The organism is Pseudomonas baltica, from assembly GCF_031880315.1.
In the GTDB taxonomy this organism is placed as follows: Bacteria; Pseudomonadota; Gammaproteobacteria; order Pseudomonadales; family Pseudomonadaceae; genus Aquipseudomonas.
In genome coordinates this window covers 5,332,672-5,390,000 of record NZ_CP134771.1, presented here as the reverse complement: position 1 = coordinate 5,390,000, position 57,329 = coordinate 5,332,672, and the positions used below count along the sequence as shown (strand labels likewise).

The following is a 57,329-nucleotide window of genomic DNA, read 5'->3' as shown; positions in this document are numbered from 1 at the left end:
CCCCCGTCAACCACTTTCTTAAAGAGTTGATCGCAGCAAGCTTCAAGCCACAAGAAAAGCACACCGCGCCCGCCTTTACTTGCAGCTTGCATCTCACCAGTGCGCACTATATTGCCCATCCAGCAAAGCTTGAGCATTATAGTCGGCTCAAGCCTGCCCAATGCCTCCTATATAAGCACCAGCTCTCATGACAACAACAAGTCGTAACCTCACCTCCACGCTCTACCCCATCGGCTTGCTGCTGATCGCCATGGCCACTATTCAATCCGGTGCTTCCCTGGCTAAAGAGTTGTTCCCGGTGGTAGGCGCCCAAGGCGCCACGGCCTTGCGGCTGATCTTTTCCAGCATCATCCTGGTGGTAATCTTCAAGCCATGGCGCAGTAACTGGACGCCGCAAAGCCTGCGCAACATCCTGTTCTACGGAATGGCGCTCGGCTTCATGAACCTTCTTTATTACCTGGCCATCCGCACCGTCCCGCTAGGGATTGCAGTGGCGCTCGAGTTTACCGGGCCGCTGGCAGTGGCATTATTCGCCTCACGCCGCGCCATCGATTTCGTCTGGATTGCCCTGGCGGTCATCGGCCTCGTCCTGCTGATGCCGGCAATGGACTCGCCCACTAGCCTCGATCCGGTGGGCATGATCTATGCTCTGGGCGCTGGCGCCTGCTGGGCGGCCTATATCATCTTCGGGAAAAAAGCCGGGGATGACCACGGCGTGCAAGGCGCCGTACTCGGCGTGGTAGTTGCAGCCGTCTTCGTGGTGCCGGTAGGCATTGCCCATGCCGGTTCCGCACTGCTCAACCTGTCGTTGCTCCCCATCGCCATTGGCGTCGCGATCCTGTCAACCGCCGTTCCCTATACCCTGGAGATGATTGCCCTGACCCGAATGCCGGCTCGCACCTTCAGCATTCTTATGAGTATCGAACCGGTGGCGGGCGCGCTGGCAGGTTTCCTGTTCCTCAGTGAGGTGCTGACACTGACCCAATGGCTGGCGATCATCGCCATCATCGTGGCCTCGGCAGGCACTACCCTTACTTCGCAAAAAGAGCCGGCCGCCACGCTGGCAGCCGACTGACCAGCACCCTGCCCTTAAAAGCGCTCGGTCCGCACCTTCATCCACTCCAGCGCTGGCCCGGACAACAAGGGCGCCAAACGCTGCCGGACTTCGGCATGATAGTCATCAAGCCACAGTCGCTCTTCCCTGGACAACTCGTCACGCAAGAGGCAACGCGTGTCGATCGGGCACAGGGTCAGGGTTTCAAACCGCAGAAAATCACCGAACTCACTTTTACCGGCTTCCTGGGTCAACACCAGATTCTCGATACGCACGCCCCATTGGCCGGGTCGATAGGTGCCCGGCTCCACCGAGGTGATCATGCCCTGTTGCATGGCGGTCTGCGGCCCGGGCGCAGCCTGATAGGCGATAACCTGCGGCCCCTCATGCACATTGAGGAAGTACCCGACGCCATGACCCGTGCCGTGGCCGTAATCGACATTGTCGGCCCATAGCGGCGCGCGAGCGATGGCATCCAGTAATGGCGAAGCGATGCCCCGCGGAAACCGCGCCCGTGATAACGCGATCATCCCTTTTAGCACGCGCGTGCAATCGCGGCGTTGTGCCTCAGTGGGTGAGCCGATCGGCACCATCCGCGTGATATCGGTAGTGCCCCCCAGATACTGGCCACCGGAATCGATCAGCAATAAACCGTCGCCTTCAAGCGTGGCATGGGATGCCGCCGTGGCGCGGTAGTGCGGCATCGCGCCATTGGCATTGAAGGCCGCAATAGTGGCGAAGCTCGCACAGACATAGTCAGGACGACGAGTACGTGCAGCTGTCAGCTGTTCATCGATGGTGACTTCAGTGATGGTCTGCTGCCCCAATGCCGATTCCAGCCAGCTGAAAAACTCGCAAAGGGCCGCGCCGTCCTGCTCCATTGCCTGGCGCACGTGGGCAGCATCCGCTTCGTTTTTGCGCGACTTGAACAGGGTGGTCGGGTTGATGCCTTCGATCAACCGCACACTGGCTTGCAAGTGGCGGGTCAGGCCTACCGTGACCTTGGCCGGATCGAGCAGGACACTGGCCTGGGCAGGGACCGCCTCCAGGTCGGCACTGATCTCGGCATAATCGCGAACCTCCACGCCCTGCTCCAGCAATCTGGCCCGCAGCGGCTCGGCGATTTTCCCGGCAGCCACATACAACCGTGCCACCCCCTCCCCCACCAGCGCGAACGCCAGGAACACCGGGTTGTAGGAAACGTCCGCGCCACGCAGATTGAACAGCCAGGCGATGTCATCCAGGGTGGCAAGGAAGTGCCAGTCGGCACCTTTATCTCGCAGTGCCTCACGCAAGCGCGACAAACGCAGCTGACGATCTTCACTGGCGAAGGGTGGCGCGTGCTCGAAAACGTCGGCGACTGGCAATGCGGGCCGATCGATCCATACCTCGCTCAGCAGATCGAGATCGGTACGCAACGAAGCGCCACGCGCGGCCAGTTTGTCGTTGAGACTGCGCGCCGACGCCAGGGCCATGACCGCACCATCGACTGCCACCGTCGCGCCCTGCGCCACGTTTTCAGGCAGCCACTCCAGTGCGCCAGGTTGACCACTCATGAGCCTCATCAAGGCGATGCCGGTACCGGCGAGTTCCTTTTCGGCCTGCTCCCAGTAACGGCTGTCGACCCAGAGCCCGGCAAAATCAGCGGTGACGACCAAGGTGCCGACTGAGCCATGAAAGCCGGACAGCCAGCGTCGCCCCTGCCAGTAGCGCGGCAGGTATTCGGAAAGATGAGGGTCTGCCGATGGTACCAGCAGGGCGCTGACGCCTTGGCCCGCCATGACTTCACGGACCTGGGCCAGGCGCGCGGGCACCTGGGCGTCGTTTGCAGAGGTTGTGCTCATAAAGATCTCCTGCGACCACGGCGTGCCGCCGTTATAAAGGGCCAGGCCGTCGATCATGAAGCAGGCTCGATGCTTGAGCAACCGTTGCGCCGGTGACTAGCCGGTCAGCAAGGCGATGGTGAAGAAAATGACCAATAAGAGTGAAAGCGGCATGCGGGCCTCCCTGCGCCTGGAAGTAAGATCAGAAGTCTGACGGATTGCGCACAGGCTACCGTTACGTCGGCCACTGAAAAAATCATCTGCCGTGATAGTGGTTATCGACCGCTAGTGGCACCACGCTCGGCTAAATGACCACGTTGCGGATGAAGCGCACCGCTTGGCTGCCGACATTGCGGTAGGCATGGGCGACATTGCTCGCGAACATATGGAAGTCGCCGGCCTGCAGTGCGTGAACCCGACCTGCCAGTTCGAGCTGAAGCGCGCCCTCGAACACGAACACCTGCTCGCTCCAGCCATCGGCATTGGCCTCGCTGGCGTAGCACTCGCCCGGTTCGAGGCGCCATTCCCACAATTCCACTTCGCGCCGCGCCAGGGCGCTGGCCAACAGCACACCGCGGCTGCCAGAACGCTCGCCGATCCAGGCAAGCTCTTCGATACGGCTTGGATCACGGGCCTCGAACGCTTGGATCAAGTCACTGAAGGCAACACCCAAGGCATCGGCGAGACGATCTAGGGTAGTAAGGCTGACGTTCTTTTCGCCTGCTTCGAGCGCTACCAGCATTCGCCGACTGACCCCGGATCTTTCTGCCAGCGCAGCCTGGCTGAGCCCCGCACCGTTGCGCAAACGGCGCAGATTCTGGCTGACGTGCTGGAGCACCGAGGTGCGGGGCTGGGGGTCGCTGGGCACAATGTTCTCGCTGTTGGCGGCGGCTAAGGCGCATTGTGCGGTGTGCTCCACACCCAGAGCAAGGCAGCCCATGCTCGGTTTGAGCAGCGAAATCGTCATCGAACACCGCCTCGCAATCTTCACGCGCCAGCTATGGTGGTAATGAATCGTTCTTTGTAAAACCTTGTTATACAAAACCCAAGAGATGAACCGGCTCGAGGCCCCGTTCAGGGCCTCGACGAGTTGGTGATCAGCCCCCTGCCACGTATGATCGCTGGCATCCCTTTGCAGATGAAATCTATGTCTTTGATAGTTCTACTGCTTTTGCCCTTCCTGGGCAGCTGCGTGGCGGCCTTGCTGCCACACAACGCACGTAATGCCGAATCCTTGCTCGCCGGGGTGATTGCCTTGATCGGCACTGTGCAGGTGGCCCTGTGGTATCCGCAGATTGCCCATGGCGGGGTGATCCGCGAAGAGTTCGCCTGGCTGCCGAGCCTGGGGATCAATCTGGTGCTGCGCCTGGACGGCTTCGCCTGGCTGTTCTCGCTGCTGGTGCTGGGCATCGGCACGCTGGTGTCGATCTACGCCCGCTACTACATGTCGCCGCAGGATCCGGTGCCGCGTTTTTTCGCTTTCTTCCTGGCGTTCATGGGCGCGATGCTGGGCCTGGTGATTTCCGGCAACCTGATCCAGATCGTGTTCTTCTGGGAACTGACCAGCCTGTTCTCGTTCCTGTTGATCGGCTATTGGCACCATCGCAGCGATGCCCGGCGCGGCGCCTACATGGCCTTGACCGTCACCGGCGCCGGCGGTCTTTGCCTGCTGGTGAGCGCCTTGCTGCTGGGGCACATCGTCGGCAGCTACGACCTGGATCCGGTACTCGCTGCCGGCGAGCAGATCCGCGCCAGCCACCTTTATCCCGTGATGCTGACGCTGGTGCTGCTGGGCGCCTTGAGCAAGAGCGCGCAATTCCCCTTCCATTTCTGGCTGCCCCACGCGATGGCGGCGCCAACCCCGGTTTCGGCCTACCTGCACTCGGCGACCATGGTCAAGGCCGGGGTGTTTCTGCTCGCTCGGCTGTGGCCGGCGCTGTCGGGCAGCGAGCAGTGGTTCTGGATGGTCGGCGGGGCCGGTGCCTGCACGCTGTTGCTCGGCGCTTATTGCGCGATGTTCCAGACCGACCTCAAAGGCTTGCTGGCCTACTCCACCATCAGCCATCTCGGGCTGATCACCCTGCTGCTGGGCCTCAACAGCCCACTGGCAGCCGTGGCGGCGGTGTTTCATATCCTCAACCATGCCACCTTCAAGGCCTCGCTGTTCATGGCTGCGGGCATCATCGACCACGAAAGCGGAACGCGCGATATCCGTCGCCTCAGCGGGCTGTTCCGCCTGATGCCGTTCACCGCGACCCTGGCCATGGTCGCCAGCGCCGCCATGGCCGGGGTGCCGTTGATGAACGGTTTCCTGTCCAAAGAGATGTTCTTCGCCGAAACCGTGTTCATCAGCGCCACTGCCTGGGTCGAATACGCCCTGCCGGTGATCGCCACCCTGGCGGGTACCTTCAGCGTGGTGTACTCCCTGCGCTTTACCGTCGACGTGTTTTTCGGCCCGCCGGCCACCGACCTGCCGCACACACCCCACGAACCGCCACGCTGGATGCGTGTACCGGTAGAACTGCTGGTACTGGCCTGCCTGGTGGTCGGCGTACTGCCCGCCCTGTCGGTGGGCGCCATCTTGGCAGCCGCTGCGCAACCGGTGGTGGGTGGCAGCTTGCCCGAGTACAGCCTGGCCATCTGGCATGGGCTGAATGCGCCGATGATCATGAGCCTGATCGCCATGACGACGGGTATCCTGATCTACCTGCTGTTGCGCAAACCATTCAAGCACGGTCGCCTTGAAGGCGCTCCCTTGATTGGCCGACTGAGCGGCAAACGGCTCTTCGAGCGCTTGCTGGTCAGCCTGATGCGTGGCGCGCGGCGGCTGGAGCGACGCATCAGCACCCGCCGCCTGCAAACGCAACTGTTCATGCTGGTGGCCGTGGCCCTGCTCGCCGCATTCTTGCCGATGCTCGAGAGCGGACTGAGCTGGGGCGATCGACCGAAAATCCCGGGCTCCGGCGTTTTCGTCGCCCTTTGGCTGATCGCGATCGCCTGCGCCCTGGGCGCTGCCTGGCAAGCCAAGTATCATCGGCTGGCGGCGTTGACCATGGTCAGTGTCTGCGGCCTGATGACCTGCGTCACCTTCGTATGGTTTTCCGCCCCTGATCTGGCGCTGACTCAACTGGTGGTCGAGGTGGTCACCACCGTGCTGATCCTACTGGGCCTGCGCTGGCTGCCGCGCCGTATCGAAACCGTCCTGCCGACCCCGGCGCAACGAGGCAAGGCGCGCGTGCGCCGCGTCCGTGACCTGCTGCTGGCAGGTCTGGCGGGTGGCGGCATGGCGCTGTTGTCGTATGCCATGCTGACCCGCCCGACGCCGAATCATATCTCGTCTTTCTATCTGCGCCGGGCCCTCCCGGAAGGCGGCGGCACCAATGTGGTGAACGTCATGCTGGTGGACTTCCGCGGCCTCGATACGCTGGGTGAAATCACCGTACTGGCGGTAGTCTCGCTGGTGGTCTTCGCCCTGCTGCGGCGCTTCCGCCCGCCCAGGGAGAGCATGCAGTTGCCCGCGCAACAGCGGCTGCTGGCGCCCGACGTAGTCACCGACCTGATCAACACGCGCAGCGCCAGCGACACCGCACTGGGTTTCATGATGGTGCCGGCGTTGCTGGTGCGCCTGCTGCTGCCCGTGGCGCTGGTGATTTCCATGTACCTGTTCATGCGCGGACACAACCAGCCTGGCGGCGGGTTCGTTGCCGGGCTGGTGATGTCGGTAGCATTCATTCTGCAATACATGGTGGCAGGAACGCAGTGGGTCGAAGCGCGCATGAGCCTGCGCCCCTTGCGCTGGCTCGGCACCGGGCTGCTCTGCGCGACGGCGACGGGTGCAGGCTCGCTGTACTTCGGCTATCCGTTCCTGACCACCCACACCGCCCACCTGCACCTGCCGCTGCTGGGTGACCTGCACGTGGCCAGCGCGCTGTTCTTCGACATTGGCGTGTATACCGTGGTGGTCGGCTCGACGCTGCTGATTCTTACCGCCCTGGCGCACCAGTCGGTGCGCAGTCATCGCCCGTCGAGCCTGCCGCGTTCCGTTGCACCAAAAGGAGCCGCCTGATGGAAGAAGTCATCGCAATCGCCATTGGCGTCCTGTCCGCGTCCGGCGTTTGGCTGATCCTGCGCCCACGGACCTTCCAGGTGGTCATGGGCCTGTGCCTGCTGTCCTACGGGGTCAACCTGTTCATTTTCAGCATGGGCAGCCTGTTCATCGGCCGCGAGCCGATCGTCAAGGACGGCGTCCCGCAGGACCTGCTGCACTACACCGACCCGCTGCCGCAGGCCTTGGTACTCACCGCCATCGTCATCAGCTTCGCCATGACCGCGTTGTTCCTCGTCGTGCTGCTGGCCTCCCGGGGTCTGACCGGCACTGACCATGTCGACGGTCGGGAGCCCCAGGAATGAGCTTGATGCCAACCCTGATCATCGTGCCCGTTCTGCTGCCGTTGCTGACGGCAGCGGTGATGTTGCTGCTCGGGGAAAAACACCGTCCCCTGAAGGCGCAGATCAACCTGCTGTCGACCGTCGCAGGCCTGCTCACCGCAGTACTGTTGATGCTGCAGGTACAACAGGGCAGCAGCTCGATCGGCGTCTATCTGCCCGGCAACTGGGAAGCGCCCTTCGGCATCGTGCTGGTCGCCGACCGGCTGGCCGCGTTGATGATGGTCCTGACCGGGATCATCGCCAGCTGCGCGCTGCTCTTCGCCATGGCACGCTGGGATCGGGCGGGCGCGAGTTTTCATGCCATGTTCCAGATCCAGTTGATGGGGTTGTATGGCGCCTTCCTGACCGGTGATCTGTTCAACCTGTTCGTGTTTTTCGAAGTGCTGCTGGCAGCATCATACGGGCTGATGCTGCATGGCTCGGGGCGCGCCAGGGTGTCGGCCGGCATGCATTACATAGCGATCAACCTGCTGGCGTCGTCGTTGTTTTTGATCGGCGCGGCGATGATCTACGGTGTCACCGGCACCCTGAACATGGCAGACCTGGCGATAAAGATCCCTCAAGTGGCGGCCGCCGATCGCGGGCTACTGCACGCGGGCGCGGCGATTCTGGCCACGGCGTTTCTCGCCAAGGCTGGCATGTGGCCGCTGAATTTCTGGCTGGTGCCCGCCTATTCAAGCGCCAGTGCGCCGGTGGCCGCGTTGTTCGCAATCATGACCAAGGTCGGCCTGTACACGGTGTTGCGGCTATGGACACTGCTGTTTTCCGATGAGGCCGGCGCCTCCGCGCACTTCGGTAGCGAATGGTTGGTCATCGGCGGCTTGGCGACGATTGCCTGCGCAGCGCTGTCGATCCTCGCGGCACAACGCCTGGAGCGCATGGCCAGCCTGAGCATCCTGGTCTCGGCTGGCACTCTGCTCGCCGCCATAGGCTTCGGTCAGCAAAGACTCACAGGGGCGGCGCTGTTCTATCTGGTGAGCTCGACCCTGGCCCTGTGCGCGCTGTTTCTGCTGGCTGAACTGATCGAGCGCTCGCGCTCGGCCAACGATATCGCGCTTGAAGACGACAGCGACGCCCTGCCCCGTGCCCTGGAATCCCTGCACCCGCCCAAGGGTATCAATCTGGACGACGAGCAAAAAGCCGTGGTCGGTCAGGTCATCCCCTGGACCATGGCGTTTCTGGGCCTGAGTTTCATTGCGTGCGTGTTGCTGATCGTCGGCATGCCGCCCCTGTCCGGGTTCATCGGCAAGCTGAACCTGATCAGCGCGTTGTTCAACCCCCATGGCCTGCAAGCACCGGGTGTGGCACTGTCCAGCGAAGGCTGGATCTTCATCGCCTTGCTGGTGATATCGGGACTGGCCTCACTGATGGGCCTGACCCGGGTCGCCATCCAGCGATTCTGGACGCCCCAGGATCGCCCCTCGCCGCTGTTGCGGCGCAACGAATGCATTCCCATCGTCATCCTGCTGGCGCTATCGATTGCGATGACGTTCAAGGCCGAGCCGCTGCTGCGCTACACCCAGGACACCGCCGCCGAGCTCGCAAATTCGTCTCGCTATGTCGAAGCCGTATTGGCGCGCAAGGCCCGACCAGGCCCACTCTCAGACCAGACCGTGGCACCCATGCCGCCCCCCCTGGGAGAAACGCCATGAAGCGCCTGTTCCCCGCTCCCCTGCTATCCGTCGCCTTGCTGCTGTTATGGCTGCTGCTGAACCTCTCGTTCAGTGCAGGCCAGGTGTTGCTGGGGGTGTTGTTCGGTGTTCTCGCCCCCCTGCTGATGGCGCCGCTGCGTCCGTCCCATCCGCATATTCGCCGACCATTGACAGTGCTGCGCCTGCTGGGGCGAGTGGGAATCGACCTTGTGACCTCCAATCTGCAGGTCGGCTGGCAAGTCTGGAGCCTCGACCAACGTGCGCCGCGCTCGGCGTTCGTCAAGGTGCCCCTGGACCTGCGCGATCCCGCCGGGCTGGCAACGCTGTCGATCGTCTGCACGGTCATTCCAGGCACCGTCTGGTCCGAGCTGGCGCTGGACCGCAGCCTGCTGCTGATACATGTCTTCGATCTGGACGACGAGGCGCGCTTCATCGCCCATTTCAAGGCAACTTACGAACGCCCGCTGATGGAGATCTTCCAATGAGCCCGCTGCTCGACAATGCCATCCTGACCAGCCTGTGCATCTTCGCCCTGGCCATGCTGCTGACGCTGATCCGGCTGTTTCGCGGGCCCTCGGCACAGGATCGGGTCCTCGCCCTCGACTACCTGTACATCCTCGCCATGTTGATGATGCTGGTATTGGGGATTCGCTATGCCAGTGATACCTACTTCGAAGCTGCCCTGCTGATCGCGCTGTTCGGCTTTGTCGGCTCGTTCGCCCTGGCTAAATTCCTGCTGCGCGGAGAAGTGATCGAATGACCGACACCCACCTGTTGCCAATGTGGATCGAAGTACTCACCTGCATCCTGCTGGTCGCCAGCAGCCTGTTCGCGCTCAGCGGCGCGCTGGGCCTGCTGCGCCTCAAGGACTTCTTTCAACGCATGCACCCTCCGGCACTGGCCTCGACACTGGGAGTCTGGTGCGTGGCCATTGCATCGATCCTGTATTTTTCGGCGCTCAAGCACAGCCTGGTATTGCACGCGCTGCTGATTCCGATCCTGCTGGCGATCACCATGCCGATCACCACCCTGCTGCTGGCCAGGGCCGCGCTGTTTCGCAAGCGCATGGCCAAGGACGCCGTACCAGCGGAGATCAGCAGCCGCGATTCGTCCGGCGGCGCCTGAACGCTACTTGAGTGCCGCCGCCACTTTGTCGGCGACATCGACGGGTAACCAGGCACGCCATAATTTAGGCTGTTCACGCATGAAGCTCTCAGCTGCCTCGCGCGGCTGGCGATGATGCTCGCTCATATCCGCCAGCGCCTGGTTCAGCGGGTCGATGGGGATCTGCACCTTGGTAAACGCCGCAGCGATCTGCGGGTACTGCTGCTCGAAAGGCACCGACACGCCGATCGACAGTTTGGATGCCAATGACCGAGTCGGCTTGGGATTGGGATTGTCGGCGTCGGTGAGGGTCTTCCAGGCCTCAGCGTCGAATGCCGGCTCTTCAAGCTGAATAAGCTTGAAGCGGCCAAGCAACGGTGTCGGCGACCAGTAGTAGAACAGCACCGGCTTGCCGCGCTTGATCGATGAAGCGATCTCCGCATCCAGGGCCGCACCCGAACCGCTGCGGAAATTGGTGTAGCTGTCGGTCAAGCCATAGGCCTTGAGCTTCTGCGCGTTGACCACTTCCGAGGTCCAGCCGATCGGGCTGTTGAGAAACCGTCCCTTGTCGGGCGCTTCCGGATCCTTGAACACGTCCTTGTAGCGCGGCAGATCGCTGACACTCTTAAGGTCCGGCGCTAAAGGCTTGATGCCTCGAGAAGCGTCACCCTTGACCACATACTCCGGCACCCACCAGCCTTCGGTGGCGCCGGTGACGATATCGCCCAGGCCCTTGACCTTGCCATCGGCCTCAGCTTTGACCCACACCGGGCTGCGGCCGGCCCATTCCTCGCCGATGACCTGAATGTCGTTTTTCGCCAGGGCCGTTTCCAGGGTGATGGTGGTGCCCGGCAAGGTATCGGTCGGCAGTTCGTAGCCCTTCTCGACGATGACCCGCAGGATCTCGGTGATCAGGCTGCCGCTCTCCCAATTCAGGTCAGCGAAATGCACGGGCGTGGCTGCAGCCTGCACTGGTGCTTGAGTTGTCAGGGCGATCAGCGCAGCGGCCAACAGCGTGCGTAGTCCTTTCATGCTCGTCTTCCTCGAATCTCGGGGGGCTTCATTCAGTCAACAGACTGTAGACGAGGTTCCTTCGGGCACGCGAGCTTTGCGTTCGGTATTCCCTGTGGCCTGCACGCAATTACTCGCTGGGCTTGAACGTCAATTCGCCCTTGCGCCACTTGGCCGCCTTGCTCGACGCCGCCTTGAGCGTCTTGGCCAGGCCGACTTGCAGCTGCTCGTGCGCGGCGAAAACCATCACCACGGTCTGCCCTTCCTTGAACACGATGCCATGGCCCTCGGCGCTATCGACGAAGGCGTATTCGCCCAGGCCATAGACGGTCAGCTTGATCTCGCGGAACTTGATCTCGAACTTGCCGCCTTCGCGGCTTGGCAGTACGGCCGCGCGGAAGTGATCGCCTACTTTGAGTTCAAGGCGCTGCTTGTCATCAACCACCAAAGCGGTTTGCGTATCGATCTCGGCCATGTAAAGGCCTTCGGCGGTCTGTTCGGTGACATAGACAAAACGCGATTGAAACTGCTTGACCAACTTAGCGCGCAAATCGCCCAGTACGAAAAGGGCGTGCATATCCAGATTACTTACTGCCAATGAAAGGTCTCCCCAGATGAAAAACCGTTGTTTGCGGACACGGCCGGATGGCCGGTTCACACGCCACGGAGCACACAACTGACCACAAGGGCCAACCCATGAAGATTAAATGAAATGACCGTTTGATAACCGCCAGTGCAACGTCTCGACATAAAACCCAATGCCGAGGATTTTTCCTACAGCGCTCCGAAGCCTCTGTCAGAATTTTCGGCAGAATACTGCAAGTAGAAAAGAATTTTCCGACATTCAGCACCTGAAAAACATGAGATAGATAGCCCCTCGGTCGCCGCCCATGCCTGGCGGCCCTACCTATCCGATTGCCCAGCGTGAATATGGAGTGCGCACAACCATGCCAGACACCAACAAAAACCCGCGTCAAGCCTCGGCCCAGAGCTCACCCAGCGCACATTACGCCCAATATCCAGTGGTGGCCAAGAGCCCTGCGGCGGTGCTGCCAATATATCGAGTGATTCCCGCCGGCAAGGCGTTCTATCACGTCGTCGAGACCGCCACCAACCGCGTCATCGGCTACCGCCGCCACCATGCGGACGCCTGCGCACTGGCCCGACAGCTAGAGACCGGTGGAACGGACGGACAGATGCGTATTCGTTCGAACTCTGGCGCCTAGCGTCGTTCCAATCTCCCAACAGCGAAACAATCAACCATCTGCGGCACAGCCTGCCGAGGAGTCGACATGGAATTGCAAAACAACGATCTGGGTACCCTGTTCGAGCAACTTGCCTTGGACAGCGACCCGGCGAGCATCGACGATTTCATTGCCACCCATCAACTGAGCGCCGATGTGAAGCTGGTCGATGCCGATTTCTGGTCACCCGCACAGGCAGCTTTTTTGAAGGAGCAACTGCGTGAAGATGCCGACTGGGCAATGACGGTCGATGAACTCAATGTACGATTGCACGAAACCCCGCAGCAGTAACGCCCATACCGCTCGGTTCGGTGGCCCAACGTATCGAAGCGACTACCGCTTCAGCGCGGTGCCCACCCCGATGTCCTCGAGCTCACCGTCGACGGCAGCCTGTTCCTCGATGCTTTCAAGCAGGCCGAACATCGTCCGCCAGGCGCCGCGGCACTCTTCTGCCTCGGCGCGGCTGCCAAACGCAGTTCCCCGCTGCTCGCCATTGACGAGCACCACCCAGCAGACCTTGTGACCTTGATTGCGCAGGGCCTGAGGGACCCCGCTGCCGATCATCACGGCAATATCGATCTTGCACTGCATGACCTCCCTCCCGAGATTTCATAGCCAGCTAACGATACGTCCATGGTAGAGAGATATTCCCTGCGCAAACAGCAACTTGCGGCACAGCAGCATTACCGCTTACGCAATAATAGCTGTGCAAGCGCGTGATGCCCGGCGCATAGCCGATGGACTTGAAAGGTTATCGGCAGGATCGGCGTTGGATTGAGCGACTTTGATCAGCACCAGGCCATCATATGGCCATTATCTACCGTTGCCTGCATCGAGGCAACGGCATTCGCAGGGCGCCGACGAGCTGGGAGAGGACAGGGGGTGTCCACTCCGCTCGACGATCTCAACGGTGGTCAACCGCGGCCTCAGGCCTGACGCTGGTGCCGATCGATCTGCTCGTGACGCTCTTGAGCCTCGATGCAGTACTTGGTGGTCGGGCTGATCAGCAGGCGCTTGAGCCCGATGGCCTCGCCGCTGTCGTCGCACCAGCCAAAACTGTCATCGGCAATACGGCCCAGGGCCATTTCCAGCTGCGGCAGCATACGCTGATCGCGGTCAATCGCATTGACCAGCCAGGTACGCTCTTCTTCCACCGAAGCGGCATCGGCAGGATCGGCTGGCGTGTCCAGGCTTTCGATAGCTACACGATTCTGCTCGATACGCTCGTGGGTCTCGATCTTCATGCCCTGCAACAGCTCGACGAAGAAAGCGTGCTGCTCGGCGTTCATGTAGTCATCCGCCGGCATGGCCAGCAACTTTTCCTTTGTCATTGATTTCTCTATAAAAAATACGTGCATTCAGGCGAATCGTGGTGCATGTCGGGGGCGTGCCCTCGGCATGCGGCAATCTCCAAGCGCCAGCCGGCACTCATTTATGAGGGGCGGCAGTCTAAGGCGGCTTCACCTGCGCAGCAATAGGGTTGAAGGCCCAATTGACCAATAACCCCTTCAGGAGCAGCAAAGGCGGCCGTTCGCTGATGAAAAATGCGGGCGAGTGTTCAATAATGAGTCTCATTATGTTACAAGTTAGCATCCTTATTCCTATCTGCCGGTGTTCGATGCTCGTTCCGTTCTTAATCATGCTGCGCGAAGGTATTGAAGCTGCCTTGGTCGTTGGCATCATCGCCAGCTATCTCAAGCAGACCGGTCGCGGCCAATGGATGCCTGCCGTATGGGTCGGGGTCTTTCTTGCCGTGGCCCTGTCGCTGCTGGTGGGCGGCGGCCTGGAGCTGGTCAGTGCGGAATTCCCGCAGCGCCAGCAAGAGCTTTTCGAAAGCGTGATCGGTATTGTCGCGGTGGTGTTCCTCTGCACCATGGTCACCTGGATGCGCAAGGTGTCCCGCTCGATCAAGCATTCGCTGCACGCCTCCCTCGATCAGGCGCTGGCCGGTTCGCAGAACCAGGTCTATGCGCTGATTGGCATGGTGTTCTTCTCGGTAGCCCGTGAAGGCCTCGAAACGGTGTTTTTCCTGCTCGCCGTGTTCCAGCAGAGCACCGGCGCCTCGGCGCCTCTGGGCGCGCTGTTGGGCCTTATTTGCGCGGTGATCGTCGGCCTCGCGCTATACAACGGCAGCATGCGCCTGAACCTCGGCGCGTTCTTCCGCTGGACCAGCCTGTTCATTCTATTCGTCGCGGGCGGCATTCTCTCCAACTCGGTGCGCTCGCTGCACGAGGCCGGTGTCTGGAACTCCCTGCAGGACGTAGTCTTCGACATCAGCGCCATACTGCCGATGGATGGCCCGGTGGGCTCGGTCCTGGCCGGCATGTTCGGTTATCAGGATGCACCGACCGTGAGCGTGCTCGGCGCCTACTTGATTTTCATGATCGTGGCGCTGGTGCTGTTTTTCATGCCGGTGCCCAATCGTGCCGCAGCCCCAGCCAATAAACCTTCTGTTTCGCATCAATAAGGCCTTCCATGTCCAACCCAGCATCCCCTCTGCCACCGCGCCTGATTCGCGTGGCGGTGGCCGGTTCGGTAATCCTCATGATCGCTGCCGGCGGCCTGTTCTATTACGCCTCGAAGTCTGCCTCGAGCAAACGCGCGGCCAATAGCGAAGGTGAGATCACCGTTACCATCCACCCGAAGAGCTGCGAACCGAACTCGCTGACGCTGCCGGCCGGCAAGGCCCGCTTCAAGATCGTCAACGCCTCGGACCGTGCAGTGGAATGGGAGATCCTCGACGGCGTGCTGGTGGTCGAAGAGCGTGAAAACATCGTGCCCGGCCTGAGCTCGATCATCAACGCCAACCTGCAGCCTGGCGACTACGCCATCACCTGCGGCCTGCTGAGCAACCCGCGTGGCAAGCTGCACGTCACCGCGACGGCAGAATCCGATGCCCAGGCCAAGGCCAAGCCATCGCTGGTCAATTTCGTCGGCCCGCTGTCCGAGTACCGCGTGTACCTGAGCATGCAGGGCAGCGCGCTGATCCAGGCCGTGGATGCCCTCAATGCCGCCATCGCGCTGGGCGACCTGGCCCAGGCACAAGCGCTGTACGTACCCGCGCGTACCATATATCAGCACATCGCCCCTGCCGCACAGCGCATGGCCGAATTGAACAACGCCATCGAAGCCCGCGCCGACTATTACGAAAAACGCGAGCAGGACCCAGGTTTTGGCGGCTTCCACCGTCTGGAGTACGGCCTGTTCGCCAAGAACAGCGTCGATGGCCTGACGCCGGTCGCGAAAAAACTGCTGGCCGACGTTACTCGCCTGAAGCAGGAACTGCTGGCCCAGCAACTGCCGCCGGAGCAGTTGATCACCATCATTTCGCGCAACATTCGCAGCCTCGCCGAGACCCGCAGCAACGGCGAAGAAGAGCGTTACAGCCACAGCGACCTCAACGGTTTTGCCGCCAACCTGGAAGGCACCCGCAAGGTTGTCGACTTGCTGCGCCCACTGCTGACCAAGTCCGGCCCGCAAGTACTGGCCAGCATCGATACCGCCGCCAACGACCTCGACGTGCAACTCAACGGCTTCAAGGACCACGACGCCTATATCTCGTACGACAAGGTCGATGCCTCGCAGCGCAAGCAGATCGCCGACCGCGCCAAGGCCCTGGCTGACGCATTGGACGGAATTTCTCCTGCCCTCGGCCTGACCGGCCAGTAACCACGTAGACGATATTCGATGAAACACTCAGACAACGCGCCACATTCGCTGCAACGCCGCAAGGTCCTCATGGGCCTCGGCGCTGCCGGTGCTGCCTTGGCCGGCAGTGCACTGACCTGCCCGGCCATGGCCGCTGAAGCCAAGGTCACCGAAGCGCCGCACAGCGACAAGACCGCCGACGCGCACGCCTATGAAGGCGTGCATCAGTCCGGCATCGTCACCCCGCGCCCGACAGCCGGCATGATGGTGTCTTTCGACGTGCTGGCCCAGGACCGCGAGGACCTGGAGCGCCTGTTCCGCACCCTCGACGAGCGTATCCGCTTCCTGATGAAAGGCGGCCCGGTTGCCGAGATCGACCCCAAGCTGCCGCCGCCGGACTCCGGCATCCTCGGCCCGGTGGTCACTCCGGACAACCTGACCATCACCGTCTCGGTAGGCAATTCGCTGTTCGACGAGCGTTTCGGCCTGGCTGCGGTCAAGCCCAAACGCCTGAGCCAGATGGTCGGTTTCCCCAACGACGGCCTCGAGGCCGCCTGCTGCCACGGCGATATCTCTCTGCAGTTCTGCTCCAACAGCGCCGACACCAACATCCACGCCCTGCGTGACGTGATCAAGAACCTGCCTGACCTGTTGTTCGTGCGCTGGAAGCAAGAAGGGACCGTGCCGGCGCAACCGCCGCTCAAACCCGGCCAACCGCCGGAGAGCGCGCGTAATTTCCTGGGTTTCCGCGACGGCTCGGCCAACCCCGACTCCAACGACGCCAAAGCCATGAACGCCTTGGTCTGGGTGCAACCGGACAGCGACGAGCCGGCCTGGGCCGCCAACGGCAGCTACCAGGTGGTGCGGATCATTCGCAACCTGGTCGAGCGCTGGGACCGCACCCCGCTGCAGGAGCAGGAAAGCATCTTCGGGCGCAAGAAGCCCACCGGCGCGCCCATGGACGGCAAGGTCGAGACCGACGTCCCCGACTACGCCAAGGACCCGGAAGGCAAGATCACCAAGCTCGACGCGCACATCCGCCTGGCCAATCCGCGCACGCCGCAATCGCAGGCCAACCTGATCCTGCGCCGCCCGTTCAACTATTCCAACGGCGTCAACAAGAATGGCCAGCTCGACATGGGGCTGCTGTTCATCTGCTACCAGGCTGACCTGGAAAAAGGATTCATCACCGTGCAGACCCGCCTTAACGGCGAGCCACTGGAGGAGTACCTCAAGCCGACCGGTGGCGGGTACTTCTTCACTCTGCCCGGCGTGAAAGGCGACAAGGACTTCATCGGTCAGTCGCTGCTTGCTGCTTCGCATACAAAAACCGTGGCCTGACCCTTAATATTGCGTATGAGAACTTCCATGAAAAAGACACCGCTGGCGCTGTTGATGACCCTGGGTATGCTGAGCACGCCGTTCTCGGCATTCGCCGCCGCTCCGGCGACGCTGGATCTGGTCGCACCGATCTCCGACTACAAGATTTACGTGACCGAGCAAGTCGACCAACTGGTTACCCAGACTCAGGCCTTCACCGACGCCATCAACAAGGGCGACATCGCGACCGCCAAGAAACTGTACCCCACCACTCGTGTGCACTATGAATCGATCGAGCCGATTGCCGAACTGTTCAGCGACCTGGACGGTTCGATCGACTCACGCGTAGACGACCACGAAAAAGGCGTCGACGCTGAGGACTTCACCGGCTTCCACCGCCTGGAATACCTGCTCTGGGACAAGAAGACCACCGATGGCACCAAAGAGCTGACCGCCGGCCTGCTCAAGGACGTCAAGGACCTGCAGACCCGCATCGCCGGCCTGACCTTCCCGCCTGAGAAAGTCGTTGGCGGGGCTGCTGCGCTGATGGAAGAAGTCGCGGCCACCAAAGTGTCCGGCGAAGAAGACCGTTACAGCCATACCGACCTGTATGACTTCCAGGGCAACGTCGACGGCGCGAAGAAAATCGTCGATCTGTTCCGTCCACAAGTCGAGAAGACCGACAAGGCCTTCATTGCCAAGGTCGACAAGAACTTCGCCACGGTCGACAAGATCCTGGCCAAGTACAAGACCAAGGACGGCGGCTACGAGACCTATGACAAGGTCAAGGAAGCTGATCGCAAGGCCCTCATCGGCCCGGTCAACACCTTGGCTGAAGACCTGTCGACCCTGCGCGGCAAGCTGGGCCTGAACTAAGGCTGACCAACACGGTGGGAGCGGTCTCTGTCCGCGAAGTTTTTTGCGGCCAGAGCCCGCTCCCACTGGTTCATCGATGCTCCTGGGATCAAATTCACTGATCCACCCGCAACACCCTCACTGATAACAGCCCGCCCCGCTTGCCCCCTCCCTGCCCGCGCACTAGATTAGCCTTCAGCTCGACACTGAAACGAAGGTAACGCCATGGCACTCACGGACACCGCCACCGATGTACGCCCGGGCGAAGCCCTCGACGGCGCGCGTATCGACGCCTGGCTCAAGGCCCACCTGCCCGACCTGCAGGGCACCCCGAACATCCGCCAGTTTCCCGGGGGCGCCTCCAACCTCACCTACCTGCTCCAGTACCCGCAGCGCGAGCTGGTGCTCAGGCGTCCCCCCTTCGGCCACAAGGCCCGCAGTGCCCATGACATGGGCCGCGAATTCCGCATCCTCAACGCGCTGCGCCCGGCGTTTGCCTATTGCCCGCAGGCCCTGCTGCATTGCACGGATGAAGCCATCATCGGGGCCGAGTTCTATGTGATGGAGCGGGTCGAAGGCATCATCCTGCGCACCGATCTGCCCGAAGCGCTGAACTTCGATCCGTCGAGCACTCGCCGCCTGTGCGAGAGCTTTATCGATCGGCTGGTGGAGCTGCACCACGTCGACTATGTCGCCTGTGGCCTGGGCGACCTTGGCAAGCCCGTGGGATACGTGCAGCGTCAGGTGGGCGGCTGGAGCGAGCGCTACGATCAGGCCCGCACCCCGGACGCGCCGGCATGGAATACCGTCAAGTCCTGGCTGCGCGACAAACAGCCGCCAGACAGCGGCCGCGTCAGCCTGCTGCACAACGATTACCGCTTCGACAATGTCATCCTCGACCCGGCCGACCCGCTGCGCATCATCGGCGTGCTGGACTGGGAGCTGGCCACCCTGGGTGACCCGCTCATGGACCTGGGCAACTCGCTGGCCTACTGGATCGAAGCTGACGATCCCGCGCCCCTGCAATGGATGCGGCGCCAGCCCAGCGACGCCCCGGGCATGCTCAGCCGCGAGGCATTCGTGGCGTACTACGCGCAACGCGCGGGCATCGGGGTGAGTAACATGGACTTCTATCGGGTCTATGGTTTGTTCCGTCTGGCCGGGATCATCCAGCAGATCTACTTTCGTTTCTATCACGGGCAGACCGCCGATCCGCGCTTTGCTTCGTTCATCCACATGAATGGTTTGCTCGAACAGATGGGCCTGCAGGTCATCGAGCAATCGCGGCTCTGAGCACTGCAGCCTCCAGCCCGCTCGCCGCCAGGCCGATGGCTGCAGGCACGGGCCGCCCTCCCCCTTCACCTTCCAAGGACAACGCCAGTGACCAAGACCACCCTGTTCGACCTCGACGGCAAGATCGCTTTCGTTTCCGGCGCCAGCCGCGGTATTGGTGAAGCCATCGCGCGCCTGCTGGCCCGGCAAGGCGCCCATGTGATTGTCTCGAGCCGCAAGCTTGAAGGCTGCCAGGCAGTCGCGGATGCGATCGTTGCCGACGGAGGCAAGGCCACGGCCATGGCCTGTCATATCGGCGAGATGACGCAGATCGAGGCAGTGTTCGCGGCAGTGGCCGAGCAGTTCGGGCGCCTGGATATCCTGGTCAACAACGCCGCAACCAATCCGCAATTCGGCCATGTGCTCGATACTGACCTGGCGGCGTTCCAGAAGACGCTGGACGTGAATATCCGTGGCTACTTCTTCATGTCGGTGGCGGCTGGCAAGCTGATGCGCGGGCATGGCGGCGGCAGCATCATCAACGTGGCGTCGATCAACGGGGTCACGCTGGGGCATTTCCAGGGGGTGTATTCGATCACCAAGGCGGCGGTGATCAACATGACCAAGGTATTCGCCAAGGAGTGCGCGCCCCTGGGAATCCGCTGCAATGCACTGCTGCCCGGGATCACCGACACGCGTTTCGCCTCGGCGCTGGTCAATAACGAGGCGATCCTCAAGACGGCCATGGTGCAGATCCCGCTCAAGCGGGTAGCCCAGCCCGAAGAGATGGCCGGGGCGGTGTTGTATCTGGCCAGCGATGCGTCGAGCTATACCACGGGTACGGCGATCAATGTGGATGGCGGGTTTCTGGCTTGAGATCCCGCCCTGGCAACATGAAACCACCCGACCCTCACCAGCATGGATCGCCCCTGAATCCCTAGGTACAATGCCGGCTTTCGCGGTGCACCATTGGCGCCGCATCCCTGCCCAGCAAGTTGCCTTCCATGCCCTTCGAACTCAGCGTCAGCCTTACCACCCTCGGGATACTCGCGGTTGTAGCCTTCGTGGCCGGATTCATCGATGCCATCGCCGGCGGCGGCGGTCTGCTGACCACCCCGGCGTTGCTCACCGCCGGCATGCCGCCGCACCTGGTACTGGGCACCAACAAGCTCAGTTCGACCTTCGGCTCGGCCACCGCCGGTTTCACCTTCTACCGGCGCAAGCTGTTCCATCCGCGGCAATGGACCCACGCCCTGATCTGCACCGCCATCGGCGCGCTGGTCGGCGCTGTGGTCGCCCATTACCTGCCTGCCGAATGGCTGAACAAGATGCTCCCGGTGATCGTCTTCGGGTGCGGCCTTTACCTGCTGTTCGGCGGCACGCCCAAGGCGCCGCTGGACGTCGACGTACCGATCCGCAAAAAATGGCAATCGCCGCAGGGCTTCACACTGGGTTTCTATGACGGCGTCGCCGGGCCGGGGACTGGCGCGTTCTGGACGGTGAGCACGCTCTTGCTCTATCCGATCGACCTGGTCAAGGCCAGCGGTGTGGCGCGCAGCATGAACTTCGTCAGTAACGCTGCGGCACTCATGGTGTTCGTCATCAACGGCCAGGTGGACTGGTTGATCGGCCTGTGCATGGGCGCCTGCGTGATGATCGGCGCATTCTTCGGCGCACGCACGGCCATCGGCGGCGGGGCCAAGTTCATTCGGCCGGTGTTCATCAGCGTGGTGCTGGCACTGACCGTGCGCCTGGCCTGGCAGCACTGGTTCGGCCAGGCGTGAGTACCAGCTTGAACCGGGGGCCTGGTGTCCCCCTCATAGCATGGGGTTTCAATCCGCTGTGACCGTTCTGGCGGCACGCACGGCGGTGACGATTCCCGCCAGCGGCGCGAAGGCAAACAGCCCGAACAGCCACATCGCCGCAGCGCTGATACCTTGCGCATCGCCTGGATCGCCAAGCCCCGCCAGATTGACGATCATTCCCGCAAAGGCCGCACCCAACGCCGTCGCGAACAGTTGCACGGTGGTGATCGATGCGCCCGCGCAGTCCTGATCCCGCACCGGTGTCACCACCAGCACCTGCGTCAACAGGTGCGGCCAGCCCAGCCCGATTCCGAAGCCGACCAGCCCCAGGCCCACGCAGATCAACGTCAGTGCCTGTCCGGACTCATCGCCCGAACGCGGCATGCTCAACGCCAGCAACAGCATGCCCAGGAGCACGAGCACTGGCCCGTTGATGATCGCCAAGCGAACGCCACGCGCCTTCCAGCCCGAACTCAGGACTTCCGACACCGTCCATCCTGCCGCCATCAAGGCTGCGATGTAGCCGCTGACCAAAGGTGTTTGCCCGTGCAGCTTTTGCAGGAAATACGGCACAAAGGTCTCGCTGGTCATGCCCACCACCAAGAGCCCCATGGTGAGGTACAGGGCAAGCAAAGGCGAGCGCAAGCTCAGTGCCGAAGCCGGCAGCAGGCGTACCACCGCACGACGCTCCAGGCGCACCAGCATGGACATCAGCGCCGAAGCGACGACCACACCGCTGGCATTCCAGATCGGATCGACCGAGGCACTGCCCGCACTCACCACCAGCACCGCGCCGACCAACAACAGGAGTTGCGGCATCGCGACGGGATTGGCATCGCCCTCGGCCTAGGTTTTTTCCGGCAGGAGCTTCCACACCAGCACGCCATACACCGCTGTGACCGGCACCAAAAACCCGAAAGCCCAGCGCCACGCCTGCAGTTCGGCGAACACCCCGCCGATGGCTGGCCCCAAGAGCGTCGCCAAGCCCCACATCGCCGAGACCAGGGCCATGGCTCGCGGCCAGAGCCGCTCCGGCAGGACCACATTGATCATCGAATAACTCAGCGCAAATAAAAATCCCCCGCCCAGCCCCTGGATCGTCCTGCCCGTCAGCATCACCAGCATATTTGGCGCCAGCGCACAGGTCGCGCTGCCGAGCATGAACGCCAGTGCGGCCACCGCGTAGGCGCCCTTTGAGCCATGACGCCCGAGCAGCCGAGTGGTCAAGGCCGAACCGAGGATCGAAGCGACAACGAACAGTGTGGTGTTCCATGAATAGAGATTCAGGCCACCAATATCCGCGACCACCGATGGCAACACCGTGGTCGCGATATAGATATTGATGGCGTGCAATGCCACGCCACCGGCCAAAGCAGCCGAACACGCGGCGTTCCGGCCGCGCAACAATTGCGCCCATGTTCCTTGTACCGTCGACATAGTGCCTCCCAGGCTGGCGGTGCGCGAAGTTGCCAACAGGCTGGCAATCGCTTATTTTGTTTTACAAAGCGTTTACTTTTTTTATTCTTCGAGTGAGCACCGCATTTGTCAAGAGAAAGCTTGGAAAATCCCCCTGGGTCTACCGCAGACCGCCTGCTGTGGCTGTTGAAGACGCGCGGCCCTCAGCAAGCGGTAGAGGCCGGCGAGGCGCTGGGCATGACCAGCGAGGCGGCACGCCAACAATTCGTCAAGCTGGGAGGCAGCGGCCTGGTCGAGGCTTATTCGCAACCCCGTGGCGTGGGGCGGCCGATACAGCTCTGGCAGTTGACCGGCAAAGGCCACAGCCGCTTTCCCGACAGCCACGGCGATCTGACCGTGCAGTTGCTCGACGCGGTGCGGGAAACGTTCGGTGAAAATGCGATAGATCGGTTGATCGAGGTGCGTGAACAGCGCAATGGCGAAAACTATGCGCTGGCCATGCGGGATGCGACGAACCTCGAGGACAAAGTCAGAAGCCTCAGCGAAGTGCGCAGCCGAGAAGGTTATATGGCGGAATATGCTGCCACGCAGGACGGTGCCTTCCTGCTGATCGAGAACCACTGCCCGATCTGCGCGGCCGCCAGTGCCTGCCAGAATTTCTGCCGCTCCGAGTTGCAGCTGTTCGAACAAGTGCTCGGCGCGCGCGTGGAGCGTGTCGAGCATCTGCTGACGGATTCGCGGCGGTGTGTGTATCGCGTCAGTGAGTTGTGACCAAGGGTGTGGGTGCGCTCGAGGGCCCCTCCGCCGCCGAAAGGGCCATCAGGTGTGCGCGACAATTATCCTGGCATCGTCGGCTCTGGCAAACCGAGGCGCTGGGCAACGTACAGATCGATCAGATACCGTGCGATCGACCGCGACATCGGCAGCGGTGGCAGCGCATCCACCCGAAACCACTGGGCATCTTCGATCTCGTCGGCCTGAGGCACGATATCGCCTGCGGCGTACTCGGCATGAAAGCCCAGCATCATCGAATGCGGGAACGGCCAGCACTGGCTGCCCACATAGCGAATATTCTTCACCTCGAGCTGCACTTCCTCGAACACCTCGCGCACCACGCACTCTTCAGCCGACTCGCCCGGCTCGGCGAAACCGGCCAAGGTGCTGTAGACCCCGGTGACGAAACGCGGTGAGCGGGCCAGGAGGATTTCGTCCCCGCGCGTGATCAGCACGATCATGCTCGGCGAGATCCGCGGATACGCCCGCAGATCGCAAGCCTCGCAATGCATGGCACGCTCACGCGGCACCTGCACGTTCGCCGCGCCGCAACGTCCACAGAAGCGGTGCTCGTTGGCCCAGGTGGCAATCTGCGCGGCATAGGCGAGCACCCGGTAATGGGCGAAATCGTCATTGAGCATGAACGCGCGCAGGCCCTGCCATTGAACGCCGGGCAGTTGCGCCGCGCCATCGAGCACCAGCAAATACACCGGTTCGCCGTCGAAATGGCCGATGCCGTGTTCGAATGCCAGTGGCAGATCGAGGCCCTTGACCCATTCACGAGAGAACAGCACGCCGTTGTCGTCGAAGGCGAAGCCTTGCTTGCTGAACACCACGGCCAGGCCGCCGCGGGTTTGAGTATCCAGTACCGAAGTGATCCATCGTTGCGACATCACGGAAATTCCTTGGTTTTGGCACCGGTCCGCCGGATCAGTCGTCGAAGACTGGCGTCTGTGCGCTCATGCTGGCCGCCATGGCCACGCGCAGGTCATGGGATTGCAGCATCGCGGCGTTCCAGGTGGCGATGTATTCGAGGCCGTCATCGATACGATGATCGCGCATGTAGCTGATCATGCGTTTGGTGCCGGCCACGGCTATCGGTGATTTTGCGGCAATTTGCCCGGCGATGGCAAAGACCCCTTTGTGCAGAGCCTCGATATTTTCGTACGTACGATTGACCAAGCCTATGCGCAGTGCTTCTTCATGCTCCACCGTGCGCCCAGTGTAGGCCAGTTCGCGCAGCAGGCCGTCGCCGATGATCCGCGGCAGGCGTTGCAGGGTGCCGACGTCGGCGGCCATGCCCATGTCGATTTCCTTGATGGAAAACTGCGCGTCCTCGCTGCAATAGCGCATGTCGCAGGCGGCGATCAGATCGATGGCGCCACCGATGCAATAGCCTTGCACCGCAGCCAGCACCGGTTTGCGGCACTGGTCGACGGCATTGAACGAGCCTTGCATTTGCAGGATCTTGCGCCGCAGCAGCCGCGCATTGCGGCCCACGTCCTTGCCCAGTTCGCTGGCCACCGAGGCCAGCAGCGCCAGGTCGATGCCGGCGCTGAAGTGCTTGCCGGCACCGCTGAGCACCACCACGCGCACGGCATCGGTGTCATCGATCCACTGGAATATCTCGACGATCTCGCGCCAGAAGTCGGCATTCATGGCGTTGGCCTTGGCCGCTCGGTTGATCTGCACATGGGCGATACCGGCATCCAGGGCGACGGTGAAGGCTTGGTAATCGGTCATGGGGGCGTCCTGACAGTTTTTGGATGGGCAGGACTATAGCAAGGGTGGGTGATGGGAGATGTGCCAAAGGATGGGGCTTTGTGGTGCCGCGGGGCTGAAAGCGCACCCTCGCTCCCACAGGCTCATACACCTGTGGGAGCAAAGCTTGCTCGCAAAGAGGCCCGCATTGACACCGCTAACCCATCAAGCACTCTGCGCGCGCGTCTGCGCCGGCGCATGGGCACGGTGCAGATTGAGCGCAGTATTGATAATGCCGATATGGCTGAACGCCTGGGGGAAGTTGCCGAGCATGCGCTTGCCCAGGTGGTCGTACTGCTCGGCCAGCAAGCCGACATCGTTGCACAATCCCGCCAGGCGCTCGAACAGCGCCTCGGCATCGTCATCCCGGCCTAGCAACACGTAGACATCCGCCAGCCAGAACGAACAGACCAGAAAGGTCCCCTCCCCCGGCGTCAACCCGTCGTCCACCTCGTGCGACTCGTAACGCAACAGCAAGCCATCGCGCAGCAAGCGCTTCTCGATGGCGGCTACCGTAGCGACGAAACGGGGATCGTCGGCCGGCAGAAAGCCGGTCAAGGCAATCTGCAACAGGCTCGCGTCGACATCCTCGGCGCCGAACGACTGCACGAAGTAGCCCAGCTCGGCGTTGAAGCCCTTCTCGCACACCTCCCGGTGAATCTGCTCGGCCACCGCCCGGTAATGGGCCTGCAACGGGGGGTCGATACCTTCGGCCACGTTGGCGGCGCGATCGAACGCCACCCAGGCCATGACTTTGGAATGGGTAAAGTGCCGCGGCTCGGAGCGAATTTCCCAGATGCCTTCATCCGGCTGCTGCCAGATCTTCTCCAGAAACGGCATGATCAACCGCGACACCGAGGTACTGCGCGGGTGACGTGGCAGCCCGTTGCGCAACGCCTGGCTCATGGCATCCGCGACCTCGCCGTAGACATCGAGCTGAGTCTGGGTCGCAGCGGCGTTACCGATGCGCACCGGCGTCGAACCTTCATAGCCCCTGAGCCAGGGCAAGGTGCTCTCCGGCAACCGCCGCTCGCCGCCCAGGCCGTACATGATCTGCATCTGCTCGGGATTACCGGCGACCGAGCGCAGCAGCCATTCGCGCCAGGCACTGGCTTCTTCGTAATAGCCCAGATTCATGAACGCCAGCAAGGTCATGGTCGCGTCGCGCAGCCAGCAGTACCGATAGTCCCAGTTGCGCTCACCGCCCAGACGCTCCGGCAGCGAGGTGGTGATGGCCGCGACCATGCCGCCAGTAGGCTCGTAGGTCATGGCCTTGAGAGTGATCAGCGAGCGCTTGACCAGCTCGCTCCATCGTCCCACCGGCGGGCAGCGATCGGAGAACGCCAACCAGTAACGCTCGGTACTCTCCAGCGCCTGCTCGCCGTCGAAGCCGGCCTGCACTGGCGTGTTCGAGCTTTGATGCGACAAGCGAAAAACCTTGCGCTCCCCGGCCTTGACCACGAAGCGACTCCCGGTGTGATGGTCACGCGCCTGCAACGCCGTGGCGCTGCGCATCACCAGCATCTCCGGGCCTGCCACGGCGGTCAGCGTCAGCGGGCTGATTTTTTCGACCCAGGGTACGCTGCTGCCGTAGTCGAAGCGCATGACCAGGTCCATTTCGAAATCCACTTCGCCGTGCAGGCCGTGAACGATGCGCAACACGCTGGCCGGCTGGTCGATGGGCATGCAGTCGATCAGCACGGCGGTGCCGGTGTCGGTCTCGAAGGTGGTTTCAAGGATCATGGTGCCGTCGCGGTAGCGCCGCGTGACCTTGGCATCCGGACTCACCGGGCCGATGCGCCAGCGGCCATTGTCGCTGTCGCCCAGCAAGGCGGCGAAACAGGCGGGGGCGTCAAAGCGGGGGAAACACAACCAGTCCAGCGAGCCGTTCTTGTCGACCAGCGCGGCAGTCCTGCAGTTGCCGAGCACAGCGTAGTCTTCGATCAAAGCAGTCATGGTGGTCCTCAGCGTGGGGGAAGCACACCCCGTCGCCGAATCCCCAGGGAGCGAGGGATCAGGCGCGTGGCAGAATGAATTCCTGAATGGCCCGCACGACCCCGTCATCGGCATTGCTGTCGGTCACGGCATCGGCCTGGCGCTGAACGTCCGGGTGGGCCTGGCCCATGGCGACGGCAAACCCGGCGCGCTTGAACATCGGTACATCGTTGGCGCCATCGCCAATGGCGGCGGTCTGCGCCAAGGGGATGTGCAAGTATTCGGCGAGATTGGCCAGCGCATCGCCCTTGTTGGCCGCCAGCGCGGTGACGTCCAGATAATATTGCTGCGAGCGCGATGCCAGCGCCTGGCCTTCGATCAGCGGCAGCAGTTGCTTCTCGAGGTCTATGAGCAGCGCGAAGTCGTCTGTGGTGGCGACGATCTTGTCGATACGCTCCAGGTACGGGGCGAAATCATCGACCAAGGTCGGACCATAACCGAGCGCGTGCAGCTCGGTATCGAAATAGGCGCCACTGCGGTCACGGGCCAGCCAGTGATCGTCCGCGAACACCCAGATGGTCACCGGGTGCTCGGCAAACAATTGCAAAGCGGTATGCACGGCGGCAGGCTCGACGCAGTGGCGTTGCAGTACCGTACCATCGACGGCGCAGAGGTTGCCGCCGTTGAATGCCATGGTCGGGACATCGATGCCCAGCTGCTCGACCTGCTTGCGCATGGCTCGCGGTGGGCGGGCACTGGCCAGGCTGAAGTGCACCCCGGCCTGTTGCAGTTGCGCGACGGCAGCGATCACGCCAGGCGAAAGGCTGTGGTCGGGCAACAGCAGGGTGCCGTCCATGTCGCTGAGCATAAGCCTTATGCCAGCCCTGCCGGCCTCCTCCCCACTCATCCCAGCGGCCGCCAGGCACGGTTATCACGCGCCAGCAAGTCATCCGCCTGCTGCGGCCCATCGGACCCTGCCGCATACATGCGCACCTTGCCAGCATCCGCCCAGGCATCCAGGAATGGCTGCACCGCACGCCAGCCGTTCTCGATGTTGTCCGCGCGCTGAAACAGCGTCTGGTCACCGATCAGGCAGTCGTAGATCAAGGTCTCGTAGCCGGTGGACGGCTGCATCTCGAAGAAGTCCTTGTAGGCGAAACCCAGCCTGACGTTCTGCATATCCAGCGTCGGCCCGGGCTTCTTGGCCTGCAGATCGAACCACATGCCTTCGTCCGGCTGGATCTGGATGTGCAGGTAGTTGGACTTGAGGTCGTCGACCTCGGTGTCGCGGAACTGCGCGTACGGCGCCTGCTTGAAGCAGATGGCGATCTCGGTGTCGCGCACACTCATGCGCTTGCCGGTACGCAGATAGAACGGCACACCCATCCAACGCCAGTTGTCGATCATCACCTTGAGCGCGACATAGGTTTCGGTCTGGCTCTGCGGATCGACCTTGGGCTCCTCGACATAACCGGCCTCGCCCTTGGGGCCAGGGGCGTATTGGCCACGCACCGAATTCTTGATCGCCTCGGCCTTGTCGTAAGGGCGGATCGCGCCGATGACCTTGGCCTTTTCGCCGCGTACCGCATCGGCGCCAAAGGCCGCCGGGGGTTCCATGGCGACCATGGCCAACAGCTGGAACAGGTGATTGGGCACCATGTCGCGCAGCGCGCCGGTGCTGTCGTAGAAGTTGCCACGGGTTTCGACCCCGACGGTTTCCGCCGCAGTGATCTGCACGTGGTCAATGTAATGGTTGTTCCAGAACGCCTCGAAAATCCCGTTGGAGAATCGGCTGACGAGGATGTTCTGTACGGTTTCCTTGCCCAGGTAATGGTCGATGCGATAGATCTGCTTCTCGCTCATCACACTCAGCAGGCTGGCGTTAAGAGCTTCGGCGGTGGCCAGGTCGGAGCCGAACGGCTTCTCGATGACCACGCGGCGGAAGGCCTCGGGCGTTTCTTCCAGCAGCCCGGCCTTGCCCAGGCGCGTCGCTACTTCACTGAAGAAGCGCGGCGAGGTCGCCAGATAGAACATGGCATTGCCGGTACCGTTTTCCTCGATGCGCTTGGCGATCGCGGCATAGGTATCATCAGCGACGAAATCGCCGGTGATATAGCTGATGCGCTTGGCCAGACGCGCCCAAAGGGCAGGGTCCAGCGCCTCTTCGGCGCTGCCCCCTTTGGCCTTGGCCTGGTCGCGGATGAAGTCTTCGAGCTTTTGCGCGAAGGCTTCATCGGTGACCTCGTTGTGGTCGACGCCGACGATGTGCAAACCGTTATCCAGCAAACCATCGCGGCTGAGGTTGTACAGGGCCGGCGTCAACAGCCGTTTGACCAGGTCGCCATGGGCGCCAAAAAGGAAAATCGTGGTGGGCGGAGCTGCTTCTACCTTGGATTTTCCTTTTTTCATTACTTCTTCACCTCCACGTGGCCACCAAAGCCGAAGCGCATGGCGGAAAGCATTTTATCGCCATAAGTGGCGTCTTGGCGGGAACGGAAGCGCGCGAACAGCGCACTCGACAGCACCGGTACCGGCACCGCTTGTTCGACAGCGGCATCGATGGTCCAGCGCCCTTCGCCGCTGTCCGAGACCTTCCCGGAATATTTGACCAGCTCGGGGTCACTGGCCAGTGCATCGGCGGTCAGATCCAGCAGCCACGATGAAACCACGCTGCCGCGGCGCCAGACTTCGGCGATGTCGGCCAGGTTGAGATCGAAGCGCTGGTCTTCTGGCAACTCTTCGCTGTTCTTGGTCTTGAGGATGTCGAAGCCTTCGGCATAGGCCTGCATCAAGCCGTACTCGATGCCGTTGTGGATCATCTTCACGAAATGGCCGGAACCGACCGGACCGGCGTGAATGTAACCGTGCTCGGCGCGGTTGGACTCGCCTTCAAGGCCCAAGGTACGGGGGATGTTGCCCACGCCCGGCGCGAGGGTGGCAAACAGGGGTTCTAGGCGTTCGAAGACGGCGGTTTCAGCGCCGATCATCATGCAGAAGCCGCGATCCAGGCCCCAGACGCCACCGGAGGTGCCGACGTCGACATAGTGCAGTTGCTTCTCGGCCAACGCCTTGGCGCGACGGATGTCATCTTTGTACATGGTGTTGCCGCCGTCGATGATCACGTCATCGGGGGACAACAGCGCGCTGAGCTCATTGATGGTGTCTTCGGTGATCTTGCCGGATGGCAGCATGACCCACACCGCACGAGGCGACTGCAGCTTGCTGACCAGATCGGCCAACCCGCTTGCCGCCGTCGCGCCCTCGCTCGCCAGGCCCTGGACCGCCTGCTCGCTACGATCGTAGACCACTGTCGAGTGGCCATCGCGCATCAGCCTTCTGGAGATATTGCCGCCCATGCGGCCCAGTCCAACGATTCCCAATTGCATGCCTGCGCTCCACAAATAAAAAGAAGGCGAACGTCACCTTTATAGCTCATGCGATCCTCTGGTTAGTCCCATCCCGGACCGCATAGTTCGCCGATTTTACCATTCATCGGCTGGTAAAACTAAATAGCGTCCTACCATCTGGCGATTTGCCTAATTATTTCGGGCACTTGCGACAAAAATGAAAAAAATCACATGGACCATAAAAAATAAAAAAGTTCCCATGAATAACGAAAGAAATCATCATCCGTGCCGATAGCGGTAGGAGCCTGACGCGAGAGTCGCCCAGGGCGCTTATCCTTAATGTCTGTGCCGGTAGTTTGCGAGGTGTGCAATGGGTACTGTAGTGACAACGAACCAACCACAAACGCTCTATGTCAGTGTTCGCCGTGATGAACTGCGTGCGCTCAAGCAAGAACGTGAAGAGCTGCAGGACAAGGTCGCCTTCCTGACCAGCCTGCTGCAACAAGCCAAGCAGAACGCCATGGGCTTTGAAGCTCAAGCGCGTATCGCCTGACGTTAGCCCGAGGTGCAGGCGCTCGATCGAGCGCCTGTCCAGCGGATCATGCCATCCTGAACATGATCCGCACTCCCTTGCTACAAGCGTATAACGCTACGCCTCTCCCTCCCCCGATGTCCCCCCCACCGGTAAAAATACCTTGCGCGCCATGTTCGGCTGAATTTCGGCCCGAATCAGGCCCGTCGCCCCTTTGGCCGTATCGCCCAACGCCATGAAGTGCTTATAGGTCATGAAGCGTTGCGCCACTGTCTTGAGGTGCGCCACGGTGAACCGTTCTGCCGCCGCAGTGGCCGTCGGGTAATGGAAATGCGCGTACCAAAGCACACCACTGGCGTCCTTGATCGCATATTCCTGCAGGTAATCGCCGCCTTTGAGCAATGTCCGCGGCTTCTCGAGCACCACCGTCGCCTCCCCCTCGCCGACCAGCCACTCGATCCTGGACGCCTGTGGATCACCGGCCTTGCACAGCGCGATGCGCAGGCGCCGGCCTTCGGTTTTCAGCTGCTCGGCCTTGTCGCGCAGTTGCCTGATGGTCACATCGGCCGATTGCCCCGTGGACGAAGACAGCCGATCGGTTTCATTGAGGCGCACCAGCGCCAGGTCGATGTCATCCGCTTTGTCACGCAGCCCTTGGGCCACGTCATCGAGCAAGTTTTGAGTTTCGGAAGGGATATGCGCCTTGTTGGCCTGCACGCGTGCTTTGGCTTGCAGCAACTGACGATCGGCTTGACCGAGCAGCACCATCGCCTCGCGCATCGAGGCTTCGAGGGGCGCCACCGGCCTGGGCTCGATGGCCCCCGAGGCAGATGGCACCCGCACCCAATCTTCGCCGCCCGGCACTTGCTGGAACTGCTCGACAGTGGTGTCGTCGAGTCCGCCAGCCACTTCAAAACGTTGCGCGCCGCCGTCGGCCGAGGTTTTCATGTTGCCTACCAGTACCCCGCGCTTGCGACTGGTGACAATGACCTGCTGGCGCACCGGCCGCTGCTGCTTGCGCTGCTGGCGGGCACGCAAGGTCTGCTGCCGGAACAACGGCACCAATTGCGCCTCGGCAGCGCTGTGCAATGCGCCGACATGCAACAGCATGCGCGCCACCGCTGGCGACAAGCGATTGGGCTCGACCGTGGCCAGGGTAAAATCCAGCGCGTCTTCGAGCGCTTCATAGCGTTGCAGTGCGCTGTCGAGTACCTGGATCTGCTCCTCGTCGGTGAATACACCGGGCTCCAGGATCGCGTTCTGCGACTGCGCGGCGAGCTTGGCAGAGGCGACAGCTTCATTCATGGCGCCTTCGGGACGGGGCCAGCGACGCATTTTTTGTTCGCTCAAGACGTTCAGCCAATACAACTGCACGCCGCGCCAGGTCAACGGCGTTCCGAATCCAGCCCAGGTGGGCTTGATAGCTGCAAGCTCCGGCGCCCCGAAATGTTCGACATTGGCCAGATCCTCCATGCGCCGCTGTGATTCAGCGGTCCAGTGAATGAGTTGATCGATGAGATCGCAGCCCGCGGCAAAGTCCTCGAAGCTGCTCATGGGGGCAGGATTGGGCGCTTCGTGCTCCAGGCCATCGCCAAGGATCAGTTCGCTCAGCTGCTCGCGCAGTTTGCTGACGATTTCCCATTTGATCCGCAACAAGGCGCGCAAGTGGCTGGTGCGCTCCTCGAAAAAACGTGGCGAGGGGCGGACCTTGTTGAGTTCGGCGAAGGCGTCGATGGCATCGCCGCTGGCCACCACCATCTCGCTGGCCACTTCGATGAAGCGCTGGCGATACGCCGGATAACGCCTGGAGCGCTGGGCTTGCAGCTCGCTCATGACCTGCTGGGTGACCTTGAGCTTGCGATCGATAGCCGTCTGCTGGTCACGGTAATCAGTAACCCGCTTGAGCAGCGCTGCCTCGCGCGCCTGCTGCGCCTCTTTATAGGCCTTGCGCCCCCGGCCCGGCAAGCCGCCGGCCAGGCGCAAAGCGGTGTCGACTTGCCAGCGGCCTGCTTCGTCACGGCGCACATAGGGACCGCGACGCGATGCATCGTTGATGTCCATGATATGCAACTCGCCGTCTTCCAGCGCCAGCGCGAACCAGCTCGCGTCGATCAGCCCGTACCATTGCTGGTCCCGCAGATAGAGGCCTTGGGTAGGGCCGTGGGGTATCGCGCTACCGAAGTCCCCCGCCGGTACCGCGAACGTCACCAACGTCTGTCGCTGAGCAGCCGAGAGCCGGCGGCTAGCCGCCTGAAAACCGAAGTCCAGCTCGTGCAGCGCTATCGACGTACCAGGCGCTGCGATGACGCGGCTGGCCACCGGCTCACCGGGCGCCACCACCGATTCCCCAAGCCCTTCAACCGGGTCGAGCCACTCACCGTCCTTCAGCAACGGCCGCGTCACGCGATCAATACCTTTGCTGCGCGCCTCCAGGCTGTGCCCGAAAAGCACAAAAGCCGCATTGAAGAAAAACTCCATCAGCGCGTCACTGGCCGCCTGAGGACTTCCATGCAAACGCGCATCGAAACCATCGGCAAAGATTTTCAGGCTTTGCAGCATCCATCCTGCACTGGCAAGCGGGCCACCGACCATGGGCAGCAAGGCGTTGAAGACCACCCAGCCCAACTCGCGATAGCCAAGCCAGCAACTTTCATCGTTGCTGACCGACTGGCGATCGGCGATGGCCTGCAGCCCGGCGACATTGTCACGATACAACGTGGTCCACAGATCACCCTCAAGCGCTACGCCCGTCAAGGTCGCGGGGGCCGGGCGCGTTAGCTCGGCTGTATCGTCGCCAGGAAGGAAATGACGAATGTGCGGTTCATCAAAGCCGCCATTGGCATAGACCGGACGCGCGGCCGCCTCCAGCCAAAGCAACACGTCATCCTGCAGCGCGCCCGGCGCCTTGATCGCCGACAGCAGCGCGCCAACACTGGCAAACTGGCGCAAGGGCTCTGCGGACAAGGGGCGATACAGCACGCAAACGCCGTCTTCATCATCGGCCCCGATCAGGTAAGCGCACTGGATGATATCTGGAGTGGCTCCCAGGGCGCGACGCACTGCCAACTGCCGCACCGTTGGCCCCGGCAGCGTGGACGTCGCGCGGCGAACATTGGGCGCGAGGGAATCGAGCCTCAACGCCTGCATCAGCATGGTCACGCCCGCTGCCGTGACGCCGCACGCCTGGCGGATTTTCAGCTCAAGCATCTTCAGCGGCAACTGCACCCGCAACTGGTCCAGGTAAAGCGCCTGCCGTCGTGCTGCCTGCGGGACATCCTCCAACAAGCGCTGACGCAACAGCGCGACATAGCGCCGACCGATATCGACGGTGGTCACCAGGGCGATCACCGCCTCGCGAGTCACCCAGGCCGGCAGCGTCGCGCCCGCACGGGGTTCGATCTCGAGCATGCCGGCCGGGCGTCCATGGACATTGAACAGTGCCAGCTCGACCAGACTGATGACCACATATTCAAGATGACCATCCCCGGCATGCACGATTTCGAGCAGGGCATTGGGTGCATGATAAATACGCACCTGCACATCAGCCAAGGCCACACGCTGTGTGGGGTGATCGAGGGCGATCTGCCGGTTCAACTCGGCTGCGGTGTAGTCCTCCAAGGGCAGGATGCCATCCAGGTAGTGCTCGCCGCCGCTCTGGCGCTGCACCTCGCCCAGCTGCGCCAGCAGCGTTGCATAGCGTAATTTATCGTCGCGCGGCGCCTGTTCGAGCCAGACCGGCAGTGCGTCCTTCATGCGCTGTGCGCGCGCGAGCTCCTCGGGGCGGCTCAGGTCGTAAAGACTGGTACTGCGCTCGGCCAGACTCACCAGCGTGTCGATATCGCTGCCCTGCCCCCGGTAATGCTCGGCCAGCGCCGTCAGATTGCTCAGCTGGCATTCCAAAAGCATCAGCGCCTGGGTATCGAAGCTATCGGCGTCGATGTTGATCAATGCAAAATCCACGCGCTGGCCAGTCCGGCGATCACCTAGATAGCGCGCCTGGGCCTCGGCCAGCGTGGCCATGTCGGCGAACGCTTGCACCTCGGCCAAAGGACGGCACAGCAGTATCCGCTCGACTTCATCGCCCTGCGCAGTGCGGGTGATCACCAGATCGCTGGTGACATGGGGCGTGGTCACGGCAGGATTGGCGATGTGCTGAATCTGCAGCAGTGCAGTGCGGGTGCCCGCCAACGGCGTGCCACTACAGAGAGCCAACAGCGTTTCGCTCTCCTCACCATCCAGCCGTCCTTGCTCGACTTGGCGCCGCGCCAACATCCGCACATGCTCGCGCAGGTGGCCGGCCAACCACTGCCAGCGACTCTGACCGGTTGCGTCGACATGATTCCAGTACTCGACCAGGCGCTGTTTATAGTGTTCAAGCAATGAAGGCCCCCATTCATCGATCAGCGTTTCCAGCTCGCCAATACCCAAGGCCAGGGGTTGCGGCGCCTCAGCGCCCTGTTGCTGGGTCACCGCATCAACGCCTGCGATCAGATTTAGCGTGCGGTCCTGCAGATACCGCTGGATCAGCAGATCCTCCAACGCAATGGGGGCCGGCGCGTCGGCCCGAATCAGTTTGAGGCTGGCGCCATCGACCTGCAGGGCCGGTTTGTGCTTGCTCAAGGCCAGGTTGATAAGGTCGCGGGCGACACTTCGCAGTGAAGGGCGGCCGTTGAATCGCCGACTGACACTGCTGGCCAATGGCGCATACTGAGCAACCAGGCTCAGGGGCGAAGAAAGGGTATCGGTCATGGGAGCTCCGAGGTGACTCCCGGCGACATTGCCGGGGCCGCCATCTCAAACCATCGTTCTACCCACCAGTCGGTACCTGGCTACCACCCCGCATCGCGATGACTTACGCCCGTCAGTCGGCTGCCCTCCCGATTCTGCAGATATCTTCTACACTCAAGTCAACCTGTAAGCCGTTCGGAAACTTCACCGTAAAAAAGTCGAAACTTCTGAAACGCCCACCGGTCAGCTATTAGGTAGGCCGTAGTTATCGACTCGTTGAAAGCACGACCTGCCCACCCCTCTCTGAAATTGCGACCGACAATTCATCGTCGGGCCTGCGTAGCGCTCGCGCGGCTGACTGGGGCTGAACAAAATAAGTATCTGGCAGATGTAATCAACACTCGGGAGAGGGTTCACAATGATCAATGCCGCCGTCGAAACCCATGGGGAACGCTTCAATCAGCAGGTCAGCGAGGTTCCTTCCTTGCCTGCTATCGCTTCGACCGGCAAAGTGCTGCAAGCTGATTCGACGCCAAATCCTAATCGCAAGAAAATCCTCTTCGTCACCTCTGAAATTGCCGACCTCGTCAAAACCGGGGGCCTGGGCGATGTCTCTGCCGCGCTCCCTCGCGCCATGAGCCCCCTGCACGATGTGCGGGTGCTGATTCCGGGCTACCCGCAAGTGCTTAACAGCGGTCACCCGATTCATGTGGTCGGTGAGATGGGCGGCCACGCCGCGCTGCCACCCTGCAAGGTCGGCCGCATGGACATGCCGGACGGTCTGGTGATCTATGTACTGTTGTGCCCCGAGCTGTATGCCCGTGAAGGCACGCCTTATGGCGCCAACAATGGCCGTGACTGGCCTGACAACCATATTCGCTTCGCCCGCCTGGGCCTGGCTGCCGCCGACATCGCTGCAGGCCAGGGCATGGTGCATTGGCGCCCGGACATGGTTCACGCCCACGACTGGCCGGCCGGCCTGGCCCCAGCCTATATGCACTGGCGCGGGCTGAACGTGCCGACCCTGTTCACCATTCACAACCTCGCCTATCAAGGCGTGGTGAGCCTGGCCTGCTGCCCGGAACTCGGCATCCCCGAGCACGCGCTGCAACAGGAAGGCATGGAGTTTTACGGCAAGCTGTCGTTTCTCAAGGCCGGGATGTCCTATTCCAGCCACATCACCACGGTGAGCGCCACCTACGCCGAAGAAATCACCACCCCTGAATTCGGCTGCGGGCTCGACGGGTTTCTCAGCTACAAGGCGCAACAGGGGCTGCTCAGCGGCATCCCTAACGGTATCGATGAAAGCTGGGAATCGGCCACCGATCCGCATCTGGTCTGCCCGTTCGGCCTCAACGACTGGGATGGCAAGGGTGTCAACGCCGACCACGTGCGCGAACTGTTCGGCCTGGAGCCTAGCGAGGGCCCGCTGTTCGCGGTGGTTTCGCGCCTGGTGTTCCAGAAAGGCCTGGACCTTACCGAGGCGGTGGCGCAATTCATCGTCGAGAACGGCGGCCAGATCGCGATCATCGGCCGTGGCGAGCCTGAAGGCGAACAAGCGATGCGCGAGCTGGCCTTGCGCTTTCCTGGCCAGGTGTCGGCACGCATCGGCTTCAATGAAACCGATGCCCGGCGCATGTTCGCGGGCAGTGACTTTCTGTTGATGCCTTCGCGCTACGAGCCTTGCGGCCTGAGCCAGATGTACGCACAACGCTTCGGCTCGTTGCCGGTGGCGCGCAAAACCGGCGGCCTGGCCGACACCATCGAAGATGGCATGACCGGCTTTCTGTTCGAAGAGCCCACCGCCGAGAGCTACCGTGAAGCCTTGACTCGCGCCTTCTACGTGTTCGGCAAACCGGAGCTGCTCAACGCCATGCGCTGCCGCGCCATGACCCAACCCTTCAACTGGTCGCAGGCTGTCGAACCCTACGCCAAGCTCTACGAAAAAATGGTCGATCAAGCCAAAGGCAAATCGGCAAAATCCTAAGTTCAAGAGGTTTCATCGATGCCGTCACGGGAAACTGAAACCTGGTCTGTTGAAAGAGAGATGTCCCACGGGGCGGTAATGTTGAAATCGGGGCTTACGCGCTTTGCGCTGTGGGCCCCGGATGCACAGTCGGTCAGCCTGCTGATCGAAGGCCAGGCGCCCCTGGCCATGACCGCCGATGATGAGGGCTGGTATCAACACCAGTTGGCCTGCCCCGCAGGCACCGCTTACCGCTACGAGATCGACGGCCACCTGCAGGTGCCGGATCCCGCCTCCCGCGCCCAGCAAAGCGATGTCCACTCGCCGAGCCTGGTGGTGGATGACCACTATCCCTGGCAGCAGACAGGCTGGCACGGCCGGCCTTGGCACGAAGCGGTCATCTACGAGTTGCACGTAGGCGCCATGGGCGGCTTCGCCGGTGTCGAAACGCACCTGGCGCGCCTTGCCGCGCTGGGGATCACCGCGATCGAATTGATGCCCATCGCCCAATTCCCCGGCGACCGCAACTGGGGCTACGACGGTGTGCTGCCCTACGCCCCGCAATCCTCCTACGGGACGCCAGCGCAGCTCAAGCACTTGATCGATACGGCACACAGCCATGGCCTGATGGTGATTCTCGACGTGGTCTACAACCACTTCGGCCCCGACGGCAATTATCTGCACGCCTACGCCAAGCGCTTCTTCAATGAAGACAAACACACTCCCTGGGGTGCGGCCATCGACTTCAGCCAGCAGGCTGTACGTGACTACTTCATCGACAACGCGTTGATGTGGCTTCACGAATACCGCTTCGACGGCCTGCGCTTCGACGCCGTCCATGCCATCGAAAGCCCGGATTTCCTGCAGGTCATGGCCAAGCGCATTCGCCAGTCGCTGGAGCCGCGCCGCCACGTCTATCTGAATCTGGAAAACGAGCACAACCAGGCGCACTTGCTCAAACAGGGCTACGACGCTCAGTGGAACGATGACGGCCATAACGCCCTGCACGTGCTGCTGACCGGCGAGACCGAAGCCTACTACGAAGACTATAAAGACCACACCACCGAGAAACTGGCGCGTTGCCTGGGCGAGGGCTTCGTCTATCAGGGCCACGTCAACCGTCATGGCGAAGCCCGCGGCGAGGCCAGCGGGCATCTGTGGCCCGGCTCCTTCGTGCTGTTCCTGCAGAACCACGACCAGATCGGCAACCGCGCCTTCGGCGAGCGCCTGAATCAGCTGTGCAGCGAGCCGGCGCTGCGCGCGGCGACCACCTTGCTGCTGCTGTCACCGATGATTCCGCTGATGTTCATGGGCGATGAGTGGGCGGCCAAGGAGCCGTTCCTGTTCTTTACCAGCCACCACGGCGAGCTGGCCGATGCCGTGCGCGAGGGCCGCCGAAGCGAATTCAAAGCGTTCAGCGTGTTTGCCGACCCGCACAAGCGCGAAACCATCCCCGATCCCAATGCGCCCAAGACCTTCGAAGACTCGCGCCCCGATTTCGCCAGTTTCCCCGCTCATCAGCACGGCCACTGGGTCGAGCTGTACCGCGAACTGCTGACCTGGCGACGTCGCGAGATCTTCCCGCGGCTACCCGGCGCTCGCTCGCTGGGTGCCGAGGTGCTGGCTGACAAGGCCATCACCGCGCGTTGGAAAATGGGCGATGGCGCAGAGCTGCGCATCGACCTCAACCTCGGTGATCAAACCCTCGAGGTAGAACTGCCGGATGCCAGCCTGCGCCTGTTCGACAGCCGCCTGCAGCCCGACAACAACCGCAAGCTCACCCCCTACACCACCGTGGTCAGCCTCATCCCCCCTTTAGACGCTGTAGTGCAAGGAGCAGGAGGCAAACCATGAGCGAGTCACTCCACACCTTGGCCGCCAACGCCGGCCTTGCCGTGCATTGGGTCGATGCCAACGGCAATCACCAAACCGTGGCCCCCGAGGCCTTGCGCAAGGTCCTCGCCGGCCTGGGGCATGCCGCCGATAGCGAAGACGACATCCGCCGCAGCCTGGCCGCGCTGGAAAAGGCCCACGATGCCCAACACCTGCCGCCATTGCTGACGGTGGACCAAGGCAGCGCCCTGGACTTGCAAAAATACTTCGCGCCGCACAGCCAGTGCCGGATCGAACTCGAGGACGGCGCCACGCTGGACATTCGCCTGGACGAGCACGGCGCCCTGCCCGGCATGGTCCCGGTCGGCTATCAGCTGGTGACCATCGACGGCCGCCAGTTCACCCTGGCCGTGGCCCCCAGCCGCTGCTACAGCGTTGGTGATGCCTTGGGCAGCGAAACCCCGCGGGCCTGGGGCCTGGGGGTGCAGCTGTACTCCCTGCGCCGCGCCGGTGACGGTGGTTTCGGCGATACCCAGGCGCTCGAGCAGCTGGCGCGCAGTGCCGGCGAACGCGGCGCCGATGCCCTGGCGATCAGCCCCATGCACGCCATGTTCAGCAGCGACAACCATCGCTACAGTCCCTATTCGCCGTCGAGCCGCCTGTTCCTCAACAGCCTGTATGCCGCCCCTGGGACCATTCTGGGCGAGCGCGCGGTGCGCAGCGCCATCGAAGCGACGGGGCTGGGCAAGACCCTCGACGAGCTCGAGTCCCTGGCCCTGATCGATTGGCCCAGCGCCGCCGACGCCAAGCAAACCTTGCTGCGAGAGCTGTACAAGGGTTTCAGCGCGGGCGATCACCCGCTGCAGGCTGACCTGAGCAGCTTCCGCCACGCTGGCGGTGAAGCGCTCGAAAATCACTGCCGCTTCGAGGCCTTGCAGGCTGAATGCGCGCGCCAGGGCGAACCCCAGGACTGGCGCCAGTGGCCGGAGCAATGGCAAGACCCCCGCAGCCCGTCGATCGCCGAATTCGCCAAGGAACATAAAGAAGAGGTCGGCTACTACGCCTTCTGCCAGTGGCTGATCGCTCGCAGCCTGGAACGCGCCCAAACCGCCGCCCGCAGCAGCGGCATGCGCATCGGCCTGGTCGCCGACCTTGCCGTCGGCGCCGACGGTGCCGGCAGCCAGGCCTGGAGCCGCCAGGACGAATTGCTTTCGTCGCTGACCGTGGGCGCGCCGCCCGATATCCTCAACCGGGCCGGGCAAGGCTGGGGCATCTCCGCGTTCTCCCCCGAAGGGCTGCAACGCAGCGGCTTTCGCGCCTTTATCGAAATGCTGCGGGCCAATTTCGCCCATGCCGGTGGCCTGCGCATCGACCATATCCTCGGCCTGCAACGGCTGTGGGTGATTCCTCAGGGCGAGTCGCCACCCAATGGCGCCTACCTGCACTACCCGCTCGACGACATGCTGCGTCTGCTGTCGCTGGAATCGCACCGCCACCAGGCCATCGTCCTCGGTGAGGACCTGGGCACCGTGCCTGACGGGCTGCGGGAAAAACTCGCGGCGCGGCAGATCCTCGGCATGCGCGTGCTGTTGTTCGAACAGCACCACACCGGCCACTTCAAATCCTTGATGGAATGGCCCGACAACGCCCTGGCCACCACCAGCACCCACGACCTCTCGCCCCTCAACGGCTGGTGGCGAGCCAATGATATCGACTGGAACCACCGCCTGAATCTGATCGACGCCGCGGCCGAACAGCAATGGCGTGAGTCGCGCGAGCACGAGCGTCGCGGCTTGCGTCACCTGCTGGAGCAGGACCCGGTCAACTTCCAGGGCGAAGGTGAAGAATCCGATCAACTGATCGACGCCAGTGTTCGTTTTATCGCCCATACCCGAGCGCCGTTGGTGCTGCTGCCGTTGGAAGATGCCCTGGGTACCCTTGAGGCCCCTAACCTGCCCGGCACCACCGACAGCCATCCCAACTGGCGGCGGCGCTTCAGTGCCCCTGCGCAGGCGCTGCTGGACGATACCGACGCCGCTCGGCGCCTCGAACTGTTAGCCACTGCCCGACAACAATCCAATGAGCGTGACCGATGACTCCCCTGACTGGCAGCCTGCGTTTACAGTTTCACAAGGACTTCACCCTCGACGACGCGGTCCCCCTGGTGCCCTACTTCGCCGAGCTGGGCATTACCCACGTCTATGCTTCGCCCCTGCTCAAGGCCCGCCCTGGTTCGATGCACGGTTACGATGTGGTCGACCCCACCACGGTCAACCCTGAACTCGGCGGCGAAGCCGCGCTGCGCCGCCTGGTCGCGGCCCTGCGCGAAAAGAACATGGGGTTGATCCTCGATATCGTCTCCAACCATATGGCCGTCGGCGGCCCGCACAATCCGTGGTGGCTCGACCTGCTGGAGTGGGGCCGACGCAGCCCTTACGCGGAGTTTTTCGATATCCAGTGGCACTCCCCCGACCCGCTGCTGGACGGCCAGCTGCTGCTGCCGTTTTTGGGCAGCGACTACGGCGTGGCGCTGCGCGACGGCACTCTGGCGTTGCACTTCGACGCCGAGCACGGCAGCTTTTTCGTCGAGCATTACGAGCACATCTTCCCTATCTGCCCGCCGGATTACGCCGGGCTGTTGATCGCCACCGGCAACAGCGAGCTGGCGGAGCTCGGCGCACGCTTCGCCGCGTTGGCGCAACATCCCCAAGGCTACGCCCAGGCCAAGGTGCTGCGTCAGGAACTGGCGCGCCAAGCCGCCGCTGCCGAGGTTGGCGAAAGCATTGCCAGCACCTTGAAGCAGTACGACTCGACTACCGAAGAAGGCTTCCAGCGCCTGCATCGGCTGCTCGAAAAACAGCACTATCGCCTGGCCAGCTGGCGCACCGCGGCCGACGATATCAACTGGCGGCGGTTCTTCGACATCAACGAACTGGGCGGCTTGCGGGTCGAGCGCGCGGCAGTGTTCGAAGCCACCCACAGCAAGATTTTCGAACTGGTTGCGCAGGGCCTGGTGGACGGCCTGCGCATCGACCATATCGACGGCCTGGCCGACCCGCGCGGCTATAGTCGCAAGCTGCGCCGTCGGGTTGCCGGCTTGCTGTCACAGCGCCCCGCAGAGGCCGCCGTCGAACACTTCCCGATCTACGTCGAGAAGATCCTCGGCGCAGGCGAGCAACTGCACAGCGACTGGACGGTCGACGGCACCACTGGCTACGAATTCATGAACCAGGTGTCGCTTCTGCAGCATGATCCGCGCGGCAAGGATGCGCTGGTCGAGGTCTGGGAAAAGGTCAGCGGGCGCACCGGTGATTTCGCCGAAGAGGCGCGCGCCGGTCGTCATCTGGTGCTCAACGGCACCCTGGCCGGTGACTTCGAGGCCGTGTCCCAGGCGCTGCTGAAGGTCGCGCGCAACGACGTGATGAGCCGCGACCTGACCCTTGGTGCGATCCGTCGAGCGCTGCAGGAACTCATCGTGCACTTTCAGGTGTACCGCACCTATATCAGTGCCTGCGGACGCCCCGCCGAAGACGAAGGGTTTTTCCAGCATGCCGTGGAGCAGGCCCGCGCCCAACTCAACGAAGGCGACTGGCCGGTGCTCGACTACCTGCAGCGCTGGTTCGGTGGCGAGCCCATGCGGCACATGCCGCCGGGTCGCGCGCGCAAGGCACTCAAACATGCCAACGTGCGTTTCCAGCAGTTGACCTCACCCGCGGCCGCCAAGGCTGTCGAAGATACTGCGTTCTATCGCAGCGCGGTATTGCTGTCGCGCAACGACGTAGGCTTCGATCCCGAAGAATTCAGCGCCCCTGTGGAAGATTTCCACCGCGCCTGCCAGCAGCGGCTCGAACGCTTCCCCAGCAACCTGCTGGCCACCGCCACCCACGACCACAAGCGCGGCGAAGATACCCGCACTCGCCTGGCCGTGCTCAGTGAACGCGGTGCCTGGTACGCTGCCCATGTCACCCACTGGATGGCGCTGGCGCAGCCATGGCGCGGCGAGTTTGCCGACGCCCCGGCGCCCACTGGCGGCGATGAGGCCATGCTCTATCAAGCCTTGATCGGCGCCTGGCCACTGGGCCTTGAAGCCGACGATCACGACGGCTTGCAGGCGTTGTTCGAGCGCGTCGCGCAGTGGCAGCAAAAAGCCCTGCGCGAGGCCAAGTTGCTGAGCAGCTGGAGCGCGCCCAACGAGCCCTACGAGCAACAATGCCGAGACTTTCTGGAGAAGCTGCTGCTCAGCGAAGACGCCTTGCCGTTGCGCCAGTCACTGGCTTCCCTGGTCCGCCAGATCGCACCGGCCGGCGCGCTTAACAGTTTGGCGCAAAGCTTGCTGCGCATGACCGTACCCGGCGTGCCGGATCTGTATCAGGGCGCAGAGTATTGGGACTTCAGCCTGGTCGACCCGGACAACCGGCGTCCGGTGGACTACGCTGCACGAGAGCGGTCGCTGCACGATGCCAGCGCTCTGGGACAGCTGTTGGAGCACTGGCAGGACGGTCGCATCAAGCAGGCACTGGTTGCCCGCACCTTGCAAACGAGGGTTGCACATGCCGAGTTGTTTCTGCACGGAGATTACCAACCACTCGAAGTGGTGGGCGAGCACGCCAGCAAGGTGCTGGCCTTCGCCCGCACCACGGCGACGCAGTTGGCGGTGGTGATCGTGCCGCGCCTGTGCAGCGACCTGCTGGGGGATGTCGGCAGCCCGTTGATTGATAGCCAAAAATGGGGAGACACCCATGTCAAGCTGCCTAACCACTCTTGCCGGCCTAATTTGAAGGGACTTTTTTCCGAGAACGCAGTCACACCACAGGAAGCTATATGGTTGAGCACTGCGTTGAAGGATTTCCCCGTCAATCTTTATGTACAAAGTGACCAGTGATCAGGAGCGTTTAAATGAGTGTCGACGACAAGCGTATTAAAGAATTTGCTTATCAGATCTGGGAGTCCGAGGGTCAACCCCACGGTCATGAGGACCGTCACTGGGAGATGGCGCGCAAGCTCGCTGAAGCCGAAGCACTGGCGCCCAGCAAGCCCTCGAATCGCAAGTCTGCCGCGGCCAAGACAGCCAAGGCCGACAAGCCGGTAGCGGCCCCCAAGGCAGCGGAAAAGCCCGCGGCGCCGCCTAAACCTGTCGCCAGCAAGCCTGCAAAACCGGCGGCTAAATCGGCACCCAAGCCAGCGGTCAAATCGGCTCCGGAGCCGGCCGCCGACAAGACACCGCCCAAGCCCGCCGCAAAATCCGCGCCCAAGCCGGTCGCCAGCAAGCCGACCGCAGTCAAGGCTTCCAAGCCGCCGGCGCCCAAGCCTGCGACTGCGCCCAAGCCCGCCGCCGCGAAAAAACCCAGCGCAGCGAAAAAGCCGCCAGCCAGCTGATTGCCTGGCACACGCTCTGCTCACCCCAAGGCTGGCCGCCCGTTCGGCCAGCCCGATACCCGGACTCCCGTCGTGCGAGCTCGGCACCCCTGTGTTGCCTGCACTGGCCCCTTCGCCAGCAAGCTGCGCTCCCACAGCTCATGCCGCTGCCTGTGGAAACAAGGCGCGCGCTTGCACGGCCCCACAAATATCTACGCCCTGCCACTGCCCCATGCCTCCCTGTAGCGCCGTTCTGCACCTCGCGCATTCGGTACGAACTCAGCCCCACTAAGGATCAATCATGAGCCGGCAAAAGAAGCCTCAGCCCACCTCTCAAGCCGAACCCTCGCGCATCCGTGAAGGCCTGCCCTTCCCCCTGGGCGCCACCTGGGATGGTCTGGGTGTCAACTTCGCGCTGTTCTCGGCCAATGCTACGAAGGTCGAGCTGTGTCTGTTCGACCCCGCCACCGAGGAGGAGATCGAGCGCATCGAATTGCCGGAGTACACCGACGAGATCTACCACGGCTACCTGCCCGACGCCCATCCAGGGTTGATCTACGGCTATCGCGTGTACGGGCCGTACGATCCCGAGAACGGCCATCGCTTCAACCCCAACAAGTTGCTTATCGATCCTTATGCCAAGCAGCTGGTGGGCCAGTTGAAATGGTCCGAAGCCCTGTTCGGCTACACCATCGGTCACCCGGATGGCGACCTCAGTTTCGATGATCGCGACAGCGCGCCCTTCGTGCCCAAGAGCAAGGTCATCGACCCTGCCTACACCTGGGGCCGCGACCAGCGGGTAAGCGTGCCATGGGACAAGACCATCATCTACGAAGCCCACGCCAAGGGCCTGAGCATGCGTCATCCGGCGGTTCCGGAGGCGGTGCGCGGCACCTTCGCCGGCATGATGGTGCCTGAGGTGGTCGATCACATCCGCCAGCTCGGCGTGTCCTCCGTGGAGCTGCTGCCCATTCACGCCTTCGTCAACGATCAGCACCTGCTGCAAAAAGGCCTCAACAACTATTGGGGCTACAACAGCATCGCTTTCTTCGCCCCGCACCCGCGCTACCTGGCCAGCGGCAAGGTCGCCGAGTTCAAGGAGATGGTCGCCCACTACCATGATGCCGGGCTGGAGATCATCCTCGACGTGGTCTACAACCACACCGCCGAGGGCAACGAACAGGGGCCGACGCTGTCGATGCGCGGTATCGACAACGCCTCCTACTACCGCTTGCAGCCCGACAACAAGCGCTTCTACATCAACGATTCCGGCACCGGCAACACCCTCGACCTGAGCCATCCGTGCGTGCTGCAGATGGTCACCGACTCGCTGCGCTACTGGGCCACGGAAATGCACGTGGACGGCTTTCGCTTCGACCTGGCGACCATCCTGGGCCGCTACCACGAAGGCTTCGACGAGCGTCACAGCTTCCTGGTGGCCTGCCGTCAAGACCCGGTCTTGCGTTCGGTCAAGCTCATCGCCGAGCCGTGGGACTGCGGGCCTGGCGGCTACCAGGTCGGTGGCTTTGCGCCGGGCTGGGCGGAGTGGAACGATCGCTTTCGCGACACCGTGCGCGCGTTCTGGAAAGGCGACGACGGGCAACTGGCCGACTTCGCCGGGCGCATGACCGGCTCCGGCGAGCTGTTCAACCAGCGTGGCCGGCGCCCCTATACCTCGGTCAACTTCATCACCGCCCACGACGGCTTCACGATGAAGGACCTGGTGTCCTATAACGAGAAGCACAACGAAGAGAACGACGAGAACAATCAGGACGGCACCAATAACAACGTGTCGTGGAACCATGGGGTCGAGGGGCCGACCGGTGACCGCGCCATCATCGATCTGCGTCTGCGCCAGATGCGCAACTTCTTTGCCACCCTGCTGTTCTCTCAGGGCACGCCGATGATCGTCGCAGGCGATGAATTTGCCCGCACGCAGAACGGCAACAACAATGCCTACTGCCAGGACAGCGAAACCGGCTGGATCAACTGGGCGCTGGATCAGGACGGCGCCGACCTGCTGCGCTTCGTGCGCCGGCTCATCAAGTTGCGGCTCAAGTACCCGATCCTGCGCCGCAACCGGTTTCTGGTGGGTACCTACAACGAGGACATCGGCGTCAAGGATGTCACCTGGCTCGACCCCCATGGCAACGAGATGACCACCGAGCAATGGGAAGAAGGCCACGGCCGCTCGGTGGGCATGCTGCTCGACGGCCGCGCCCAGGCCAGCGGTATCCGCAAGCCCGGCGCAGACATCACCTTGCTGGTGATCGTCAATGCCCACCACGATGTGGTCAATTACACCCTGCCGCAGGTCCCGGAGGGCGAGTACTGGAACTGCGTGGTCGACACCAACCGCCCGGAACTGCGCGAGCACGAACGCCTGGATTTCGGCAGTCAGTTCATGGTCACCGGCCGTTCGACGCTGTTGTTCGAGTTGCACCGGGATCAGGAGGATTAGGGTTCACTCCCGTAGCGCGGGGGCTTGCCCCCGAAAAATGTGTCACTGCGCACGAATGTTTCGCCAGGGCGATCATTCGGGAGCTCCCCCTCGCTACAGACACACGGAACTGCGCCATGGATAATCAGGTCGCAATAGAGACAGGCAGTACCTTACCGAGGAGCAACCGTGTCGACCGACCCCGCAGGCAGTGCCCTCAGTGACCTTGACGCCCTACCCGAGCGCGAGGTGCACCGATTACGGGTGTTGACCGTCAATACCCACAAGGGATTCACCGCTTTCAACCGCCGCTTCATCCTTCCGGAGCTGCGCGAAGCCGTGCGCAGTACCGGCGCCGATATCGTTTTCTTGCAGGAAGTTCTGGGCGGCCACGATCGCCATGCATCAAAAGTCTCCAATTGGCCGGAAATGTCCCAGTACGAGTTCCTCGCCGACAGCATGTGGAGCGATTACGCCTACGGCCGCAATGCGGTCTACCCGGACGGCCACCACGGCAACGCGTTGCTGTCCAAATACCCGATCCTGCACTACCGCAACCTCGACGTGTCGATTACCGGCCCCGAGCGCCGCGGCCTGCTGCATTGCGTATTACAGGTGCCGGGGCACGACGAAGTACACGCGATCTGCGTGCACCTGTCGTTATTGGAAAGCCATCGACAAAAACAGCTGATGTTGCTGCGCCAATTGCTCGATTCGCTGCCGGAACATGCACCAGTGATCATTGCTGGCGACTTCAACGACTGGCAGCTGCGCGGCAACAGCACGCTGTGCAAGCACGATGGCCTGCACGAGGTGTTCGAGCGTCACCACGGCCTGTTGGCCAAGACCTACCCGGCCCGCTTCCCGCTGCTGCGCCTGGACCGCATCTACCTGCGCAACGCCACCAGCCATGAACCAGTGATCCTTGGCAACAAGCCCTGGAGTCATCTGTCCGACCATCTGCCGCTATCAGTGGAAGTGCATCTCTAGTCACAGCGCCAATGACCCATATGGGGGCGGCCGCTCGGGCTCGCCCCCACAGGATTCACAAGCATCAGCTTCGCGGTTTGAGCACCAGGACCCCCAGTGGCGGCAGGTTCAGGGACACCGAACGATCCTGACCATGGGCAGCGATCTCTTCACTGTCCACCCCGCCGCCGTTGCCGAAGTTGGACCCGGCATACAGCTCGGCATCGCTGTTAAGCACCTCGTCCCAGTGCTCGCCGAATGGCACGCCGATGCGATACCCCTCGCGCGGTACGGGGGTGAAGTTGGCGACCACCAGTAGCGGCTGCCCCTCCTTGCTCCAGCGCAACCAGGCGTAGACGCTGTTGGTCGAATCGTCGCCGATCAACCATTGAAAGCCCTGGGGCTTGCAATCCTGTTCGTACAACGCCGGCTCCGAGCGATACAGCCGATTGAGGTCGGCCACCAGCGTCTGCACGCCCTTGTGCTCGGAATACTCGGTCAGGTACCAGTCGAGCTGGTGATCGTGGTTCCACTCGCGCCACTGCCCGAACTCGCAGCCCATGAACAGCAGCTTTTTGCCCGGATGCGCCCACATGAAGGTCAGGTAGGCACGCAGGTTGGCGAATTTCTGCCAGCGGTCGCCGGGCATCTTGTCGATCAGCGAATGCTTGCCGTGCACCACTTCGTCGTGAGAGATCGGCAGGATGAAGTGCTCTGAATACGCATACATCAGGCCGAAGCTCAGTTCGTTGTGGTGGTGATTGCGGTGGATCGGGTCGTTCTGGATGTAATGCAGGGTGTCGTGCATCCAGCCCATGTTCCACTTGTACGAAAAGCCCAGGCCGCCCGACTGCGTCGACTGGCTGACGCCTGGCCATGCAGTGGACTCCTCGGCGATGACCAGCGCGCCAGGTGCCTCGATAGCTACCACATCATTGAGGTGACGCAGGAAATCGATGGCCTCGAGGTTCTCGCGACCACCGTAGCGGTTGGGCACCCACTCGCCAGCCTTGCGTGAATAATCGCGGTACAGCATCGAGGCCACCGCATCGACGCGCAGGCCGTCGATGTGGAAAAGCTTGATCCAGTGCAGCGCCGACGCCAGCATGAAGCCGTGCACCTCGGTGCGCCCCAGGTTGTAGATCAGGGTGTCCCAATCCTGGTGGAAGCCTTCGAGCGGGTTGTCGTATTCATACAGCGCGGTGCCGTCGAAACGCGCCAGGCCGTGGGTATCGGTGGGAAAGTGCGCCGGCACCCAATCGAGAATCACGCCGAAACCGGCCTGGTGGCAGCGGTCGACGAATTCGGCGAATTGCTGCGGCGTGCCGTAACGGGCGGTGGGTGCGAACTGCGCGAGCAATTGATAACCCCACGACCCACCGAACGGATGCTCCATGATCGGCATCAGCTCGATATGGGTGAAGCCCATCTTCTCGATATAAGGAATCAGGCGGTCGGCCAGCTCGTGCCAGGTGTAATTGCGCACTACCTCGCCAGCATCGTCGGTCTCGACCATCCACGAGCCCGCGTGCAGCTCGTAGATCGACAGCGGCGCACTGCTGCTGTGGCGCTGTTCACGGCCCTCGAGCCAGGCCTGGTCACCCCAGGCGTGATCGAGCGGCCTGCCGACCCGCGACCCCGTGGCGGGCGGCAGCTCAGTGGCCAGAGCAACCGGATCGGCCTTGAGCGGCAAGATGCCGTGAGCGCCGAGAATTTCGTATTTATAGCCATCGCCCGGCTGCACGCCAGGGATGAAGATTTCCCACACACCCGAGGGGTAGCGCACGCGCATCGGATGCCGACGGCCATCCCAGCCGTTGAAGTCACCCACCACCGAAACGCGCTTGGCATTCGGCGCCCACACGGCGAAACGCACGCCGTCGACGCCATCGATATTCATCACCTGAGCGCCAAAGACACCGCTCAGATCACGGTGATTACCCTCGGCGAACAGGTACAGGTCCATCTCGCCCAGCAGCTCGCCGAAGCTGTAAGGATCGGCGTTGGTGTATTCGCCACCGGCCCATTGCACCTTGAGCCGATAGGGCTGACGCGAATGCATGTGGCCGGTGAAGAGCCCCGGTACGTCGTAATGCTGTTCAAGCTTGACCAGGGACTCGTCGTGATCCTTGGCCAACACCTCGACCGACAGGGCATTGGGCAGGTAGGCACGAATGTATTGCCCGTCACCGCCATCGCTGTGGGGGCCAAGGATCGAAAACGGATCACGGTGATCGGCGCGGATCAGCGCTTCAATATCGGCCTTGGGCGGTATGGCACCGCGCTGGCTCTGTTGCTGTTGCGCACTCATGACTCTTCTCCCCTTGTACTCAAGAGCCCGAACAGACCATGCAAAGGCACGGCCAGCCAGCCCGGACGATTCTCCGCTTCATAAGCGATTTCATAGGCAGCCTTTTCCAGGCTGAACAATTCCAGTGCCGCACGCTCGCCTTCGGGGTTTTCCCAGGCATGAGCCAAGTCGGCCGTGGCCGCTCGATAGGCCTCGATGAACGCGTGCCGCGATTCATGCAGGTAACGCTTGGCCACGCGCTGGCGGGCCTGCGCGGCTTCTGGCGAGGCATCCACGCTCTGCGCATTGCGCACCGCCATGGCCGCGGCGTAATCAAACGAACGCAGCACACCGCTGACATCCTTGAACGGGCTGTACTTGCCGCGACGTTCTTCCAACGGCCGTGCCGGTTCGCCTTCGAAGTCGATCAGATAGGCGTCGCCCTGCACCACCAGCACCTGGCCCAAGTGCAAGTCGCCGTGCACACGCATGATCAAGCCACCGGTAGCCTGCTGGCTGAGTGTATCGACGTGGCTGAGCAGCGATTTGCGCTGGCTCAACAGGTCGGCCACCAGCGTGCGGTTTTCGTCATCGAGGTTGCCTTTATGTTGTTCGAGCAATTGCAGTGCACGTTCGACCTGCGCCTTGATGCTTTTGCTCCATGCCTGAGCGTCCTTCTTTTTGCTCGGGCTGGCACGAAAATCGGCATTGTCGGTAGGCGCGGCCAGCACCTTGTGCATTTCGCCCAGGCGCTTGCCGAGCATGGCAGCGAAATCGGCCAGCTCCACCAGGGCGTTATAGTGTTGATCCTGCTCGGAGCGGACACTGGCCATCTCGTCGCGCACCGCACGCTCCAGATTGTTCTGAGTCCATTCCCATGCGTCGCCCTGGTTGGCCAAAAAGCCCTGAGCGATCATCAACAGGTGCGGCAGACCCTGGGCGTCGACGCGCTGGACGGAGCCCAGCAGCGGCGAAATATTCTGGTAGCCGGCGCTGGTGAGGTAGGCGCCCATTTCCAGCTCGGGGTGGATGCCGCCGCTGACCTTGCGGATCATCTTGAGCACCATAGCGGCGCCGATCACTACGGAGCTATTGGATTGCTCGGCGGACAGGTAGCGAATCTGCGCATCGCTGCCCAAATTGAGCCGGGTCAACTCGGCGGTCGGTTCGAAACGCAGTTCGCCCTCGCTGCATGGCAGCGTCTGATTGGCCTGCACCGCGGCGAGCACCGAATGAATGAAGGTCTCCAGCGCGAACGCATCGGTGATCAAGCCCACCTGACGGCCGCGGCGTACCCGCGACAGCGCCAGCTGCTGAGGGAGCGCGCTGGCGATCTGATCGTCGCCAAGCAACCCGAACGGGAACTGATAGCGGCTGACCACGCCAGCGCTGGTGACTTCGATCTCGCTGAGCAGCACCGGCGCCTGCGCGGTACCGAAGCGCACGCCGTAGGCGATGTTCACCTTGTCGATAGCGCTGTCCTTGCCGGCGAACCAGCGGCGCTTGGGCAAGTACTGGGTGAGCGCGGTGTTTTCCAGCGATTCGCGCGAGGGCGACTCGAGCAGTTCCTCCATGCGCTTTTTCAGCACCAGAGTGAGGAAGTCCGGCAGGCTTTGGGCCGGTTCAACGTGCCAGCTGGGCATTTGATTCTCCGAGGCCAATAGAAACCAGTAGAACCCGTAAGGGGCCAGAGTGAGCAGGAAATTGAGTTGACCGATCGGCGGGAACGCCGCACCGCCAAGCATCTCCACCGGGACCATGCCGGCATAGGCCGACAGATCCAACTCGGCCGCTTGCGCCGCCCGCGAAACGTTGGCCACACAGAGGATGATCTCGACCTTGCCGTCGGCGTTGGTGTACTCACGCAGATAAGCAAGGATGCGCCGGTTGCTCGGCGACAGCATCTTCAACGTACCGCGGCCAAAGGCCTTCTGCTGCTTGCGCACGGCGAGCATGCGCCGCGTCCAGTTGAGCAGCGAGTGTGGATCGCTGGCCTGGGTTTCGACGTTGACCGACTGGTAGCCGTAGAGCGAATCCATGATCGGCGGCAGCACCAGGCTGGCCGGGTCGGCGCGCGAAAAACCACCGTTGCGGTCGATCGACCACTGCATGGGCGTGCGCACACCGTCGCGGTCGCCCAGGTAGATGTTGTCGCCCATGCCGATTTCGTCGCCGTAATACAGCGTCGGCGTGCCGGGCATCGACAGCAGCAGGCTGTTGAGCAGTTCTACACGACGCCGGTCACGCTCGAGCAACGGCGCCAGCCGTCGGCGAATACCGAGGTTGATGCGCGCGCGGCTGTCGGCGGCGTAGTAGTTCCACAGGTAATCGCGCTCCTTGTCGGTAACCATCTCCAGGGTCAGCTCGTCATGGTTGCGCAGGAAGATCGCCCACTGGCAGTTGGCGGGGATCTCCGGGGTCTGACGCAAGATGTCGGTGATCGGAAACCGGTCTTCCTGGGCCACGGCCATGTACATGCGCGGCATCAACGGGAAGTGGAAGGCCATATGGCATTCGTCACCATTGGGGCCCTTGGCGTCGCCGAAATACAGCTGGGTGTCCTCGGGCCATTGGTTGGCCTCGGCCAACAGCATGCGATCGGGGTAATTGGCGTCAATTTCGGCGCGGATCTGCTTGAGCACCGCGTGGGTCTCGGGCAGGTTCTCGTTGTTGGTGCCGTCGCGCTCGATCAAGTACGGGATGGCGTCCAGGCGCAGGCCATCGATGCCCAGGTCGAGCCAATAACGCATCACGCCGATCACCGCCTTCATCACCTGCGGGTTGTCGAAGTTGAGGTCCGGCTGGTGCGAGTAGAAACGATGCCAGAAGTACTGGCCGGCGACCGGGTCCCAGGTCCAGTTGGATTTTTCGGTGTCGAGGAAGATGATCCGCGTGCCGTCGTACTTGGCATCACTGTCGGACCACACGTAAAAGTCCCGCGCCTTGGATCCGGCCTTGGCATGGCGCGCACGCTGGAACCAGGGGTGCTGGTCCGAAGTGTGGTTGATGACCAGTTCGGTGATCACGCGCAAGCCACGCTGGTGCGCCTCGGCGATGAAACGCTTGGCGTCGTGCATGGTGCCGTAGTCGGGGTGCACGGCCTTGTATTCGGCGATATCGTAGCCGTCGTCACGCCGTGGCGACGGATAGAACGGCAACAGCCAGATGGTATTGACCCCCAGCTCGGCGATGTAATCGAGCTTGGCGATGAGGCCGGGAAAGTCACCGATGCCGTCGTTGTTGGAGTCGAAAAAAGACTTTACATGCACTTGGTAAATGACCGCGTCCTTGTACCAGAGCGGGTCTTCGATGAACTTGGCTGCCTTAGGTTTTCTGGCCATGCAGCTGATTCCTTGTTGAGGAGCTCTTGTTATGAGGCGGCTGCGTCTTCGTACGCAGCCGCGCCGAGAGGGTTATTGCTCGCGAGCGATGCGCCAGATACCAAAGGACTGATAGGCGGGGTCGAGGCGCATGAACTGAGTCTTGCCGTACCAGGTCCAGGTATGGCCGGTCATCAGATCGGTGCCCGAGGTCGCGGCATTGTCGTCCAGGCCCAACTCCCACAGCGGCAGTTCGAAGTTGGCTTCCTGAGCGTTGTAAGGGTCCAGGTTGATCGCCACCAGAATGTAGTTCTGCCGATCGGGCGTACGTTTGGCGAAATACAGGATGTTGTCGTTGTAGCAATTGAAGAACGCCACGCCCAGGTGGGTCTGCAGCGCCGGGTTGAGACGGCGGATGCGGTTGAGCTGGGCGATCTCGGCAATGATATTGCCGGGTGCGGTGTAGTCCCGCGGGCGGATCTCGTACTTCTCCGAGTCGAGGTATTCTTCCTTGCCGGGGATCGGCGCCGATTCGCACAGCTCGAAGCCCGAGTACATGCCCCACAGCCCCGAGCCCATGGTCGCCAGCGCCGCGCGGATCAAGAAGCCCGGGCGCCCTGACTCGTGCAGAAAAAACGGGTTTATGTCCGGCGTGTTGACGAAGAAGTTGGGCCGGTAGCAATGCGACCACGGCGGCTGGTTGAGCTCGCTGAAGTACGCCTGCAATTCAGCCTTGGTGTTGCGCCAGGTGAAGTACGTGTAACTCTGGCTGTAACCGACCTTGCCCAGACGCGCCATCATCGCCGGCTTGGTGAAGGCCTCGGCGAGAAACATGACGTCTGGGTCCTTGCTGCGAATATCCTCGATCAACCATTGCCAGAACGGCAGCGGCTTGGTGTGCGGGTTGTCGACGCGAAAAATCTTCACGCCCTCCTCCACCCAGCTCCACACCACATCGCGTAGCGCCAGCCACAGGCTCGGCACCGCATCGGCGGCATAGAAATCGACGTTGACGATGTCCTGGTATTTTTTCGGCGGGTTTTCGGCATAGCGGATGGTGCCGTCCGGGCGCCACGAGAACCAGCCCGGATGCTCCTTGAGCCAGAGGTGATCCTGGGAGCACTGGATGGCGAAATCGAGGGCGATTTCCAAGCCATGCTCGGCGGCGGCCTTGACCAGATTGCGAAAGTCCTCGCGGCTGCCCAGTTGCGGGTGAATAGCGTCATGGCCGCCATCCGCGCTACCAATCGCATAAGGACTGCCGACATCATCCGGCCCAGCAGTCAGCGAGTTGTTGGGCCCCTTGCGATGCGCGCGGCCGATGGGGTGAATCGGTGGGAAATACAGCACGTCGAAGCCCATGTCGCGGATCATCGGCAAGCGATTGTGCACGTCGTTAAACGTGCCGTGGCGGGCCTTGTCGTCGGTGATCGAGCGCGGGAACAGCTCGTACCAACTGGCGAACTCGGCCAGTTGCCGCTCCACTTCCACCGGGTATTCGGGGCTGCGGGTGAGAAACGCGCGGTGATCGGCGCGGGCCATCAGAGCGCTGGTGTCGGCTTGCAACAGCAGCGATACACGCTGGTCTTCGTTGAGCTCATGGAGGCTGTCGTGCAGATTTTGCAGCGCGTGCTTGAGATCGCCCTCGCTACGCTCGGCGGCATGCTGCAAATGCACGCGGCCTTCTTCCAGCTCCAGGCCGATGGCAACGCCCGCAGCGTATTTTTTCTCCAGCTCATAGCGGTAACTGGCGAACTGATCGATCCACGCCTCGACGCAATAGACGTAGCGGCCAATGGCGTCGACGCTGAACTCACCGGCAAAGCTGTCGTTGCCCAGCTCCGTCAGGGCCGAGGTCTGCCATTCTTCGCTATCCACTCGCCGCACGCGCAGGCGTACCGCCAACTTGTCATGGCCATCGGCGTAAACCTTGGTGGTCACCGCCACCTGGCGTCCGACTAGCGTCTTGACGGCGAATACGCCGTCATCGATCACCGGTTGGGTGTTCTCGATCAAAAGGCGCGGTAGCAGCAGGGCCTGGGACAGGCTCAAGACGTGCTCGGCGTTATCGTGGACTTGGCCTTCGCGGCCGGATTCGAAAGGTTCATCAGACGTCATCGAGCCTAGCTCCTTATTACGCCCCGTGGACGTTGCGGATGATGCTGCTGGAAGAGAGATGCAGTGCGACTGTTTGTCGCCTAAGGTTGGGAGCCGACGCGCCGGGCAAAAGTTCAGACGCAATCAACCGCCGCAGGGCGGGATCGAGAAAAAAGAATCAATCCCGGTGGCTGCGGTCCAGATACTTGAATACGTTGTTTTCGACGCCAGCTGTTACACACGAGCGAGGTCAGGACCATGAACATTCCCATTCCCGCCGAAACCCCGGATCCGAACATCGACGATCCCAATCTGCCGCCAACCGCGCCTGAGGGTGATCCTGGCGACAATCCCGATGGTGTGCCCGTTCAGCCGACCGTGCCACCTACCCCAGTCGGCGATCCGCCGAATGAGGACCCACCGGCGACGTTGTGAGCATAGATAGGGAATCGGGCCCCGTTTGCTTTTAATCAGGCTGCGGGGCCTTTTTTGCTCTTGCGCGCCTGTAGTGCCGCCTGGGTATGTGAGTCTGGACGGCGGCTTGGCATGCAGCGATGCGGTGCCTGAATCGCGGCCTTTGCAAGCAGCGCGCACTCACCATGAATAAAAAATCTCGGGCCACTGCGCAACGCGCTCAAAGAAGTGTTCGATGATCGCGCAGAATCCCTCCAGCGCCCGTTGACTGGGCCCTTCGCCGCTGTTAAAAATGTACCACCCAGTTAGTTTTTGCGCGAAACGGGAGCCAGTAGGAAAAGCCTTTTTCTGCTAGCTTTACAAGACGCAACAGCAACGGCCAAGGCTTGATAATAAAAACAACGGAGACCAACATGGCTAGCCATGACACTCATTCGCATGACAGTAAGCAGACGAAAAAGGCAACCGCCAGCGGTTGGGTAGGCTCGGCCCTCGAGTACTATGACTTTTTCATCTATGCGCAGGCCGCTGCGCTGATCTTCCCGCAAATCTTTTTCCCCAACTCCGATCCCAAGATTGCCATCGTCGCATCGCTGGCTACCTACGGCGTGGGTTACGTTGCGCGTCCTATCGGTGCCTTCTTCCTGGGGCATTGGGGCGACACCAAAGGCCGCAAGAACGTCCTGCTGCTGTGCATGTTCCTGATGGGGTTCGCCACCATGGCGGTCGGCCTGCTGCCGACCTACAGCCAGGTCGGCGTGTGGGCACCGATTATGCTGGTGGTCCTGCGCCTGATCCAGGGCTTCGCGGTGGCCGGTGAGATATCCGGGGCGAGTTCGATGATCATGGAGCATGCGCCCTTCGGCAGACGCGGCTACTACGCCAGCTACACCCTGCAGGGCGTACAGGCCGGGC

45 protein-coding genes (1 of these 45 running past the window's edge) are annotated in these 57,329 nt (G+C 62.2%); 27 read left to right on the top strand and 18 right to left on the bottom strand.

From position 1 onward, the window contains the following. Positions 1-187: 187 nt before the first annotated feature. A complete protein-coding gene (gene rhtA, locus REH34_RS24460; RefSeq protein ID WP_311969465.1) occupies positions 188-1,075 on the top strand; it encodes a threonine/homoserine exporter RhtA in 888 nt (295 codons plus the stop codon). Positions 1,076-1,089: 14 nt separating this feature from the next. Here rhtA and REH34_RS24455 read toward each other — a convergent pair whose 3' ends face one another. Together REH34_RS24455 and REH34_RS24450 are read right to left on the bottom strand one after the other, a co-directional pair. Further along, positions 1,090-2,898 (bottom strand): aminopeptidase P family protein, encoded by a 1,809-nt coding sequence (locus REH34_RS24455; RefSeq protein WP_311969464.1) that lies wholly within the window; start codon positions 2,896-2,898, stop codon positions 1,090-1,092. 283 nt (positions 2,899-3,181) lie between these two features. Then, positions 3,182-3,745, bottom strand: a complete 564-nt coding sequence (locus tag REH34_RS24450) for a helix-turn-helix domain-containing protein (protein ID WP_409373348.1) — start codon at positions 3,743-3,745, stop codon at positions 3,182-3,184. 279 nt (positions 3,746-4,024) lie between these two features. On the opposite strand from REH34_RS24450, the gene REH34_RS24445 reads away from it, so the two are divergent. From REH34_RS24445 to REH34_RS24420, 6 genes are read left to right on the top strand one after another with little or no spacing between them, the layout of a single operon-like run. Beyond that, positions 4,025-6,943: a monovalent cation/H+ antiporter subunit A gene (locus tag REH34_RS24445; protein ID WP_311969463.1), complete on the top strand. Its 2,919-nt coding sequence runs from the start codon at positions 4,025-4,027 to the stop codon at positions 6,941-6,943. Beyond that, the gene (locus REH34_RS24440; protein ID WP_226507278.1) at positions 6,943-7,287 is read left to right on the top strand and encodes a Na+/H+ antiporter subunit C; all 345 of its coding nucleotides are present in this window, start codon (positions 6,943-6,945) and stop codon (positions 7,285-7,287) included. Before REH34_RS24445 ends, REH34_RS24440 begins: the two co-directional genes overlap by 1 nt. Next, entirely contained in the window at positions 7,284-8,978 is a 1,695-nt protein-coding gene (locus REH34_RS24435; RefSeq protein ID WP_311969461.1) for a monovalent cation/H+ antiporter subunit D, read from the top strand. Before REH34_RS24440 ends, REH34_RS24435 begins: the two co-directional genes overlap by 4 nt. Next, positions 8,975-9,463, top strand: a complete 489-nt coding sequence (locus REH34_RS24430; RefSeq protein WP_311969460.1) for a Na+/H+ antiporter subunit E — start codon at positions 8,975-8,977, stop codon at positions 9,461-9,463. Before REH34_RS24435 ends, REH34_RS24430 begins: the two co-directional genes overlap by 4 nt. Then, complete coding sequence (locus REH34_RS24425; protein WP_226507281.1) at positions 9,460-9,738, top strand: K+/H+ antiporter subunit F; 279 nt, start codon at positions 9,460-9,462, stop codon at positions 9,736-9,738. Before REH34_RS24430 ends, REH34_RS24425 begins: the two co-directional genes overlap by 4 nt. Then, on the top strand, positions 9,735-10,103 hold the full coding sequence (locus tag REH34_RS24420) for a Na+/H+ antiporter subunit G (protein WP_311969459.1): 369 nt from the start codon (positions 9,735-9,737) through the stop codon (positions 10,101-10,103). Before REH34_RS24425 ends, REH34_RS24420 begins: the two co-directional genes overlap by 4 nt. Before the next feature lie 3 nt (positions 10,104-10,106). Here the strand turns inward: REH34_RS24420 and REH34_RS24415 are convergent, their stop codons facing one another. After that, a complete protein-coding gene (locus REH34_RS24415) occupies positions 10,107-11,114 on the bottom strand; it encodes an ABC transporter substrate-binding protein (RefSeq protein ID WP_311969458.1) in 1,008 nt (335 codons plus the stop codon). A gap of 109 nt (positions 11,115-11,223) precedes the next feature. Next, positions 11,224-11,691: a hypothetical protein gene (locus REH34_RS24410; RefSeq protein ID WP_311969457.1), complete on the bottom strand. Its 468-nt coding sequence runs from the start codon at positions 11,689-11,691 to the stop codon at positions 11,224-11,226. Between the two features lie 349 nt (positions 11,692-12,040). On the opposite strand from REH34_RS24410, the gene REH34_RS24405 reads away from it, so the two are divergent. Beyond that, positions 12,041-12,319 carry a hypothetical protein gene (locus tag REH34_RS24405; protein ID WP_226507285.1) on the top strand — a complete coding sequence of 93 codons (279 nt, stop codon included), beginning with the start codon at positions 12,041-12,043 and terminating at the stop codon, positions 12,317-12,319. 66 nt (positions 12,320-12,385) lie between these two features. Next, positions 12,386-12,628, top strand: a complete 243-nt coding sequence (locus tag REH34_RS24400) for a DUF2789 domain-containing protein (protein WP_226507286.1) — start codon at positions 12,386-12,388, stop codon at positions 12,626-12,628. A gap of 42 nt (positions 12,629-12,670) precedes the next feature. Here the strand turns inward: REH34_RS24400 and REH34_RS24395 are convergent, their stop codons facing one another. Together REH34_RS24395 and REH34_RS24390 are read right to left on the bottom strand one after the other, a co-directional pair. Further along, the gene (locus REH34_RS24395; RefSeq protein ID WP_226507287.1) at positions 12,671-12,928 is read right to left on the bottom strand and encodes a hypothetical protein; all 258 of its coding nucleotides are present in this window, start codon (positions 12,926-12,928) and stop codon (positions 12,671-12,673) included. 335 nt (positions 12,929-13,263) lie between these two features. After that, positions 13,264-13,668, bottom strand: a complete 405-nt coding sequence (locus tag REH34_RS24390; RefSeq protein ID WP_226507288.1) for a TraR/DksA C4-type zinc finger protein — start codon at positions 13,666-13,668, stop codon at positions 13,264-13,266. Between the two features lie 287 nt (positions 13,669-13,955). Between REH34_RS24390 and efeU the strand changes: the two genes are divergently transcribed. The 7 genes from efeU (at position 13,956) to REH34_RS24355 (ending at position 21,216) form a co-directional block, all read left to right on the top strand. Further along, positions 13,956-14,804, top strand: coding sequence for an iron uptake transporter permease EfeU (efeU, locus tag REH34_RS24385; protein ID WP_226507348.1), 849 nt, complete (start codon positions 13,956-13,958; stop codon positions 14,802-14,804). Between the two features lie 8 nt (positions 14,805-14,812). After that, entirely contained in the window at positions 14,813-16,006 is a 1,194-nt protein-coding gene (efeO, locus tag REH34_RS24380; RefSeq protein WP_311969455.1) for an iron uptake system protein EfeO, read from the top strand. An 18-nt stretch (positions 16,007-16,024) separates the two neighbouring features. Further along, entirely contained in the window at positions 16,025-17,326 is a 1,302-nt protein-coding gene (gene efeB / locus REH34_RS24375; protein ID WP_311969454.1) for an iron uptake transporter deferrochelatase/peroxidase subunit, read from the top strand. A gap of 27 nt (positions 17,327-17,353) precedes the next feature. Next, positions 17,354-18,181: an iron uptake system protein EfeO gene (gene efeO, locus REH34_RS24370; protein ID WP_226507291.1), complete on the top strand. Its 828-nt coding sequence runs from the start codon at positions 17,354-17,356 to the stop codon at positions 18,179-18,181. Between the two features lie 204 nt (positions 18,182-18,385). Further along, a complete protein-coding gene (locus REH34_RS24365) occupies positions 18,386-19,453 on the top strand; it encodes a phosphotransferase family protein (protein ID WP_311969453.1) in 1,068 nt (355 codons plus the stop codon). Positions 19,454-19,540: 87 nt separating this feature from the next. Then, a complete protein-coding gene (locus REH34_RS24360) occupies positions 19,541-20,308 on the top strand; it encodes an SDR family oxidoreductase (protein WP_311969452.1) in 768 nt (255 codons plus the stop codon). A gap of 128 nt (positions 20,309-20,436) precedes the next feature. Next, the gene (locus REH34_RS24355; RefSeq protein WP_311969451.1) at positions 20,437-21,216 is read left to right on the top strand and encodes a TSUP family transporter; all 780 of its coding nucleotides are present in this window, start codon (positions 20,437-20,439) and stop codon (positions 21,214-21,216) included. 48 nt (positions 21,217-21,264) lie between these two features. On the opposite strand, the gene REH34_RS24350 is transcribed toward REH34_RS24355, so the two are convergent. Further along, positions 21,265-22,056 (bottom strand): hypothetical protein, encoded by a 792-nt coding sequence (locus tag REH34_RS24350; protein ID WP_311969450.1) that lies wholly within the window; start codon positions 22,054-22,056, stop codon positions 21,265-21,267. Positions 22,057-22,083: 27 nt separating this feature from the next. Then, a complete protein-coding gene (locus tag REH34_RS24345; RefSeq protein ID WP_409373171.1) occupies positions 22,084-22,674 on the bottom strand; it encodes an MFS transporter in 591 nt (196 codons plus the stop codon). A gap of 120 nt (positions 22,675-22,794) precedes the next feature. Between REH34_RS24345 and REH34_RS24340 the strand changes: the two genes are divergently transcribed. Further along, positions 22,795-23,424, top strand: a complete 630-nt coding sequence (locus tag REH34_RS24340; RefSeq protein ID WP_311969448.1) for a metalloregulator ArsR/SmtB family transcription factor — start codon at positions 22,795-22,797, stop codon at positions 23,422-23,424. A 65-nt stretch (positions 23,425-23,489) separates the two neighbouring features. On the opposite strand, the gene nudC is transcribed toward REH34_RS24340, so the two are convergent. From nudC to gnd, 6 genes are all read right to left on the bottom strand, one after another. Continuing rightward, positions 23,490-24,320 (bottom strand): NAD(+) diphosphatase, encoded by an 831-nt coding sequence (gene nudC / locus REH34_RS24335; protein WP_311969447.1) that lies wholly within the window; start codon positions 24,318-24,320, stop codon positions 23,490-23,492. A 37-nt stretch (positions 24,321-24,357) separates the two neighbouring features. Continuing rightward, complete coding sequence (locus REH34_RS24330; RefSeq protein ID WP_311969446.1) at positions 24,358-25,170, bottom strand: crotonase/enoyl-CoA hydratase family protein; 813 nt, start codon at positions 25,168-25,170, stop codon at positions 24,358-24,360. A 183-nt stretch (positions 25,171-25,353) separates the two neighbouring features. Then, positions 25,354-27,144 carry a glycoside hydrolase family 15 protein gene (locus tag REH34_RS24325; protein WP_311969445.1) on the bottom strand — a complete coding sequence of 597 codons (1,791 nt, stop codon included), beginning with the start codon at positions 27,142-27,144 and terminating at the stop codon, positions 25,354-25,356. A gap of 58 nt (positions 27,145-27,202) precedes the next feature. Then, complete coding sequence (locus REH34_RS24320) at positions 27,203-27,991, bottom strand: HAD family hydrolase (RefSeq protein ID WP_311969444.1); 789 nt, start codon at positions 27,989-27,991, stop codon at positions 27,203-27,205. A gap of 35 nt (positions 27,992-28,026) precedes the next feature. Further along, positions 28,027-29,532: a glucose-6-phosphate dehydrogenase gene (gene zwf / locus REH34_RS24315; RefSeq protein WP_226507301.1), complete on the bottom strand. Its 1,506-nt coding sequence runs from the start codon at positions 29,530-29,532 to the stop codon at positions 28,027-28,029. Beyond that, a complete protein-coding gene (gene gnd / locus REH34_RS24310) occupies positions 29,532-30,509 on the bottom strand; it encodes a phosphogluconate dehydrogenase (NAD(+)-dependent, decarboxylating) (protein ID WP_311969443.1) in 978 nt (325 codons plus the stop codon). Before gnd ends, zwf begins: the two co-directional genes overlap by 1 nt. Positions 30,510-30,840: 331 nt before the next feature. On the opposite strand from gnd, the gene REH34_RS24305 reads away from it, so the two are divergent. After that, on the top strand, positions 30,841-31,023 hold the full coding sequence (locus tag REH34_RS24305) for a DUF6026 family protein (protein WP_311969442.1): 183 nt from the start codon (positions 30,841-30,843) through the stop codon (positions 31,021-31,023). A 96-nt stretch (positions 31,024-31,119) separates the two neighbouring features. On the opposite strand, the gene REH34_RS24300 is transcribed toward REH34_RS24305, so the two are convergent. Next, entirely contained in the window at positions 31,120-35,751 is a 4,632-nt protein-coding gene (locus tag REH34_RS24300) for a dermonecrotic toxin domain-containing protein (RefSeq protein WP_311969441.1), read from the bottom strand. 397 nt (positions 35,752-36,148) lie between these two features. On the opposite strand from REH34_RS24300, the gene glgA reads away from it, so the two are divergent. From glgA to REH34_RS24265, 7 genes are all read left to right on the top strand, one after another. Then, entirely contained in the window at positions 36,149-37,717 is a 1,569-nt protein-coding gene (glgA, locus tag REH34_RS24295; protein ID WP_226507305.1) for a glycogen synthase GlgA, read from the top strand. 18 nt (positions 37,718-37,735) lie between these two features. Next, positions 37,736-39,550: a malto-oligosyltrehalose trehalohydrolase gene (treZ, locus tag REH34_RS24290; protein ID WP_311969440.1), complete on the top strand. Its 1,815-nt coding sequence runs from the start codon at positions 37,736-37,738 to the stop codon at positions 39,548-39,550. Next, on the top strand, positions 39,547-41,625 hold the full coding sequence (gene malQ, locus REH34_RS24285; protein WP_311969439.1) for a 4-alpha-glucanotransferase: 2,079 nt from the start codon (positions 39,547-39,549) through the stop codon (positions 41,623-41,625). Before treZ ends, malQ begins: the two co-directional genes overlap by 4 nt. Beyond that, complete coding sequence (locus tag REH34_RS24280; RefSeq protein ID WP_311969438.1) at positions 41,622-44,411, top strand: malto-oligosyltrehalose synthase; 2,790 nt, start codon at positions 41,622-41,624, stop codon at positions 44,409-44,411. Before malQ ends, REH34_RS24280 begins: the two co-directional genes overlap by 4 nt. 14 nt (positions 44,412-44,425) lie before the next feature. Then, entirely contained in the window at positions 44,426-44,905 is a 480-nt protein-coding gene (locus REH34_RS24275; protein WP_311969437.1) for a DUF2934 domain-containing protein, read from the top strand. A gap of 280 nt (positions 44,906-45,185) precedes the next feature. Then, positions 45,186-47,345 (top strand): glycogen debranching protein GlgX, encoded by a 2,160-nt coding sequence (gene glgX / locus REH34_RS24270; protein ID WP_226507310.1) that lies wholly within the window; start codon positions 45,186-45,188, stop codon positions 47,343-47,345. A 168-nt stretch (positions 47,346-47,513) separates the two neighbouring features. Further along, positions 47,514-48,314, top strand: coding sequence for an endonuclease/exonuclease/phosphatase family protein (locus REH34_RS24265; RefSeq protein WP_409373170.1), 801 nt, complete (start codon positions 47,514-47,516; stop codon positions 48,312-48,314). A gap of 64 nt (positions 48,315-48,378) precedes the next feature. On the opposite strand, the gene glgB is transcribed toward REH34_RS24265, so the two are convergent. The 3 genes from glgB to REH34_RS24250 form a co-directional block, all read right to left on the bottom strand. After that, entirely contained in the window at positions 48,379-50,604 is a 2,226-nt protein-coding gene (gene glgB, locus REH34_RS24260) for a 1,4-alpha-glucan branching protein GlgB (protein ID WP_311969436.1), read from the bottom strand. Continuing rightward, positions 50,601-53,924, bottom strand: a complete 3,324-nt coding sequence (gene treS, locus REH34_RS24255) for a maltose alpha-D-glucosyltransferase (protein ID WP_311969435.1) — start codon at positions 53,922-53,924, stop codon at positions 50,601-50,603. The genes glgB and treS overlap by 4 nt, the downstream gene beginning before the upstream one ends. A gap of 72 nt (positions 53,925-53,996) precedes the next feature. Continuing rightward, positions 53,997-56,021 (bottom strand): alpha-1,4-glucan--maltose-1-phosphate maltosyltransferase, encoded by a 2,025-nt coding sequence (locus REH34_RS24250; RefSeq protein ID WP_311969434.1) that lies wholly within the window; start codon positions 56,019-56,021, stop codon positions 53,997-53,999. A gap of 237 nt (positions 56,022-56,258) precedes the next feature. Between REH34_RS24250 and REH34_RS24245 the strand changes: the two genes are divergently transcribed. Both REH34_RS24245 and REH34_RS24240 read left to right on the top strand, forming a co-directional pair. Then, the gene (locus tag REH34_RS24245) at positions 56,259-56,435 is read left to right on the top strand and encodes a hypothetical protein (protein ID WP_311969433.1); all 177 of its coding nucleotides are present in this window, start codon (positions 56,259-56,261) and stop codon (positions 56,433-56,435) included. 392 nt (positions 56,436-56,827) lie between these two features. Next, positions 56,828-57,329 carry the 5' end (the start) of an MFS transporter gene (locus REH34_RS24240; RefSeq protein WP_226507315.1) on the top strand. The gene runs 884 nt beyond the window's last position, so 502 of the gene's 1,386 nt are visible here — the first part of the coding sequence; it begins with the start codon at positions 56,828-56,830; the stop codon falls past the right edge of the window.

Excerpts from the sequence above, each read along its gene's own strand:
- REH34_RS24390 (WP_226507288.1), bottom strand. The coding sequence starts at position 13,668 with ATGACAAAGGAAAAGTTGCTGGCCATGCCGGCGGATGACTACATGAAC.
- glgB (WP_311969436.1), bottom strand. The coding sequence starts at position 50,604 with ATGAGTGCGCAACAGCAACAGAGCCAGCGCGGTGCCATACCGCCCAAG.
- rhtA (WP_311969465.1), top strand. The coding sequence starts at position 188 with ATGACAACAACAAGTCGTAACCTCACCTCCACGCTCTACCCCATCGGC.
- malQ (WP_311969439.1), top strand. The coding sequence starts at position 39,547 with ATGAGCGAGTCACTCCACACCTTGGCCGCCAACGCCGGCCTTGCCGTG.
- REH34_RS24445 (WP_311969463.1), top strand. The coding sequence starts at position 4,025 with ATGTCTTTGATAGTTCTACTGCTTTTGCCCTTCCTGGGCAGCTGCGTG.
- REH34_RS24305 (WP_311969442.1), top strand. The coding sequence starts at position 30,841 with ATGGGTACTGTAGTGACAACGAACCAACCACAAACGCTCTATGTCAGT.
- treZ (WP_311969440.1), top strand. The coding sequence starts at position 37,736 with ATGCCGTCACGGGAAACTGAAACCTGGTCTGTTGAAAGAGAGATGTCC.
- REH34_RS24275 (WP_311969437.1), top strand. The coding sequence starts at position 44,426 with ATGAGTGTCGACGACAAGCGTATTAAAGAATTTGCTTATCAGATCTGG.
- glgX (WP_226507310.1), top strand. The coding sequence starts at position 45,186 with ATGAGCCGGCAAAAGAAGCCTCAGCCCACCTCTCAAGCCGAACCCTCG.
- REH34_RS24365 (WP_311969453.1), top strand. The coding sequence starts at position 18,386 with ATGGCACTCACGGACACCGCCACCGATGTACGCCCGGGCGAAGCCCTC.
- REH34_RS24435 (WP_311969461.1), top strand. The coding sequence starts at position 7,284 with ATGAGCTTGATGCCAACCCTGATCATCGTGCCCGTTCTGCTGCCGTTG.
- REH34_RS24280 (WP_311969438.1), top strand. The coding sequence starts at position 41,622 with ATGACTCCCCTGACTGGCAGCCTGCGTTTACAGTTTCACAAGGACTTC.
- gnd (WP_311969443.1), bottom strand. The coding sequence starts at position 30,509 with ATGCAATTGGGAATCGTTGGACTGGGCCGCATGGGCGGCAATATCTCC.
- REH34_RS24345 (WP_409373171.1), bottom strand. The coding sequence starts at position 22,674 with ATGTCGACGGTACAAGGAACATGGGCGCAATTGTTGCGCGGCCGGAAC.
- treS (WP_311969435.1), bottom strand. The coding sequence starts at position 53,924 with ATGGCCAGAAAACCTAAGGCAGCCAAGTTCATCGAAGACCCGCTCTGG.
- efeU (WP_226507348.1), top strand. The coding sequence starts at position 13,956 with ATGCTCGTTCCGTTCTTAATCATGCTGCGCGAAGGTATTGAAGCTGCC.
- REH34_RS24440 (WP_226507278.1), top strand. The coding sequence starts at position 6,943 with ATGGAAGAAGTCATCGCAATCGCCATTGGCGTCCTGTCCGCGTCCGGC.
- REH34_RS24415 (WP_311969458.1), bottom strand. The coding sequence starts at position 11,114 with ATGAAAGGACTACGCACGCTGTTGGCCGCTGCGCTGATCGCCCTGACA.
- REH34_RS24350 (WP_311969450.1), bottom strand. The coding sequence starts at position 22,056 with ATGCCGCAACTCCTGTTGTTGGTCGGCGCGGTGCTGGTGGTGAGTGCG.
- zwf (WP_226507301.1), bottom strand. The coding sequence starts at position 29,532 with ATGAAAAAAGGAAAATCCAAGGTAGAAGCAGCTCCGCCCACCACGATT.
- REH34_RS24425 (WP_226507281.1), top strand. The coding sequence starts at position 9,460 with ATGAGCCCGCTGCTCGACAATGCCATCCTGACCAGCCTGTGCATCTTC.
- REH34_RS24355 (WP_311969451.1), top strand. The coding sequence starts at position 20,437 with ATGCCCTTCGAACTCAGCGTCAGCCTTACCACCCTCGGGATACTCGCG.
- REH34_RS24330 (WP_311969446.1), bottom strand. The coding sequence starts at position 25,170 with ATGACCGATTACCAAGCCTTCACCGTCGCCCTGGATGCCGGTATCGCC.
- REH34_RS24325 (WP_311969445.1), bottom strand. The coding sequence starts at position 27,144 with ATGACTGCTTTGATCGAAGACTACGCTGTGCTCGGCAACTGCAGGACT.
- REH34_RS24420 (WP_311969459.1), top strand. The coding sequence starts at position 9,735 with ATGACCGACACCCACCTGTTGCCAATGTGGATCGAAGTACTCACCTGC.
- REH34_RS24300 (WP_311969441.1), bottom strand. The coding sequence starts at position 35,751 with ATGACCGATACCCTTTCTTCGCCCCTGAGCCTGGTTGCTCAGTATGCG.
- REH34_RS24250 (WP_311969434.1), bottom strand. The coding sequence starts at position 56,021 with ATGACGTCTGATGAACCTTTCGAATCCGGCCGCGAAGGCCAAGTCCAC.
- REH34_RS24455 (WP_311969464.1), bottom strand. The coding sequence starts at position 2,898 with ATGAGCACAACCTCTGCAAACGACGCCCAGGTGCCCGCGCGCCTGGCC.
- REH34_RS24400 (WP_226507286.1), top strand. The coding sequence starts at position 12,386 with ATGGAATTGCAAAACAACGATCTGGGTACCCTGTTCGAGCAACTTGCC.
- efeB (WP_311969454.1), top strand. The coding sequence starts at position 16,025 with ATGAAACACTCAGACAACGCGCCACATTCGCTGCAACGCCGCAAGGTC.
- REH34_RS24405 (WP_226507285.1), top strand. The coding sequence starts at position 12,041 with ATGCCAGACACCAACAAAAACCCGCGTCAAGCCTCGGCCCAGAGCTCA.
- REH34_RS24245 (WP_311969433.1), top strand. The coding sequence starts at position 56,259 with ATGAACATTCCCATTCCCGCCGAAACCCCGGATCCGAACATCGACGAT.
- REH34_RS24430 (WP_311969460.1), top strand. The coding sequence starts at position 8,975 with ATGAAGCGCCTGTTCCCCGCTCCCCTGCTATCCGTCGCCTTGCTGCTG.
- REH34_RS24320 (WP_311969444.1), bottom strand. The coding sequence starts at position 27,991 with ATGCTCAGCGACATGGACGGCACCCTGCTGTTGCCCGACCACAGCCTT.
- REH34_RS24395 (WP_226507287.1), bottom strand. The coding sequence starts at position 12,928 with ATGCAGTGCAAGATCGATATTGCCGTGATGATCGGCAGCGGGGTCCCT.
- glgA (WP_226507305.1), top strand. The coding sequence starts at position 36,149 with ATGATCAATGCCGCCGTCGAAACCCATGGGGAACGCTTCAATCAGCAG.
- efeO (WP_226507291.1), top strand. The coding sequence starts at position 17,354 with ATGAAAAAGACACCGCTGGCGCTGTTGATGACCCTGGGTATGCTGAGC.
- efeO (WP_311969455.1), top strand. The coding sequence starts at position 14,813 with ATGTCCAACCCAGCATCCCCTCTGCCACCGCGCCTGATTCGCGTGGCG.
- nudC (WP_311969447.1), bottom strand. The coding sequence starts at position 24,320 with ATGTCGCAACGATGGATCACTTCGGTACTGGATACTCAAACCCGCGGC.